Origin of the sequence: Blautia sp. KLE_1732_HM_1032, from assembly GCF_025147905.1 — a bacterium.
Classification (GTDB): domain Bacteria; phylum Bacillota; class Clostridia; order Lachnospirales; family Lachnospiraceae; genus Blautia_A; species Blautia_A fusiformis.
Genome location: NZ_CP102266.1, coordinates 2,577,310 through 2,634,980, shown reverse-complemented (window position 1 = coordinate 2,634,980; position 57,671 = coordinate 2,577,310). Strand labels below are relative to the sequence as shown.

At 43.0% G+C, this 57,671-nt stretch carries 47 protein-coding genes, 2 pseudogenes and 1 riboswitch (2 of these 50 only partly in view); of the genes and pseudogenes, 42 read left to right on the top strand and 7 right to left on the bottom strand.

Translation table 11 applies throughout. The features are described from left to right. The 3 genes from rlmD to NQ489_RS12580 all read left to right on the top strand — a co-directional run. A protein-coding gene (rlmD, locus tag NQ489_RS12590; RefSeq protein WP_021651795.1) for a 23S rRNA (uracil(1939)-C(5))-methyltransferase RlmD crosses the window boundary here: on the top strand, nt 1-273 show its 3' end. Its footprint begins 1,095 nt before the window's first position; only the last 273 of its 1,368 coding nucleotides appear in the window; the start codon falls outside the window, past its left edge; its stop codon occupies nt 271-273. Between the two features lie 275 nt (nt 274-548). Then, nucleotides 549-1,508, top strand: a complete 960-nt coding sequence (locus NQ489_RS12585; RefSeq protein WP_021651793.1) for a hypothetical protein — start codon at nt 549-551, stop codon at nt 1,506-1,508. Between the two features lie 36 nt (nt 1,509-1,544). Continuing rightward, entirely contained in the window at nt 1,545-2,327 is a 783-nt protein-coding gene (locus tag NQ489_RS12580) for an HNH endonuclease (protein WP_021651792.1), read from the top strand. 138 nt (nt 2,328-2,465) lie between these two features. On the opposite strand, the gene NQ489_RS12575 is transcribed toward NQ489_RS12580, so the two are convergent. The 6 genes and pseudogenes from NQ489_RS12575 to NQ489_RS12550 form a co-directional block, all read right to left on the bottom strand. Continuing rightward, nucleotides 2,466-3,323: a recombinase zinc beta ribbon domain-containing protein gene (locus NQ489_RS12575; RefSeq protein ID WP_021651791.1), complete on the bottom strand. Its 858-nt coding sequence runs from the start codon at nt 3,321-3,323 to the stop codon at nt 2,466-2,468. Between the two features lie 65 nt (nt 3,324-3,388). Then, entirely contained in the window at nt 3,389-3,565 is a 177-nt protein-coding gene (locus tag NQ489_RS12570; RefSeq protein WP_330364158.1) for a hypothetical protein, read from the bottom strand. A 27-nt stretch (nt 3,566-3,592) separates the two neighbouring features. After that, nucleotides 3,593-4,165, bottom strand: coding sequence for a DUF2815 family protein (locus NQ489_RS12565; protein WP_044961639.1), 573 nt, complete (start codon nt 4,163-4,165; stop codon nt 3,593-3,595). Next, nucleotides 4,158-5,297, bottom strand: a pseudogene (locus tag NQ489_RS12560) (DUF2800 domain-containing protein). The gene NQ489_RS12565 and the pseudogene NQ489_RS12560 overlap by 8 nt, the downstream one beginning before the upstream one ends. Nucleotide 5,298: 1 nt before the next feature. Beyond that, on the bottom strand, nt 5,299-5,613 hold the full coding sequence (locus NQ489_RS12555; RefSeq protein ID WP_044961637.1) for a hypothetical protein: 315 nt from the start codon (nt 5,611-5,613) through the stop codon (nt 5,299-5,301). Between the two features lie 289 nt (nt 5,614-5,902). Further along, complete coding sequence (locus NQ489_RS12550) at nt 5,903-6,421, bottom strand: RNA polymerase sigma factor (protein ID WP_021651785.1); 519 nt, start codon at nt 6,419-6,421, stop codon at nt 5,903-5,905. A 438-nt stretch (nt 6,422-6,859) separates the two neighbouring features. Between NQ489_RS12550 and NQ489_RS12545 the strand changes: the two genes are divergently transcribed. From NQ489_RS12545 to NQ489_RS12400, 31 genes and pseudogenes are all read left to right on the top strand, one after another. Then, the gene (locus NQ489_RS12545; RefSeq protein ID WP_044961635.1) at nt 6,860-8,017 is read left to right on the top strand and encodes an ABC-three component system protein; all 1,158 of its coding nucleotides are present in this window, start codon (nt 6,860-6,862) and stop codon (nt 8,015-8,017) included. After that, nucleotides 8,001-8,228, top strand: coding sequence for an ABC-three component system middle component 7 (locus tag NQ489_RS17980; protein WP_021651783.1), 228 nt, complete (start codon nt 8,001-8,003; stop codon nt 8,226-8,228). Before NQ489_RS12545 ends, NQ489_RS17980 begins: the two co-directional genes overlap by 17 nt. Beyond that, on the top strand, nt 8,218-9,930 hold the full coding sequence (locus tag NQ489_RS12540) for a DUF2326 domain-containing protein (protein ID WP_021651782.1): 1,713 nt from the start codon (nt 8,218-8,220) through the stop codon (nt 9,928-9,930). Before NQ489_RS17980 ends, NQ489_RS12540 begins: the two co-directional genes overlap by 11 nt. 16 nt (nt 9,931-9,946) lie before the next feature. Beyond that, nucleotides 9,947-10,174, top strand: coding sequence for a helix-turn-helix domain-containing protein (locus tag NQ489_RS12535; protein WP_015566129.1), 228 nt, complete (start codon nt 9,947-9,949; stop codon nt 10,172-10,174). Between the two features lie 20 nt (nt 10,175-10,194). After that, nucleotides 10,195-10,824, top strand: coding sequence for a DUF1819 family protein (locus NQ489_RS12530; RefSeq protein ID WP_021651781.1), 630 nt, complete (start codon nt 10,195-10,197; stop codon nt 10,822-10,824). 14 nt (nt 10,825-10,838) lie between these two features. Beyond that, nucleotides 10,839-11,396 carry a DUF1788 domain-containing protein gene (locus tag NQ489_RS12525; RefSeq protein ID WP_021651780.1) on the top strand — a complete coding sequence of 186 codons (558 nt, stop codon included), beginning with the start codon at nt 10,839-10,841 and terminating at the stop codon, nt 11,394-11,396. Between the two features lie 12 nt (nt 11,397-11,408). Continuing rightward, nucleotides 11,409-14,963, top strand: a complete 3,555-nt coding sequence (brxC, locus tag NQ489_RS12520; RefSeq protein ID WP_021651779.1) for a BREX system P-loop protein BrxC — start codon at nt 11,409-11,411, stop codon at nt 14,961-14,963. Nucleotides 14,964-14,973: 10 nt separating this feature from the next. Then, entirely contained in the window at nt 14,974-18,408 is a 3,435-nt protein-coding gene (gene pglX, locus NQ489_RS12515; protein WP_021651778.1) for a BREX-1 system adenine-specific DNA-methyltransferase PglX, read from the top strand. Nucleotides 18,409-18,420: 12 nt separating this feature from the next. After that, nucleotides 18,421-21,027 (top strand): BREX-1 system phosphatase PglZ type A, encoded by a 2,607-nt coding sequence (pglZ, locus tag NQ489_RS12510; protein WP_021651777.1) that lies wholly within the window; start codon nt 18,421-18,423, stop codon nt 21,025-21,027. Between the two features lie 23 nt (nt 21,028-21,050). Further along, nucleotides 21,051-23,171: a protease Lon-related BREX system protein BrxL gene (gene brxL, locus NQ489_RS12505; protein ID WP_227945532.1), complete on the top strand. Its 2,121-nt coding sequence runs from the start codon at nt 21,051-21,053 to the stop codon at nt 23,169-23,171. A 14-nt stretch (nt 23,172-23,185) separates the two neighbouring features. Next, complete coding sequence (locus NQ489_RS12500) at nt 23,186-24,187, top strand: restriction endonuclease (protein ID WP_021651775.1); 1,002 nt, start codon at nt 23,186-23,188, stop codon at nt 24,185-24,187. A 626-nt stretch (nt 24,188-24,813) separates the two neighbouring features. Then, nucleotides 24,814-25,134, top strand: coding sequence for a SymE family type I addiction module toxin (locus tag NQ489_RS12495; RefSeq protein WP_021651774.1), 321 nt, complete (start codon nt 24,814-24,816; stop codon nt 25,132-25,134). Continuing rightward, a pseudogene (locus tag NQ489_RS12490) lies at nt 25,131-25,934 on the top strand (ParA family protein). Before NQ489_RS12495 ends, NQ489_RS12490 begins: the two are co-directional and overlap by 4 nt. Continuing rightward, nucleotides 25,924-26,481: a ParB N-terminal domain-containing protein gene (locus NQ489_RS12485; RefSeq protein WP_021651771.1), complete on the top strand. Its 558-nt coding sequence runs from the start codon at nt 25,924-25,926 to the stop codon at nt 26,479-26,481. The pseudogene NQ489_RS12490 and the gene NQ489_RS12485 overlap by 11 nt, the downstream one beginning before the upstream one ends. Nucleotides 26,482-26,484: 3 nt before the next feature. After that, nucleotides 26,485-26,901 carry a hypothetical protein gene (locus NQ489_RS12480; RefSeq protein ID WP_021651770.1) on the top strand — a complete coding sequence of 139 codons (417 nt, stop codon included), beginning with the start codon at nt 26,485-26,487 and terminating at the stop codon, nt 26,899-26,901. A gap of 167 nt (nt 26,902-27,068) precedes the next feature. After that, a complete protein-coding gene (locus tag NQ489_RS12475; protein WP_227945531.1) occupies nt 27,069-27,230 on the top strand; it encodes a hypothetical protein in 162 nt (53 codons plus the stop codon). Between the two features lie 337 nt (nt 27,231-27,567). Then, nucleotides 27,568-27,658, top strand: a riboswitch (cyclic di-GMP riboswitch). A 232-nt stretch (nt 27,659-27,890) separates the two neighbouring features. Then, a complete protein-coding gene (locus NQ489_RS12470) occupies nt 27,891-31,097 on the top strand; it encodes a hybrid sensor histidine kinase/response regulator (protein ID WP_021651766.1) in 3,207 nt (1,068 codons plus the stop codon). A 180-nt stretch (nt 31,098-31,277) separates the two neighbouring features. Continuing rightward, nucleotides 31,278-32,378, top strand: a complete 1,101-nt coding sequence (locus NQ489_RS12465; RefSeq protein ID WP_044961632.1) for a glycerol dehydrogenase — start codon at nt 31,278-31,280, stop codon at nt 32,376-32,378. Between the two features lie 157 nt (nt 32,379-32,535). After that, complete coding sequence (locus NQ489_RS12460; RefSeq protein WP_044961630.1) at nt 32,536-33,471, top strand: helix-turn-helix domain-containing protein; 936 nt, start codon at nt 32,536-32,538, stop codon at nt 33,469-33,471. Between the two features lie 87 nt (nt 33,472-33,558). Continuing rightward, on the top strand, nt 33,559-34,071 hold the full coding sequence (locus tag NQ489_RS12455; protein ID WP_021651763.1) for a hypothetical protein: 513 nt from the start codon (nt 33,559-33,561) through the stop codon (nt 34,069-34,071). Between the two features lie 319 nt (nt 34,072-34,390). Beyond that, nucleotides 34,391-35,680, top strand: coding sequence for an ABC transporter substrate-binding protein (locus NQ489_RS12450; RefSeq protein ID WP_015524390.1), 1,290 nt, complete (start codon nt 34,391-34,393; stop codon nt 35,678-35,680). Nucleotides 35,681-35,770: 90 nt separating this feature from the next. Next, nucleotides 35,771-36,670: a carbohydrate ABC transporter permease gene (locus NQ489_RS12445; RefSeq protein WP_022426329.1), complete on the top strand. Its 900-nt coding sequence runs from the start codon at nt 35,771-35,773 to the stop codon at nt 36,668-36,670. Beyond that, entirely contained in the window at nt 36,663-37,493 is an 831-nt protein-coding gene (locus NQ489_RS12440; RefSeq protein WP_021651760.1) for a carbohydrate ABC transporter permease, read from the top strand. Before NQ489_RS12445 ends, NQ489_RS12440 begins: the two co-directional genes overlap by 8 nt. 172 nt (nt 37,494-37,665) lie before the next feature. After that, nucleotides 37,666-39,690, top strand: coding sequence for a beta-galactosidase (locus NQ489_RS12435; RefSeq protein WP_021651759.1), 2,025 nt, complete (start codon nt 37,666-37,668; stop codon nt 39,688-39,690). 88 nt (nt 39,691-39,778) lie between these two features. After that, nucleotides 39,779-40,894: a phosphotransferase enzyme family protein gene (locus NQ489_RS12430; protein ID WP_022426327.1), complete on the top strand. Its 1,116-nt coding sequence runs from the start codon at nt 39,779-39,781 to the stop codon at nt 40,892-40,894. Between the two features lie 32 nt (nt 40,895-40,926). Continuing rightward, on the top strand, nt 40,927-43,089 hold the full coding sequence (gene gnpA / locus NQ489_RS12425) for a 1,3-beta-galactosyl-N-acetylhexosamine phosphorylase (protein ID WP_044961627.1): 2,163 nt from the start codon (nt 40,927-40,929) through the stop codon (nt 43,087-43,089). A gap of 193 nt (nt 43,090-43,282) precedes the next feature. Then, nucleotides 43,283-43,771, top strand: coding sequence for a YitT family protein (locus NQ489_RS12420; protein WP_255620649.1), 489 nt, complete (start codon nt 43,283-43,285; stop codon nt 43,769-43,771). Continuing rightward, the gene (locus NQ489_RS12415) at nt 43,758-44,120 is read left to right on the top strand and encodes a YitT family protein (protein WP_021651754.1); all 363 of its coding nucleotides are present in this window, start codon (nt 43,758-43,760) and stop codon (nt 44,118-44,120) included. Before NQ489_RS12420 ends, NQ489_RS12415 begins: the two co-directional genes overlap by 14 nt. A 157-nt stretch (nt 44,121-44,277) precedes the next feature. Beyond that, the gene (locus NQ489_RS12410; RefSeq protein WP_015524395.1) at nt 44,278-45,138 is read left to right on the top strand and encodes an alpha/beta hydrolase; all 861 of its coding nucleotides are present in this window, start codon (nt 44,278-44,280) and stop codon (nt 45,136-45,138) included. Between the two features lie 83 nt (nt 45,139-45,221). Beyond that, nucleotides 45,222-46,211, top strand: coding sequence for a RelA/SpoT domain protein (locus tag NQ489_RS12405; protein WP_021651753.1), 990 nt, complete (start codon nt 45,222-45,224; stop codon nt 46,209-46,211). 11 nt (nt 46,212-46,222) lie between these two features. Continuing rightward, nucleotides 46,223-47,554 (top strand): MATE family efflux transporter, encoded by a 1,332-nt coding sequence (locus NQ489_RS12400; protein ID WP_021651752.1) that lies wholly within the window; start codon nt 46,223-46,225, stop codon nt 47,552-47,554. A 125-nt stretch (nt 47,555-47,679) separates the two neighbouring features. Here NQ489_RS12400 and NQ489_RS12395 read toward each other — a convergent pair whose 3' ends face one another. Then, nucleotides 47,680-48,171 (bottom strand): DUF2798 domain-containing protein, encoded by a 492-nt coding sequence (locus NQ489_RS12395; protein ID WP_021651751.1) that lies wholly within the window; start codon nt 48,169-48,171, stop codon nt 47,680-47,682. 488 nt (nt 48,172-48,659) lie between these two features. Here NQ489_RS12395 and eno point away from each other — a divergent pair, with 488 nt between their 5' ends. The 8 genes from eno to iolD all read left to right on the top strand — a co-directional run. After that, nucleotides 48,660-49,955, top strand: coding sequence for a phosphopyruvate hydratase (gene eno, locus NQ489_RS12390; protein WP_044961624.1), 1,296 nt, complete (start codon nt 48,660-48,662; stop codon nt 49,953-49,955). Between the two features lie 139 nt (nt 49,956-50,094). After that, nucleotides 50,095-50,871: an ABC transporter permease gene (locus tag NQ489_RS12385; protein ID WP_044961662.1), complete on the top strand. Its 777-nt coding sequence runs from the start codon at nt 50,095-50,097 to the stop codon at nt 50,869-50,871. A 12-nt stretch (nt 50,872-50,883) separates the two neighbouring features. Then, nucleotides 50,884-51,621 (top strand): ABC transporter ATP-binding protein, encoded by a 738-nt coding sequence (locus NQ489_RS12380; protein WP_021651749.1) that lies wholly within the window; start codon nt 50,884-50,886, stop codon nt 51,619-51,621. A 149-nt stretch (nt 51,622-51,770) separates the two neighbouring features. Next, nucleotides 51,771-52,514, top strand: coding sequence for a nickel pincer cofactor biosynthesis protein LarB (gene larB / locus NQ489_RS12375; protein WP_022426321.1), 744 nt, complete (start codon nt 51,771-51,773; stop codon nt 52,512-52,514). Then, nucleotides 52,515-53,891, top strand: coding sequence for a nickel pincer cofactor biosynthesis protein LarC (gene larC / locus NQ489_RS12370; protein WP_021651747.1), 1,377 nt, complete (start codon nt 52,515-52,517; stop codon nt 53,889-53,891). A gap of 138 nt (nt 53,892-54,029) precedes the next feature. Continuing rightward, nucleotides 54,030-55,058, top strand: a complete 1,029-nt coding sequence (locus NQ489_RS12365; RefSeq protein ID WP_022426319.1) for a LacI family DNA-binding transcriptional regulator — start codon at nt 54,030-54,032, stop codon at nt 55,056-55,058. A 408-nt stretch (nt 55,059-55,466) separates the two neighbouring features. Further along, nucleotides 55,467-56,501, top strand: a complete 1,035-nt coding sequence (gene iolC, locus NQ489_RS12360) for a 5-dehydro-2-deoxygluconokinase (RefSeq protein WP_015524405.1) — start codon at nt 55,467-55,469, stop codon at nt 56,499-56,501. A gap of 18 nt (nt 56,502-56,519) precedes the next feature. Further along, nucleotides 56,520-57,671, top strand: the 5' portion of a protein-coding gene (gene iolD / locus NQ489_RS12355; protein ID WP_015524406.1) for a 3D-(3,5/4)-trihydroxycyclohexane-1,2-dione acylhydrolase (decyclizing). The gene runs 780 nt beyond the window's last position; 1,152 of the gene's 1,932 nt are visible here — the first part of the coding sequence; the start codon lies at nt 56,520-56,522; the stop codon falls past the right edge of the window.

The window sequence follows — 57,671 nt, the reverse complement described above, 5'->3', positions numbered from 1 at the left end:
CTGCCGAGAGAGTATGAGAAGAATGGCGTTTATGCAGACGTTATCGTGGTAGACCCGCCACGGAAAGGCTGTGATGAGGTACTTCTGAATACGATCCTTAAAATGAAGCCGGAGAGGGTTGTGTATGTGAGCTGTGACAGTGCGACACTGGCGAGGGATCTGAAGGTGCTGTGTGCGGAGGATTATGAACTGGTGCGGGTTTCTACTACTGATATGTTTCCGCAGGGAGTCCATGTCGAGACGGTTTGTTTGCTGTCAAGAAAAGATAAATAAAGGCTGAAAAGTGGCGCATTTCCGGGCTTTTTGCGAGGTAAGTATCATCAGAGAAGCCTTGCGGAAAGCTCGGTTTTCTTGTATGGAAACATATCTACTTGTCAGCCTGACCGAAGAAAAAGTGGATAGTTAGAAAATTGCGGTAGGGTTTAGGTTGTGGATTAGATGTCGTGGGTTGTGGCACTGGGATTGTTGTCAGAACCGACCGCAGTTCAAGCCACTCGATACTATGAGGCAGACTTGGCAGTGGAATAGATAACAGGAGGTGTCAGGACATGGATGACAGAAATCACGATGAAATTGTATCGGAACAAAATGAAAAATTAAGAATACAGAGAAATTATTATAGAAGACTCCATGTCGATGACCTTTGCATTCTTAATGCAGAGGAGTACTACGAGAGTCTTAAAGATTGGAGTAAGTTTAAAGAACCAAGAGATACGAGCAAACGTGATGCTGAGAAGGATTCAAAGGTAACATTCTGGTTGAAATGTAAACCAATCTTCTCCGATAAGGCAAAAAGAGAATTAGAAGAGAAACGCAAAGAAGCGAAGGTGTTGCAGCAAGAATATGAGCAGTATCATCAAAAAAGAGTTAACAGAATGCGTGCTCAATTTGAGGAACAACAGAGGAAGAATCATGAGTCAGTGGATGAAATGAAATCCATGTATGCTAAAGGTGATAAAAAGCAAATTATCAACTTCTTTAATGCAGTTTTAGTTAACGATGATTTTACGCTTGATATTTTATATAGGAAGGAAAGATATGACTCAGCCAGTGTGATTTTTGAGTATGATGAAAAAACAAAAACCCTTTCATATAGATACAGAATACCAAATTCGGATGAGATTTGTGTGATAGATAGATTTGTATACGATGAAGAAAGTGGAGAGGTTATAGCCAAAGAATTAGATAAAACCCACGCAAAAAGAGTAAGGATGCATTTACTCCAAACTCTCTTATTGCGCTCAGCAGCAAGGATTATTTGTTCAGATGAGTCAAAAAACATTGAATTTATTAATCTTACAGGCTTTATACGTTATTACGATAGGACATACGGAAATAATCGAGATATAAATGTAGTGAAGTTAAATATTAGCCGAGAAATAATACTTCAGATAAATCCAGAGCGAGCTAATATATCAGAATTGTTCGAAAGAGTGTTGAAAGGAAAATTCAAGACATCTGCAGGACTGTATGATAAAGAGCCAGTTGGATTGACTGAAATTAAGTAAGATAGGTCGATATTTTTAATTAAGGAGAGTATTGAGATGCCTAGAACCAGTAAAAATAAATTTGAAATAATAAATGATGAGATTCATATAAGCAAAGAGGGATGGCCTCTGATTGGCCTCACAACCTACAGAGAAGACTACTATGAGGAATTAACATCGAAGACTTGGACATTAACAAAAGCAAACAGCGAAACGGATGACAAAGGTTATTTATCAAATAAGACACTTGGATTATTGCATCGCTATATAGTTGCAAAGTGGTATGGACAGGATGTCTTGGATACTATGACACAAAAAGGGTTTGTAGTAGACCATTTGAATAATAATCATACTGACTGCAGAATATCCAATTTGGAGTTTTTGAAAAAAGCATATAATACGGCTAAAGGACAAGCGTTTGATGTTGATTCAAAAATGATGGAACATCACATAGCAGTTAATATTTTTAAGGATTTTTCCACAGGTTGTTATCAAATTACGATTGGCTGCAATGATGATATTGTTGGTGAAACAAAGGATGGAAAAAAATATCACATTACAGCAATCATGCTTTTATACGATTGTGATTACTCTATTGTAGTAAATGATGCAGAGAATATCCTTCGTATATATGAAACCGAAGGTCGAATTGATGTAACTAAGACATATGCCTGCGATGTTAAGGTTAGAAAAGCAATAGATATTCAATTGACTGAAGAAGAGAAGAATGGAGCTGTTGTAATTAGAGATGGAATTCCATACCTAATACTTGGAACGGGTAATACATTTCTGAATTCAGTGCATTTTGAGAAAGGTTGGCAACCACCTGAAAAGAAATAAATAAGGCTCCTCATCACCGGAGATTATCCAGTGGTGAGGAGCCTTCGTGCGTCTATGGAGTTATGCGTTAACATCGATGCTAACGCCTGATTTCAGTTCAACGGTGATGCGGTCATTCCAGATGGTTATCTGCTTGACCTAGCGTCGCACCAGTGACTCATCGAACTCGGTGAGGTGAACGGTCTGCTGTGAGATGTAATCTTGCAGGTCGTTGATTCGCTTTATTTGCTCGTCCCTTACGGCGGTGTCGACGGTGGTTTGCTGGCGGAGTTCTCGGAGCCTGAAAATTTCATCGGCAATCTCGTCGTAGGCTTCTTTGCTCTGGGCTTTCCGGATAAGCTCTTGCTGCAAGGCCATCAGCTTCTCGTCGATGTTCTCAACGGAAGTGGCTTGTGAAGCTCGGATGACCGAGGCTATATTAAGCTGCAGTTGTGCCTGATAGCTACTTTTGTCTCCAAGCATCTGGTTGATTGCTTTGACGACGGCATCCTGTAGAACCAGCTCATTGATGGTTCTTGCATGGCACTCCAGTCCGGTAGATTCCAGCCTGCTGATGCAGCGCCAGACGATGGACTTAACACCTCGGTTATTCCAGTGGAGCCTGCGGAACATTTCACCGCATTCGCCGCAGATGACGATTTGTGAGAAGCAGTGGTTGCAGCTGTAGCTGCGCTTCTTACCATTGGCGCTGGTCTTGACCACTCGTCTGCGGACCAGTTCTTCCTGAACCTGCAGGTAGATTTCCTTCGGAATAATGGCTTCGTGGTTATCTTCCACATAGTACTGAGGCATGAGTCCGTTGTTCTTAACTCTGGTTTTATTCAGAAAATCGGTGGTGTAGGTCTTCTGGAGGCGGATGTGGTATACCGCATAGCGGATAAGATAGAGAATGATTTTCCCTACGTTATAAATGATGAAGCCATATACCGCTACAAAAAAGGTGTATGCGATGACGTTAGCAATAAATAGATTTAAGATTTCTGTAAATTCATTCATAGATTGTCTCCTTTTGTCGAAAGATGTGCTGACGGCAGCAGAACCACCGCCAGCAGGTTGATAGATTACTTAAAGTCCTTCATGCGCTTTTCGTGGTATTCGAGATCACGCTTGTCCTTTTCGAGATCACGCTTTTCGCGTTTGTGGTCATTGATGATACTCTGAATCATAGAGACTGCAGTAGTAAGGCCAACACACGCGAAGCAGCCGATACAGATGTTTACAAGAATTGTGCTAATCATGATTGTTTCCATAGTTTGTCACCTCCGTTAGTCAAGAAAATCATCATCGTCATCAGTTGCAAAGTCAGATTCAGCAGAAGCCTTACCACCAAGAGGCTCACCATCACGAATCTTCTGCAGATTGTTAAGACCGCAGGCGATGCCCTTATTACCAGAGCTGTTGAAAGCATAGAAGCTGATGCTGGCACGACCGTAGACTCCAGAGTAAACCTCAGAACGAGTAAGGATAGGATTGCGGTCTGCATCTACGATGCCCGGAGCAGAGGTCGCGTTAGCATTCACAAAGTAGCTGCCAGCGTAAGCAGGGTCATCCGGTCTTTCAAGATCGCCATCACGAAGAGGAATCTTGAGTACGGAAAGAGCTGGTACGGACTTGCCGTTGCCCTTGAGCTTGGATTCACCTTCACGATATGCAGCCTCGATAGCAGCTTCAATCTTTGCGACAGTCTTTGTGTCGGACTTCGGGATAATCAGGCTGACACTATACTTCGGAGTGCCACCGTTGATGGACTTCGGTTCCCAGACGTTGGCGTAGCTCCAGCGTGTGTTAGGACCAGTGATAACCTTCATGGGATTTGTCATTTTTGCATTTTTACTCATTATCATATTCCTCCATAAAATCATTTTTTGCTGTGTTCATTGCCGGGCGCTTATCGCTCTCCGGAACAAGAGTAGGTTTGCCTTGTGGCTTTTCAATATAGGCTGCAAGGAGTTCTTCGAAGCGAGCTTTGCCGAGCAGGTTCTGCATGGCTGTGATACCAAGCAGCTTCTTTTCATAAGGGTCAAAACCAGCAGCTTTGACAGCTTTCGATACGGCGTCTTCGCTGGTGTATCTGCGGTTGGAACGACCCTCGACCAGCTTCCAGCCGGTCCATTCTTTACCGCTGATTGCCTGCTGGAGTGCATACTCCTTGATGTCACCTGCCCAAGCGACCAGTTCGTCGACACGGGAGAGGATGACTTCGATTTCCGAATCCTCCAACAGTGGCGGCAGCTTGAAATCGTGCTGTGCGAGTAGAAGATTGGCTTCCGCTCTGGCTCGGCATTCATGCTTTGCCTTACAGAATCCGCACCATTCACCACACAGGAAATTTCCATCACCGGCAAAGGCAAGGTCTGCGGTAAGCTTCAGAACTTCATCGGCCCATTGATACAGGTCATCCTTGCTGACTTCGCAGGTAGAAATGTTCTGACGTCTGGGCTGGTAGATGGTCATGCTGACTGTATCGATGTCATAGATGTCATCGAAGAGCTCCAGAGCGCCAAGGGCGTAACACTTCATCTGCGGATTGTCTTCAGCGGATACGAGAATTCCAAGACCGTGCTTGTAGTCAATTACGTGCATGGTACCGTCGCTGATGAGAATGGCATCAGATGTTCCGAAGCCTTGTTCTACCCAACGGGAGAAATCCACTCACTGTTCAATCAGAACAACAGGGTCGGAGCAGGTCTGCTTGGTCTCTTCCAAAAGCTCCATGATGAAGCAGGCATACCCGGTAGCACAATCTTCCATTTCGGTGTTGTATCAGTCGAGACTTTTTGTTGGATCAGTAGCTTTCATGCCAAGTGCTTTGCGGAGCTTGTATTCACAAAGAGAGTGGGCATCGGTGCCTTCTGCAGCATAATCACTACCTTTATCCTCGTAGGTTTCGCAGAGCCTTGCTGATGGTGGGCAGTGGAGCCAGCGGTCAGAAGAGGATGCGGAGAGGATTGCATGTCCTTTAGGTGGCATATTAGAGCACCTCCGCTTCCCTGAGCAGGGCTTCATAATATTTCGGGTTTACGAGTGACAACTTGCTTGCACCGTACTTTTTAAGAAGTTCTCGAATTTCAGCTGTATGTCCGGCACGAGATTTATCAGCCAGAACAGCTCGAACCTCCTCAAGAGTCAGTGTAGGTTTCGCAGGAACGGCAGGGACTTTTGCTTTTTCAGCGGCTTCGGATTCTCCTCCAAACTGCTGTGCGAGCCAGTTTGCTGCATCATTAATAGCAGTGGCAGCATTTCTCAGCTCTTCGATGGTCATAGCCATATCGTTCATTCTTGACATTTACTGTTTCTCCTTCCTCGGATTGTCTGTGTGCGGCGATGATTCTGAGATTCTTCGCCATTCTTGCGGATACCTGGCTGATTGCAGTGAGAGTAGCAATCACTTCTGAGTCAGTGCTGCTTCTGTTGTGAAAAGTTCGATTCACGATGTTCACCTCGCTTTCTGTAGGTCGCTTTGTTTCGCCTTACACTACTCAATGGAGGTGAGATTGCCGTTTGGCCGAAAAAATATAAAAAAGTTTTTGAAAAGAAAAATCGTACCCTGAAAAAACAGAGGACGACCATTCATATTAGATGTAGTCCCTAAGCTCGGAGCGGAGCTTCAGGAGCAGCTTGTCTCTACGATAAACGAATGTATTACGAGAGAGTCCCATTTCCTTGCCGCAGTCACGTTCAGATTTTCCCTGCATAATAAGCTGACAGATAAGACGACCTTCCGGGTCCAGCTCATTCAGCTTTGCATAGAGAGCGTGAAGAAGTTCTGCATCCTCTAATACTTCAGCGATAGCTGTAGATTCATCCGGAACATCGTCGAGCCAGCTCTTTTCGTTCCCGTCGCTGTCATTCACGGTGTTATCGAGGGAAAGCTGGTCGCCAGCCTTGGCATAAGGACAGGTTAAGCAATCCATGTCACATAAATAGCGCTTGCTTGCAGGGCAGACACAACGGCCATGCTCCTGCTGACGCTTGCGATAGGCGTTGATGTCACGATAGTAATTCGTGTAGAATTCCTTGCTGACGTCTACCCAGCTTTTAGATTCTTTGACGTAGATACGATGCGGTTTACTCTGATTTGCATTGTTTGACATATAAAAACCCCCATCTTGTCAATCCGAGATGGAGGTTTCTTGATGCTACCGGCAAAAGGGTATAGTGGTACCACGGTCAGGAGAAATCTCCATCTCATGTGTGCCACCAGCCTTTCCAGTTGCTGGGAGCGATATATTTAATTGAAAAGTCACGTCAGCACTGGAAAGCTGTCTGCGCAAACTGCTGAAGTGATTAATATAGGAAATGAATGAGTGAAATTATGTTGCTGTATCGCTGAACAAAAATTTGCGATGACAAACACAAATTTGACAAACGAAAAGCTCTGTGATATACTTGCTAAAGCGTGTATCTATATTCAGATGCGTTTTTCACTTCCTATGACCTAAGTATATAGGAAAGTGCATTTTTTACCGAACAACGCTGTACATGCTTATACACAGTTGTACACGCTTGATTCAAAATGGAGGTGTTTGGGATTGGCAGAAACTGAATTCAAAGTGTTTGCTCAAAAATTAGCAACATATTTTCAGGGAAATGATTCGCCTGAAGAATTTACAAGGATGCTTTTTACGAGAATATATTTCAATCCCAAGGGTGATTCTTTGTTGCATGATATGGAAGCAAGGACGCTACGTGGTTATTTTTATGGAGAACACGACATCACCATTTTGGCGAAGAAAATTAATAAGGATCTGGACTCTCAGTATTTTGAAGAATTTATCGATACAGAGACGGATGATACTATTAAAGGTTTATGCGCGGCATTTGCCGATGAGTGTCCCGGAATCAACAACGAAAACTTCAAAAATAAAATTGCAGAGAGATTTAAAGAAATTATTTGTAATGCAGCAACAATAAAGCGCAAGCGTAAGAAGAGAACAGAACTTGTTCCTCAGTCTCAAGAAAAAACAGTGGTTGCAACAATACCAACTTCTATAAAAGAGCAATATGGAGCATTGCTTGTGGCGGAAGAACGCAGTGTATGTCCAAATGATGGTTGTAGCACGCCATTATTTGTGAATGTTGGAGGGCAACTCGGAGTAAATTACGAAGTGACAATTATTGACCCATCTGTATCAGAAACAAAAATGGAAAATTTAATTGCACTTTGTCCAGCTTGTCATAGTAAATACATCACTGGAAGAACAGATGAACAGGTTCAGAGATTGTTACATATAAAAAAGAACCTCGTAGATGACTACGAGGCGAAGGAAACCGTCTCTATGCAGAAGATTGAGGACGGTATCCGCAAGGTGCTTGAGAAAATACCGAAAATGCAAGTACCTGCCAATATAGATTTGAATTATAATCCTGTGACATTAAGACAGAAGATTGCTGCAGATAATTTGATGCTTTATCTCAAAGCAAAGACGAATGTGAACGTATATTATAGTGCAGTACAGGATGCATTCACTGAGTTGAACGAAGAAAGGATTCTGCGATATAAACCGTTTTGTCTTCAAGTCAGGATGACATATATGAACTTGAATGATATGGGGTTATCACAGGATGAGATATTTGAAAAAATGGTTGATTGGTTACAAGATGCCACCCATGAGAATAGAAGCTCGTGTGAAGTGATTATTTCTTACTTCATACAGAAATGTGAGGTGTTTGATGCTATTACCGAATAAGTTAATATCGTATGACCAGAGTATCATCTCTAAGTTTCCGGTTGTATTGAAAGAACTAAAAAACGGTCCGGTGTCAGTGCATGATTTATACAAAAGAACGATAAAGAAAATGTCTGGTATTAGTGAGTTTATTGATACACTAGATTGTTTGTATGCACTTGAAAAAATAGAATTCGACGAAGAAGAGGAGGTGCTGCGCTATGCTGTATGAAATTGAATGCGATAAATTTGCTAAAAAAGTCAATGGCCAGCTTGTTCCTCGTGGCCGTATTCAACTTCGTGAGGGACTAAATACTGTGCTAGGTGATAAGGCTGCACAGAACTCAATTGGTAAATCGACTTTTCTTCTTGTTGTAGATTTTTGCTTTGGCGGTGATGATTATATCAATCCTAAAATATGCAAAGCAAAAGAAAAGCTGCACTCACATACTATTAACTTTGCTTTTAAGTTTGGGAATAAAATAGATTATTTTTGCAGAAGCACAAAAACGCCTTCTGAGATAGGTATCTGTGACTCGGAGTATAAAGTACAGCGGATACAAACTCTGAAAGAATTCAAGGATTACCTTTTGGAGGCGTATGGTATAACAACTCCTTCAATCTCATTTAGAGAGATGGTAGGGCGCTTTCTGCGTATCTATGGTAGAGAGAATTATGCGGAAAGATACCCTTTGAAATACGGGGATGTTAAGCCAGAATCCGCAATAGAAACATTGGAGAAAATGTTCAATGTCTTTGCATTTATTGAAGAATATAAAAGTGTTTATGATGATAAGAGTAAACGCAGTAAAGTGCGAGATGATGCAACTAAACTTGGTGAGATGACTAATGTCGCAAGAACTAAGAAAGAATATAACGCCAATGAAAAGGAAATCGAACGCCTTAGAACAGAATTACAAAAGTTGATGGACAGAGAGGATGCTGAGCTATCACAAGAAGAAACAGATAATTTAGATAAAGCGTCTGAAATTAAGGGGCAGCTGACAGTCCTAAAAAGAAGACGTAGTAGACTTGTGTCGCAGCTAAATGCTGTTAAAGCGAATATGTCTGGTGGTTTGGTTCCTGTTGAAGAGGATTTATCAGAGCTGTCAGAATTTTTTCCTGATGTTGATGTCCAGAAGCTATCTCAAATAGAGCATTTTCATGACAAGATGCATCACATCCTTTCTCAGGAAATGGGCGATGAGATAGCACAGCTTCAGATATTGATTGATGCTATTTCGGCTGAAATGGTAAGGCTTCAAGAATCACAAAGGAAATTTGGAATACCGGTGACGATCTCTAAAAAATTTATGGATAGGGTGGTTGAGATTCAGCGTCAAATAGATATTTTAGTTGCAAAAAATAAAGGATATGACAAATCCGCCAAACTAAAAACAGAGAAAAAAGAAGCAAAAGTTCAACTTGAAGATGTCCGTGAAACACAGCTTCAGGCAGTTGAAACAAGTATCAATCAGGAAATGACTCGTCTAAACGATTATATCTATAATGGTGAACGCTATGCGCCTACTATAAAATTTGGAAATTCTAGAAGTGGAAAGCCAACTTATGAATTTTGGACTGAGGACGATACTGGAGCAGGCACGAACTTCAAGGGATTAATTATTTTTGACCTTGCACTCTTACGGCTCACGGAGCTACCAGTTATAGCACATGATTCTAATATTTTTAAAAATATTGCAGACTTGCCGATAGATAAAATCATGGAGCTATACAACCAGAGTGAAAAGCAGATTTTTATTGCATTTGATAAAGAAGATACATTTTATGATGTGACACGTGACATTGTCCATTCGACTAAGGTTATTGAGCTTCATGAAAATGGAGGAGAACTATTTGGATGGTCATGGGCAAAGAAAGCAGCAAGAGAGAAACAAATTGCTACAGAAACTGGTGTGATTGAAGAGTCATAATAAATGGAGGTACCAGATGCGTATCAGTTATAACCCGTTATGGAAAATGCTTATTGATAGAGGCATGAACAAAAAAGAATTGAGAGAACTTAGTGGAATAAGCACAGCGTCAATGGCAAAGCTGGGTAAAGGAGACAATATTACTACAGATGTGCTTTTGAGAATATGCACGGCATTGAATTGTCAGATTAGTGATATTTTAGAAACTTTGCCAGATGAAGAAACTAAGAATAATGAAGATTAAAATTCGTTAGGAGGATTTGGATGGAGCAAAATAACAAAGTAGCCCTACAGGCAGCGAGCTCATATAATGCTGCCATAACAAGAGAACAATTTTTATTTTATGAAGTGCGAACTACTGCCAAGTTGCTCCATGAGGGATGCAGCTCAGAAGAAGTAGTAGAGCGTATTATTTCAGATAATTTATTTCAGTATCCGACAGAAAAGTCGGTGCGAAAGATGGCGCTTGCTTGCCTGAGAAGATTAGAGGCACTTGGTGATAATTCTTTAGTTGCAGCAATCGCAACGCAGCCATCCGATGTAGCAAAGCAGATATGTTTGTATGCCATGATGAAACAGTACCGCTTGATTTGGGATTTCATGATTACCGTCATCGGTGAGAAATACAGATTATCGGACACTACTTTTGGCAAGATAGACTTGAATAGCTATTTCCTGCGCTTGCAGGAGCAGGATGACTGGGTGGCCACATGGAGTGATTCTACGGTTACCAAGCTGAAACAGGTAATCGCAAAAATACTGGTGGAAAATGAATACATTGATAATATTAAATCTGTAAAGCTCAACCCGGTATGGCTCCAGCCTGTACTTGAGAATGCAATCCGTGAAAATGGTGATGAGATTGCTCTTCCTGCATTCAATTGCTTTTCGTAAGGAGGTAGGCCCAAGTGAGTGAATTGAAAGAAAGACTAGATAACCTCAGAGCCTTAATGCAGGAGCCAGAGTTTCTTGAAGGCAAAGGTTTAAGCAATGAGGTAAATATACGAATCTTCTGTTATGACCCATCCGATGAGATGATGGTCAGACATTTTATCGAGCAGATTATGACAGATCAGTCAATGAACTGTCACCTGATAGAACATAACTTATATGAAGTGTTTCTTTCTATCTGTGAAGATAAGCGCATTGCAAAAACAATACCTGCGATGGAAGAGAAAAAGGGTAAAGAATTTATTCGAGACCAGATGAGCCGTATGGCCAATAATACAGCTTTTGTAAATAAGATGAAATATGAACCGCATGAAGCTGGTGACGTACTTGTCATCACAGGAGTGGGAGATGCCTTTCCGTTTATCAGAGTCCATGATCTGTTAAATGCGATGCAGCCAGAATTTCCAGATGTTCCGATTCTGGTGTTCTATCCGGGCAATTATGATGGCCGTGATGTACAACTGTTTAATTGCCTGAAGAAAAATCCTTACTATCGAGCTTTCAATGTGATTTAAGGAGGAACAGTAATGGTTATTGGACAATTATTCCAAGAGGATATTAATCGTAAAATCAATGGCGTCGTTAAAGTAGACCAAGATGCCACAGATGTTCTTGTTCAGGAATTGGACGAGTATGTTATTACCAGAGATTTGAAGAAGCATTTCATTACCTTCTTTAATAATTATGGAGAGTCCTTCCGTGAAGGCACTGCAGATATCGGAGTTTGGATTTCCGGTTTCTTTGGAAGTGGTAAATCTCACTTCCTGAAAATGCTCTCCTACCTGCTTGCTAATCAGGAGGTACAGGGTGTTCGTACAGTAGAACGATTTCGTAAAAAATTTGAGGATGATCCGGCAACATTCATGTTGATTGATTCCGTTACTAAAGGGCATACGGACACCATCCTTTTCAATATCGATATTGAGGGTTCCATCAACAAGGACAAGACTGCTGTTCTTCGTGTTTTTGCAAAGATGTTCTATAACTACCTTGGCTTTTATGGGGAGAATCTTAAGGTAGCAAAGCTGGAGCAGTTCATCGAAAAGCGTGGAAAGACAGCAGAGTTCCGTCGTGTATTTGAGGAGAAAAATGGTGGCCGTTGGCTTGAGTCAAGAGATGCCTTCGCTTTCTTTGAAGACGATGTTGTTGATACATTGAAAGAGGTTCTCGGTATGAGCGAGGATGCTGCACGTAACTGGTTTAATGGAACCGAGACCGTAGAGACCAGCATCGCACAGCTTGTTTCTGAGATGAAAGATTATGTGGACAATAAGCCGGATGACTTCCGTTTGCTATTTATGGTCGATGAGGTTGGCCAGTATGTAGGTGGCGATACAGACCTTCTTATTAACCTGCAGTCTCTTGTTGAGAAAATCGGCAGTGAGTGCGGCGGTAAGATTTGGGTTGTTTGTACCGGTCAGGAAGCTATCGATGAAATCATCAAGGCTCGTGAAAATGAGTTTTCTCGTATTCAGGCCCGTTTCAAGACCAGACTTTCGCTGACTTCTTCTTCCGCAGACGAAGTTATCCAGAAACGTATTTTGAAAAAAAAGCCTGAAGTGGAACCGGCATTGGAACAGGTATATAGCCAGAATGATTCCGTTCTTCGTAACCTGTTCAGCTTTACTGATGCAATGTTGGACATTAAGGGATATACCGGTCCGCAGGACTTTGCCAGAAACTTCCCGTTCGTACCTTACCAGTTCATTATCATGCAGAAGGTATTTGCTGAAATCCGTAAACATGGTAACTCCGGTAAGCATCTTTCTGGTGGCGAGCGTTCGATGCTTTCAGGATTCCAAGAAGCAGCACAGAAGATTCAGGATAAGGACGAGTATGCATTAGCGCCGTTTTATCTGTTCTACGATACCGTACATACATTCCTTGACAGTTCTATTCGTCGTGTTATTGAGCGTTGCCAGAAGGCAGCAGATAACGGAGATGGCATTGAGCAGCAGGATGTGGACGTATTGAAGCTTCTGTACCTTATTCGTTATGTCGATGATATTCCGGCTAATCTTGACAACATCGTAATCCTTATGGCCAATGATATCCGTCTGGATAAGATTACGATGAGAGAGACTGTACGTGGCAGTCTCGACCGTCTGCTTAGCCAGAACTATATCGGAAGAACTGGTGACACTTATAATTTCTTGACTGATGAAGAGCAGGATATTCAAAGAGACATTTACAAAAATACTCAGGTCGATACCTCTGCAATCGTGGAGCGTATCGGTCAGATGATTTTTGCTGATATTTATACAACAAAGAAATATCGTCACGGAAAGTACGATTTCCCATTTGACCAGATGGTAGACACTACAAGCATTGGCGCGGTAACAGGGGGGATGAGACTTCGCATCATGACGGTAGCAACAGACACTGTCGAGAAGAGCGAATTTCGCCTTATGACTGAGTCTAAGAATCAGGCGATCGTTGTACTTGCTGAAACACCATATTACGAGTCATTGGAAAAAGCAATGAAAGTGCGTAAATATGTAAAGCAGCGTAATGTAGCACAGCTACCGAAGTCCGTACAGGACATCATTCGAAATCATCAGGATGAGGCTAACAAGTACGAAGCATCTGCAGAGGAAGATTTGAAGAAGGCAATCGTTGATGCAGAGTTCTATGTAGATGGAGAACGTATTGAAGTTAAGGGTGGCGATGCTAAGAGCAAGCTGGATCAAGCACTGGAATATTTAGTTACTCATGTTTATAGTGAACTTGGTCTTATTACAAAGAATGCGGATACAGATGCTGATATATTGGCAGTACTGCAGGGTGACCATCTGAATGGTGTTATGGCTGGCATGGAAGAAAACCATGACGCCGCAGTGAAAATGGAAGAATATCTGGAAATGCAGGACGCAAAGAAACTTCCTACTTCGATGGCAGATGTACAGAGCCGCTATCAGGCGATCCCTTATGGCTGGAAGGAAATCGACATTGCGGTTGTGGCTGCGATGCTGATTTACGACCAGAAGGTCACGATTAAGTACGGTGGCGAAACTATCCAGCCGGGTAATCCAAAACTTCCGGATATGCTTCGTAAGAAGAGTGAGATTGGCAGAACAAGCATCTCTAAGCGTCAGATCATTACGGCAACTAAGATGCGTGCCGTCAAAGAATTGCTGCGTGAATACTTCGATGTAATGGATGTTCCAGATGATGAAGATGGACTCGTTAGATATATTGTTGAGAAGTTTAAAGAACAGAAGTCTCATTATGAGAAGCTGAATGAACGTTATGAAGGTCATAAATATCCTGACCATCACCTTGTGACAAAAGCTCTCAGCCTTATGGAAAGTGTACTTTCTCAGCGCAAGGATAATACAGCTCTGATTGACAGACTTCTGAAAGAGGAAGACAACCTTCTCGATAATAAGGATGGCATGCAGAGCGTAGAGGGATTTTTCAAAAATCAGGTGCAGGTGTTCGATGCAGCAGTTCGTATGGAAACAGAGCTGAGAAACGACCTCTCTTATCTTCAGAAGGAAGAGGAGGCAAATCAGGCACTGAATCAGATTCGTAAGATTACTGTAGTGGATGCCGGACAGAGTAGTGTTTACAGACGTATCCCTGAGTTAAACGGATTGATGGATACTGTTCGTGAGGGTCACGGAAGGCTTCTTGAAGCAAAGCGTGCTGAGATCCTTGAAATCATCCGTCAGTGCTTGTCAGAAATCCATACTCTTGCTGGTGATGTTTATGATGCCAGAGCAATATCTGAGCGTGCAGATAAATTCTTTGATCAGCAGAAAGCAAGAGTGGCAGAGCTGGAAAGCCTGCAGCTTCTTGATGGTCTGGTACCTCAGATGTGGGAATATAAGGATGACACAGTCGATAAAATCGATGGTATCGTTCATCCAAAGACTCCGGTTGCACCAATCGTCAAACCGAAAGAAGGTGGAGCAGTAACTCCTCCAGCTCCAAAGAAGGTTATCAAGAATATATACCGTCAAGCGGCATTCCCTTCTAAGACTTTGGAAAGTCAGGAAGATATAGATGCTTATGTTGAACGAATGAGAGCGTACCTCACTGCAATGATGAAGGATTGCGACGGAATCAAATTAAGCTAAGGAGACCGTTATGAACAAGAATGCGATAAAAAAATTCGCCACTGAAGCTCGCAGGGAGTTAATCTCCCGTGTGAGCCAGAGGGCGTTGAAATACGGTATTTCCGATAAAGAGGTCGGAAATCCAAATGACGATAGCGTCAATGGGCATCTGCTTTCTTCTACCGAGAAGAAGCAGAGAGCTGCCTTGATTGCGCAGATTAAAGAAAAAGGATATGAGCAGGTTATGGAGGAGGTTGCCTACACATGGTTTAACCGTTTCTCCGCACTGCGTTTTATGGAGGTCAATGGATATCTCCCTAGTAGAGTGCGTGTTTTCACAGATGAAAACAATGCATTTAAGCCTCAGATTCTTACTGAGGCAATTCACATGGAGCTGGATGGACTTGATATGGAGAAAGTCTACGCCTATAAGGAAGCCAATGACAATGATGAATTGTATAAGTATCTTCTGATTACTCAGTGCAATGCACTTAATAGCGTGCTTCCGGGTATGTTCCAGAAGATTGCAGACTACACCGAGCTTTTGTTCCCGGACAACCTTCTTCGTGAAGGAAGTGTTATTCAGCAGATGATTGAGCTAATTCCTGAGGAAGATTGGAAAGACGCAGTTCAGATTATCGGCTGGCTGTATCAGTACTATAACAGCGAAAAGAAGGACGATGTATTTGCTGCCCTTAAGAATAATATAAAAATCACGAAGGAAAATATTCCAGCAGCAACCCAGCTTTTCACACCGGACTGGATTGTTCGCTACATGGTAGAAAACAGCCTTGGTCGTCTGTGGGTGGAAGGTCATCCAAACGATGAGCTGAAATCTCAGTGGAAATACTATCTGGAAGAAGCAGAGCAGGAACCAGACGTTCAGGCTCAGCTTGCGTCTATTCGTGAAGAGTACAAAGCGCTGAAACCAGAGGATATTCTGTGCATTGATCCTTGCTCCGGAAGTGGCCACATTCTGGCTTATATGTTTGACGTGCTTGTACAGATTTATGAGGCTTATGGTGTAGATACAAGAACTGCAGTTGCAAGTATTGTAGAGAACAACATCTATGGTCTGGACATCGATGACCGTGCAGCACAGCTGGCTTACTTTGCGGTAATGATGAAAGCCCGTCAGTATGACCGCCGCTTCTTTAGCCGTGGCATTCAGCCCCATGTGTATGCCATTGCGGAGAGCAACCATGTAGATTCGTTTGCGTTGGAGTATTTCTGTAATGGCGATGCCAAGCTGAAAAAGGCTATGGACACCATCATCAGCGAGCTGCATGACGCAAAGGAATACGGCTCTATCCTGACGGTCACACCGCAGGATTGGTCTGCACTGTATGCCCGTTTTGTGGAAATCGAAGAAGATATTCACATCTCTCGTGAAGCGGCTCTAAGAGACTTACTGCCGTTGGTACAGACAGCGGAAGCATTGGCGCAGAAGTATGACACTGTTGTGACGAATCCGCCGTATATGGGAAGCAACGGGATGGGTATCAAGCTGACCGGATATATAAAGACATACTACCCCATAAGTAAGGGGGATTTTTTCTCGGTTTATATTGAAAAATGCTTTTCTGTTTCAAGATATTACTGTGCACTCGTTACACCGACCGCCTGGATGTATAATCCGAGATATGTAGAGTTTAGAGAAAAATATATCGGTATATCGGATATTGTTTCGCTAATTGAACTTGGCGATAATGCATTTGAAGCTGGCTTTGGAACGACTGCATTTGTAATGACAAATAAAATGTCCGTTCCGTATATAGCAAAGTATATTGATGCATCATCACTTATTCACAAAGAAACATTTTACGAACAGCAGCCATATCTATCGATTTTAGCGGCATTTGGAGAAACGGAAGACAAGAAAATCTCATATCAATTACCGAGTCAGTTGCGGCATATTGTCGTTACTGCGCCCAAATTACAGGCTTTTGGTTGTGCAGGGAGCGGATTGCAAACAAACGATAACGGACGATTTATCCATGATTGGTTCGAGGTTAATATTAATCGTATTGAGTTTAATCATCGACCTGACAGATCATATTTACCAAACAAGCGCTGGTATCCGACCGTAAAGAATACCTCATCAAGAAAATGGTATGGAAATTTTTCGAGTGTTGTCAATTGGGAGAATGATGGAAAGGAAATTAAAGATCTTGTAATAAAAAAATATGGCTCGTATACAAGGCACGTCAAAAACCAAAAGTACTATTTCTACGAGGGACTAACATGGTCTCATTCGACGTATGGGAAGCCTTTTGCTATAAGATACTTACCCACTGGATGGATTAGCAATGTTGAGGGGCCAGCTATTTTTGAATCAGGTAATAATCAAAAATATATTTTGGGAATGTTAAATTCTAATGTAGCTATGACAATTCTGGAGCTAACGACAGGATCTATACACGTCTTAGCCACAGATATTGCGAACTTCCCTTGCCTAATTGATGCAAACTATGTTGAATATGTAAATGACGTGGTTTCGGAAAATGTGTGTTTTAGCAAAAAAGACTGGGATTCCTTTGAAACCTCATGGGACTTTCAGCGTCACCCGCTACTCCGCAAAGTTTCTACCATTGCCGAAGCATTTGAACAGTGGCAGGCTGAATGTGATGACCGCTTCAACCAGCTGAAAGCCAATGAGGAAGAACTGAATCGTATTTTCATCGACATATACGGGTTACAGGAAGAACTGACACCGGAGGTTGAGGATAAGGACGTCACTGTCCGCAAGGCTGATCTTAGTAGAGATGTTCGTTCCTTTATTTCCTATGCGGTTGGCTGTATGTTTGGCCGTTACTCTCTGGATATGGACGGACTTGCCTATGCAGGTGGCGAATGGGACAACAGCAAGTACATTTCTTTCGCTGCTGATAAGGATAACATTATCCCGATTTGTGACGATGAATACTTCGAGGATGATATTGTCGGTCTGTTCGTAAAGTTCGTGAAAACCGTTTACGGCGCCGATACGCTGGACGAAAATCTGAAATTCATTGCCGATGCACTAGGTGGCAAGGGGCAACCGAAAGAAGTCATCAGAAACTATTTCATGAATGGCTTTTATGCAGACCACTGCAAAACCTATCAAAAGCGCCCTATTTATTGGCTGTTTGACAGTGGAAAGAAGAATGGCTTCAAGGCACTAATCTATATGCATCGTTATCAGCCGGACACCATTGCTCGTATCCGTACTGATTATGTGCATGAACAGCAGGCTCGCTACCGTACTGCCATTGCTGATTTGGAAACACGTATTGCAAATTCATCTACCAGTGAAAGAGTGAAGCTGAATAAGCAGCTCAAAACACTGAATGACCAAGCTACGGAAATTCATACATACGAAGAAAAAATTCATCATTTGGCAGATCAGATGATTTCCATTGATCTGGATGATGGTGTAAAGAAGAACTATGCGATTTTTCAAGATGTCTTGGCTAAGATTAAATAAGGAGGTGGCAGCATGGCCAGTATGGATTTAGATACAATAATCCGAGATTTGAATAAGCGATTTGCTGCACCGCTGCCGGAATTCTATAAGCGTCGTATCATCTTCTGGTATGACGAGAATAAAGAGTTTGAGGACAAGCTGGATGATATTCAGGTGGATAATGCAAAGCTGCTGGTGCTTACTGGTACCAACAACTTTGCAGCCAAGAAGCTGTTGAATGTGGATGATACCACCAGCAACTATCTGGTTTACAGTCCGATTGCTTATGAGTCGCAGGAAGATGACTGGCTTTTGAATATCGAGCTTTACAGTGAAGAGTTCAGAGCTGATTTGGTGTCTATTTGGATGAATGAGATTGACCTTCCGGCAACTCCGGATTTTCGTAGACTTGTTAAGGTCTATAAGAAATTCTTCGGAGCACAGACCAGAAGAGCAACATTCGCAAAACTGAATAAAGGCATCAGCACACCATCGCAGATGCATCTTACTGTTATGGCGGCTATTTGTGGTACCAATAATGCACAGCCTAACAGTATTGTAAAAGCTGTCATTAGTGGTGGAAACGATATGGAAACCAACGAGGTATTCCAGAGCCTTGTAAACTATGGAGCTGAAGCCCCGTTCTGGGCACTTGTAAAGCAGGCTACCGGATACTTTGAGGGCGAAAGTTCTACAATTAACAAGCTAGTAACGCATATCTTGCTTACAGCAACGACCAGAACACTTCGTATGGAGTATCTGGCAGGACTCGATAGCTTCATTTCCACACCACATCAGGCTTGGTGCTATGACTTCGTATCTGAATGGATTGTAGGAGAGAATAGACAGGATCTTGTCGAAATTCTGCGAAATGTAGAAGAAGAGCTTATTCTTAGAAAGCGCTTTAAGCAGGTGCCATTGGATGATTTGGTGGGCACAGAGGTATTTCCTTGTGTGAATGAATGCATTCTGACTCAGATCATGACTGAAATCAGCAATCATATAATCAATGTAGATATGATCATAAACACGGTCGAGAAACGTCGAACGCTGGCGTGGTACGATGATGTGGAATGCTACTATGAAGGTATTCTTCAGGTAGCAAAAATGCAGGCGTTCTTTTTGGAACACTCTGCAGGATTCCATACTGTGGAGGCAAGAAATATCTGGAAAGAGTACACAGAAGATTACTACCGTATGGATACCTATTATCGTCACTATCATTTAGCGTTTGGAAAGAGCCTGACAGTGGGTAACGACCATCTGGATGATCTTTTCAAGCAGGTGACTGATAAGGTGGAAGGCCTTTATACACATTGGTTCCTTGGTGAGCTGGGTAATAATTGGTCTGATGCATGCGCAGATGAACTGGCTCAGTATGGTCGCATTTTGGAAGTGCCACAGCAGGTGGATTTCTATAAACAAAAGGTAAAGAACGAAGATAATCGTGTATTTGTCATCATATCAGATGCTTTCCGTTATGAGGTGGCAGCATCTCTGGCAGAGCAGCTTCGTCGTGAGACGCAGAGTAAGGTTTCTCTTGGCTCTTGTGCAGGTATTTTCCCGACCATCACAAAGTTTGGCATGGCTGCATTGCTTCCACACAAGCAATTGTCCATCAATGAGCGCAGTAACGGTGATCTGCAGATTCTGGCAGATGGAATGTCTACGGACGCAGGCAATCGCGATAAAGTTCTTAAGGCTACAAACAGCAATAGTGTAGCCTTGAAATATAAAGATATTGCACCGATGAAGCGTGCAGAAAGAAGTGCATTGGTTAAGGGTATGGATGTCGTTTATATCTATCACGATAAGGTGGATGAGGCAAGCCATACTTCTGATAGCATGGTATTTTCTGCATGCGATGATGCAATCGAAGAAATCAAAAATATTGTGAGAATCATTCGTAATGAGTTCAGCGGTACTCGTGTTTACATTACCGCTGACCACGGATTCCTCTATACCTACAGCCCTCTGTCTGAGGATGCCAAGGTGGATAAGACAACACCGAGTGAGCAGGATGTAGAGATTGACCGTCGTTATCTGATTACCCGTAAGGGAGCAACTCCGGATTATTTGCTTCCAGTAAAGTTTATGGATGATGGTTACGATGCATTTGTACCGAGAGAAAGCGTCCGTATTAAGAAAAAAGGTGGCGGACTTAATTTCGTGCACGGCGGTATTAGCCTTCAGGAAATGGTGGTTCCTGTTATTGAATATCATTATCTTCGTAACGATTCCAAGGCTTATCAGCGTAATAAGGCCAAGTATGACACGAAGCCGGTAGAAGTAGGACTTCTTTCTGCAAGCCGTAAAATCAGCAATATGATATTCTCGTTGAACTTCTATCAGAAGGATGCGGTTGGCGATAATCGCAGCGCAGCAAACTATTTGTTGTACTTTGTCGATTCTAATGGAAAACAGATCAGTGATACAACAAAGATTATCGCAGATAAGACCAGTGACAATGGACAGGAGCGAACATTCCGCTGCAGCTTCAATCTGAAATCACTGAAATATGATAATAGAGCAAGCTACTACTTAGTCATCGCAGATGAAACAGGTCTGCAGATGCCACAAAAAGAAGAGTTCCAGATTGATATCGCATTTGCGGTAGATGAGTTTAATTTCTTCAGCTAAGGGCTTGCTCGGAAGGAGCAGTAATGAGTGACAATCTTAAAGTGGGCGCAAGCTCTCGTGAAATTATAAAGGACAAACTGCGTCAAAACTTTGATGGTAAGATTGTCCGAAAGGATCTGACTAAGAAAATCAAGGAAGGTGCAAATGTGCCAGTTTATGTCCTTGAGTTTCTGCTGGGGCAATACTGCAGTTCAGATGATGAGGAGGTTATCGAGCAGGGTGTGCAGAATGTAAAGCGTATCCTTGCCGATAACTTTGTAAGACCGGATGAAGCGCAGAAGGTATTGGCTCATCTTAGAAGTCGAGGTAGTCATACCATCATTGACATGGTAACGGTACGATTGGATATTAAGAAGGACTGCTTCTTTGCGGAGTTTTCCAATTTGGGATTAGCCAATATTCCCATCACGGATGAATACCCAGAAAAGCACGACAGACTTCTTTGCGGTGGTATCTGGTGTATCGTTCAGCTGGATTATGAGACCGAAGGCGATAATAACTTCGGAATCATCGACGCAGATGGAAATACACTTCAGTCAAAGCAGAAAAAGCAGAAAGACATCTCTCCAATCAGCATTCGTAAGCTGACTCCAATTCAGATGCCTCATATCGATATCGAGGATTTGAAGAGGGGACGTCAGGCTTTTACCAAGGAGGAATGGTTGGATGTTATGCTGCGTTCTATTGGTATGGAGCCAGACGAATTGACTTATCGTGAGAAGTGGCTTCTTTTGACTCGTATGATCCCGTTGGTTGAGAACAACTTCAACCTCTGTGAGTTGGGTCCTCGAAGCACTGGTAAGTCGCATCTTTACAAGGAGATTTCTCCGAACAGTATCCTTGTATCCGGTGGTCAAACTACAGTAGCAAACCTGTTTTATAACATGGGTCGTAAGATTGTGGGCTTGGTTGGATTATGGGATTGCGTAGCTTTTGATGAAGTTGCAGGCATTCGTTTCAAGGATAAAGATGGCGTGCAGATTATGAAAGATTACATGGCATCTGGTTCCTTTGCACGAGGCAAGGAAGAAAAGGCAGCATCCGCTTCTATGGTATTTGTTGGTAATATCAATCAGAGCGTAGATGTACTTCTGAAGACTTCGAGTCTATTTGACCCGTTCCCTCCAGAGATGGGAACAGATACTGCATTTCTTGACCGTATGCATTGCTATCTGCCAGGATGGGAAATCCCGAAGTTTCGTCCGGAGCATTTTACAAATGATTATGGATTCATTAGCGACTATCTTGCAGAGTTCATTCGTGAGCTGCGTAAAGAGCAGTACGGTGATGCTATCGACCATTATTTCCGTCTCGGCAAGAATCTCAACCAGAGAGATACTATTGCTGTGCGTAGAATGGCAGATGGATATCTGAAGCTTCTCTATCCGGATGGAAGCTTTACAAAAGAAGAAGTAGAAGAAGTTCTCCAGATTTCCTTGGAGATGCGTCGCCGTGTTAAGGAGCAGCTGAAGAAGCTGGGAGGCATGGAGTTCTACGATGTAAACTTCTCCTACATAGATAATGAGACCTTTGAAGAACATTATGTTTCTGTTCCTGAGCAAGGTGGTGGTAAGCTCATCCCAGAAGGAATGTGCAATCCGGGACAGATTTATACTGTTTCTCAGGGCAAGAGTGGCATGCTTGGTGTATTTCGCTTAGAGAGTCAGATGCTTCCAGGTAATGGGAAGTTTGAGAGAACAGGTATTGGTAGTGACCGTGATGCAAAAGAAGCCACAAATACAGCTTTCAACTTCTTGAAAGCAAATGGAAACCGTATCAGTGGTTCTATAAGTACTACAACGAAAGACTATATTATTAATTATCAGGATTTGCAGGGCATTGGCATGACAGGAAAGCTAGCCCTTCCTACATTGATTGCGATGTGTTCCATTGCACTTGGTAAACCAACACTCAGCAGCCTTGCTGTACTTGGTGAAATTAGTATCAGCGGAACCATGATGAAAGTAGATGAGCTGGCAAATTCATTGCAGGTATGTTTGGACAGTGGTGCAAAGAGAGTACTTCTGCCAATTACATCGGCAGCAGAGCTTGGAACTGTACCAGCAGATCTGATTGGAAGTTTTAATTTGATTTTCTATAGCAGTGCGGAGGACGCAGTTTTTAAAGCACTGGGTGTAGAGTAAGGAGGTGCAGAAATATGCATAGCGAAGAAAAAAGAATATGGGGTATCCATACAAAAGACGACAATTTATTTCTGCATCAGGATGTTATAGCTATTGGCTGGAAGGACATGGGTGACCTGAGTTTGATTCAGGCTGACCGTGATGCCTTCAAGGAAAAATATACAGAAGTATATCCAGATGCCAAAAAGGGCAGCATCGCAAACGGTGCTGGTATGTTATATCGATTTACACATGAGGTCGGGATTGGCGATTACGTTGTATTTCCATCAAAGATTGACCGTCAGATAAATATCGGTGTGGTTGAAGGTGGATACGAATATCATCCGGAAGCAGCAGAATATGCACAGCAGCATAAAGTAAAATGGTTAAAACATCTGCCAAGAACCTCATTTTCACAGGGTGCACTGTATGAAGTTGGTTCAGCAATGTCATTTTTCGCAGTAAAGAATTATGCAGATGAGTATCTTGCGGCACTAGATAAAGGATTTAAGAAAAATGCCATGACTTCCGGACCAGACGAGGACGAGAGCGTTGGTGCTACAGCCGATGAGATTGTAGAGGCAACGAGAGACTTCATCCTGAAGGAACTGAGCAAGAATCTCAAAGGATATGACTTGGAGGAGTTCGTAGCTGATTTGTTAAGAGCTATGGGTTATCGTACCACGGTTTCTGCACATGGCGGAGACAGCGGTATCGATATTACAGCATATAAGGATGAGCTGCCACCTCGTATTCTGGTACAGGTAAAGAGTCAGGATAGTGATATTAAGGAAGCAACCATCCAGTCTCTGAAAGGTGCGATGCGAGAGGGCGACTATGGACTATTCGTGACGCTGTCCAATTATACGAAGAACGCTCAGAAGTATCTGGACAGCACACCTATTATACGTGGAATCAATGGAACTGAACTTGTAGATTTGATTTTGAAGTACTATCACGATCTGAGTGATAAGTACAAAAAGATGATTCCTTTGAAGATGGTGTACATTCCGGTAGCTAAGGATGAGCAAGCGTAATTAGTCTGATGATAGAGATAATTGTGGAACTATCCGGAAAATCCGGATAGTTCAAATTAAGGTCGAGTGCATGGAGATTGGTACATCCGTCAGGGCTAAAAATAGCCGTTGACCTGTTCTCTGTACGAAGAACGGACAAATGTGGAGGCGATGGCAGTTTTTCGTTAAATTTGACTTTTATGTTTGAATCACTATAATAGTAGAAACGAATAAAAAAGTTGAACTTTTTCCGTGAACAGGCGAGGTTCAGGCTGCGATATGGATAGCGAGTTGTATTAATACTTTTTGCTACAGAATTTGTTGATATGTTTCCGCAGACAAACGGAGATATTTTGCTACAGTCCACATCAGTCTGGATCGGTTCCCGAAAACTGACATCAATCAAGACGAATCGTCCCATGTAGAGACTGTGTGCCTCTTGAGCAACCGAAAACCAGATACCACGGTAAAACTCAGCGTGGATATGGATGATTACTACCGTATTAAAGATGGTAAAGAGCCTAAATAAAACCGAATAATACATTGAATCAAAGCAAGATAGAAGCTGTTGATGCGTTAGAAGACAACGTGTCAGCGGCTTTTTTTATCTGAAAATCTATTAGTCAAATCTGAAAGGAGTCAATTCTATGGCCAAGAAAAATGTAAGAAATATGAAGGTTTGTGGACAGAGCGGTTATAAATATGAGACGGTTCCGACAATTACATTAAAAGGAAAATGGCTGAAAGAACTTGGATTTCATCTTGGAGATTATGTACAGGTGAAATGTGAAAATGGTCAGCTGATTATCACACCGGATGTGAATAAAGCACAGGAGCAGGAAGCAAAAACAGCATTTATGGATGAGGAGATTAAGAAACTGAAAATCAGATACCAGAATGAAAAAGAAAAAATTACTGCAAAATATGTGGCGGAGCAGAGTGCCGGCTGTTATGGAAAGAAAGCATGAGAGGGGGAGAGGGTATGGCAAGGATTATTATGTGCGGATCATTTAAAGGGGGAGTTGGCAAGAATGCCAACTCCTGGAACCTGGCTTATTCACTGGCTGAGATGGGAAAAAGGGTTCTGGCTGTTGATTTTGACAGCTAGGCAAATCTGACAACCTGCTTCGGAGTAGAAAATCCTGCGGCTGTACCGGTGACGATTGGACATCTGATGATGAATCGGCTGGAAGATGAGGAAATGCCGGATCCATCAGAATTTATTCAGAGCAGAAACGGTGTGGACTTTATTCCATCATCCATGATGCTTTCGGCAGTGGACAGTAAGCTGCGGATGGAAATGGGTTCAGAGAAGATGCTGGCCGGCATTCTGGAGCCACTGAGAGGACTGTATGACTATATTATTGTAGACATCTGTCCATCGCTCGGAACATTGACGATTAACACACTGACGGCGGCTGATGAGGTGATTATTGCTGTCAATCCGCAGCTTCTGGCAATGATGGGATTGCAGGATTTTATCCGGACAGTGAAGAAAGTCAGAAGCAGACTGAATGACCGCCTGCAGATTGCAGGGATCTTACTGACTATGTGTGATGCCAGAACAAATCTCTGTAAGGTAATCACAGAACAGTTGACGGATACTTTTGATGGACAGATCCGGATTTTTAAGAGCATCATACCAAACACAGTAAAGGTGGGAGAATCAATTTATTATAGTGAGCCGCTTCTGGAGTACGCACCGGAGAATAAGGCTTGTAAAGCATACCGGAATCTGGCAGAGGAGGTGACTGGGGATGAAAGCTAATGCGCCAAAAAGAAAAGTATTTCAGGACGCACTGGATCTTCTTGCTGAGGATCCGGTGAAGAATACGCCAACACCTGTGAATGGGATTGTTTCTATTCCTGTTGAGGAAATCCATCCGTTTCATGATCATCTATTCCAGCTGTATGAGGGAGATCGCCTGGAAGACATGGTACAGAGCATTAGGGAGTATGGTGTGCTGAATCCGGTGATTGTGAGGAAGGCTGCAAGGGGGTATGAGATGCTTGCAGGGCATAACAGAACCAATGCGGCAAAGATAGCAGGATTGACAGAGGTACCGGCGATAGTGAAGACGGATCTGTTTGATGAGGATGCTTATGTATATTTGATCGAGACAAACCTGTTGCAGAGATCCTTTGCGGAACTGCTTCCATCAGAAAAGACAGCAGTGTTGGTGGCACGTTATGAGAAGATAAGCAGCCAGGGGAAACGGAATGATATCCGGCAGGAAATCGAGGCTCTGGAAGAAACCTGTGGACACAATGTCCACAAGTCACAGAAAAACCGTGATGGACTTGGTGAGGAATAAGGAATGACTGGAAGAAATATTGCCAGATACATGCGGCTGGACCGGCTGATTCCGGAGCTTAAGGATGCTGTGGATAAGGGGACGCTGGCAATGGTGGCCGCTGTGGATTTGTCTTATCTGAATGTGAAGATGCAGAAGCTGATCCAGCAGGTGGCAGAGGCTGAGGGAAAGAAACTGAAATCGAAGCAGGCATTGGAACTGCGGAAGATGGGAAAGGAGATTACAAAAGAAGGAATTGAGAGTGTGCTGGTGGGTAAAGAACGGAAGAAGCCGCAGAGTGTGTCTGCGAAACTGCCGGTGGAATTGTATGAGAAGTATTTTGCACAGACGGATGCCGGAGCAGTGCAGGAGATCCTGGAGAAGGCACTGGAAGGGTATTTTGGAAAGGAGGCAGCAGGTGTTTGGCAGGGAAGATCTTGAATGTCTGGATTTGGGGTATTTTGAGATTATTTATATGGATGATCGGGATGTGACCATCATGTCCCGGAATACCAGACATATGTGGTATATACATAATCCGGAATATCCATTGATGGGATCCTGTATTATATTTCATAAGCATAAGGTGTCCCATCCGTGTCATCAGCATGGCCGCAGTAATACACTGCGGCAGGCTGTGTGGAGTATTAAGAGACATGATAAATGGCAGATGGGTGGGAGAAAATAATTTAACGATTTCAAAAGAGATGGCTTGTGATAAGGATGGTGATTATTTTATAATATATAAAAAAGTTGGAAAGGAGGAATAAATTATACAATTTTTAATTGTCATCATAGTAGAATTAAGTTCTGCGATAGCAAAGTTTTAATACATAGATATGCAAATCATTCATTTTGGGACTTCAATAAAGGTTGTGCGCTCATGTCAAATGAAATAGTAAGTCATTATCGGATAAAGATATTCAGTTGATGACATTGAGCTTGAACTCTTCCTGATACAAGCAGGTCCTCACCCACAGCTTATTGCTTTTCGCAACCTCCACAGGGGAGTTACTTGATTCGGTTAAAATATATGTAAATTTTCCACCAAAATATTATTGACGTAAGAAAAACCACATGGTATTTTATTTTTGGAAAAAATGAAAATTATTTTAAAGGCAAACCTGTTGAAAGGCAGGGTCGCAAAGCCAGAAGGGACTAAAGTCAGAAAGTTTGACCATGTCAGCCGGTTGCCACTGTTTCCATATCATCATAATATATGGAAAAGATGTTTGAACAGGAGAGATTCCGATACCTTTTATACTATATAGATGTGTGATTTTAAAGAATATAGTAGGGACACTGGCAGATTTTGGCAGATGTCCTTTTTGTATGCAAAAATGGGTAACAAAACTAGCAGGGACAGGTTTTCTGTATACAGATAAAAGCAGGATGAAGAAGGCATAAGACGGAGAGAGGACTTTTATAAAATGAAAAATTATGAAGACAAAATATATTCATTAGGTGAGACTGTAACGGGGCAGACACAGGCCATGTCACAGGCCGTACAGAAAACACTGGAAAATAATGGCGGGGTAGGTATAATGACAGGATCTTATGACCAAAACCTGTCTATTTTGTCTGTGGATAATCTGCTGTTGCATAGTACAGGATATACATTCGATACTTTCATGGAACAGACAAAAGGCTCATTGAGAAATTTCTTTTATGACGAGGAAGATGTACTGGAGCGAGACCGTTTTTTGCAGCTTCACGGAACAGGGGAAGCACAGATCCTTGCAGCAGACGGTACAGTGAATAATGTACGGCTTTGTAAAGAGGATGCGACAGATGAGGCGGGCAGACAGATATGGGTTATGTCCGTACAGGTCAACTGGGATCATGTAAATCTGGCACTGCTCAATGAGGCTATCTATTCCGGCTTCTGGTATTTTGACTGTGACGAAAACAGTGAGATTGTGAATGCAAACTGGAGTCATGAATTTCGAAAAATGCTTGGCTATCATGACACCCTGGACTTTCCGAATAAACTGGAATCCTGGTCAGATCTTCTGCATCCACAGGATAAAGAAAGAGTAATGGTGCAGCTTCAGGCGGCAATTAAGGATAAGACGAACCAGATAAAATACCAGGTAGAGTATCGTATGAGAATGAAGGATAATCAATACCAGTGGTTTCGGGCATCGGCAGAAGTAATACGCCGTCTGGATGGTTCTGCCAGCAGGATTGCCGGGATTTTTATTAACATTGATGGGGAGAAAAAAGAAATCATGCAGGCACAAAAATCTGCTGCTTTCCACCGGGCTTTTACGAAAGCAGATTTGTGCGAGTATTATGTGAATCTGGAAGCGAATACTTTTGATACCTTTAAGGTTGAACCGTCCCTGATGACCGTCTTTGAACAGAGTCATACGTGGGATGAATTGATCCGGCATTTTGTGGATTCCTATGTTGTGGAGACAGATAAGAAGGCGGTATCCTCTTTTTACGACCGTGGTTATATTGCAGAAAGGCTGAAGGGGCTGGAAACCGAATTGGCTTTAGAGTGCCGTATCACTCTGAATGGAGAAGAACGATGGGTCCGCAATGTGGTCATACGTGGTGAAATAGAGGATTCAGAATATGCCATGATCTTTCTGCGTGATATCACAGAGGCAAAGGTAGAGAGCACACGGCATCTGCAGATGGTAGCGGATAATGCTTCCATGGAGCAGCTGATCCAGAGCATAGTGCGTCTGGTTGACCGCTTTGTTGTCTGTGATCTGGAAAATGACAGATATGAATTCTACAATCTGAATGGACAGATGATATATAAACCTCTGGGATTTTATCATGATTTTCAGATGCAGGTTCTTGAAAAATATAAGACACTGGAACCATTGGAAGCTATAGATATCCTGATAGCCCCGGATAATATTCGGAAAAAACTGAAAAGTGAAAATGATATTTATAAGTTTGAGTATTGCAGCCTGGATGAAAAGACTTATAAAATCGCTTCTTATATTCCCTTGGAATGGAAGAATGGAAAGCTGGAAAAGGTATTGCTGGCATCCATGGATGTGACACAGGAGAAGAAAGCAGAGATTGAATCCCGTCAGGCACTGAAGGAGGCTTACCGGTCCGCAGAAAATGCAAATCGTGCGAAAACAGAATTCCTTTCCAATATGTCCCATGATATCCGGACACCAATGAATGCGATTGTGGGTCTGACAGCAATCGCAGGAGCAAATGTTGAGAGCCAGGACAGAGTCATTGAATGCCTCGGCAAGATCACAGAATCAAGCCGCCATCTGCTGGGGCTGATCAATGAAGTATTGGATATGGCACGTATTGAAAGTGGAAAAATGACACTGGCACAGGAAGATTTCAATCTGTCAGAGCTGGTAGATAATCTTATTACACTTACGAAACCGGTGCTTGATGAACATAAACATAATTTTGATATACACATCAATCATATTGAACATGAGGCTGTCTGTGGTGACAGCTTGAGGATTCAGCAGGTATTTGTGAATCTGATGAGTAATGCGATCAAGTATACACCGGATGGCGGGAATATTATTTTTTCCATAGAGGAAAAGCCAAATGGATTTTCAGAACTTGGATGCTATGAATTTACGATTGAGGATAATGGGATCGGTATGTCACCGGAATTCCAGAAAATCATGTTTGAGCCGTTCAGCCGCGCGGATGACCACCGGACAACCAGAGTCCAGGGAACTGGTCTGGGAATGGCAATCAGCAGAAATATTGTGAACCTGATGAATGGCACTATTAAAGTGGACAGTACCTTGCACAAGGGAACTAAAATCACAGTAACAATTTATCTGGAGCTTCAGGAAAAAGAAAAAGAACAGGACAGAGATCTGATGAATCTGCCGGTCCTGGTTGTGGATGATGATAGGACATGCTGTGAAAGTACAGTTGCAACATTAAAGGAAATCGGTATTATGGGTGAATGGGTTCTCTCTGGCAGGGAAGCGGTTGAGCGCTGTTATGCACGGCATGAGTTGAAAGATGATTACTTTGCTGTTATTTTAGACTGGAAGATGCCGGATATGGATGGCATAGAAACAGCCAGACAGATCCGGAAGCGGATAGGAAAAGAGATCCCCATCATTGTACTGACATCCTATGAATTCAGCGAAATTGAAGAAGAAGCAAAGGCTGCAGGTATAGATGCTTTTATTGCAAAACCGCTGTTCCGTTCCCGGCTGACGGCAACACTGCGGCAGTTTACTTCAGGAAGAAAAGAAAAAATAGCAAGAAATTATCTGGAGAAGCTGTCAGAATCAGACTACACGGGAAAAAGGATTCTGCTGGTTGAGGATAATGAGTTGAACAGAGAAATTGCTGGTGAAATTTTACAGATGACAGGTGCAAAAGTGGAAACGGCAGAAAATGGGAAAATTGCAGTTGAAAAAGTGGAAGCTTCTCCGGAAGGATTGTATGATCTTGTTTTTATGGATATCCAAATGCCTGTCATGAATGGTTATGAGGCAACTGCAGCAATCAGGAGCCTTCCGGGTGAAAAGGGAAAATTGCCTATTGTTGCCATGACTGCCAATGCTTTTGCAGAAGATGTACAGCTGGCCAAAAATACAGGCATGAATGGACATATCGCGAAACCGCTGGATATGAATAAGCTGAATGATGTTCTGGAAAGCTGGCTGTAACTGATTTTCATGTGATCACAAAGTATATTACTAGGAACAGAGTGAACAGTAACAGTAACTCAGGTGATGCTGCATAAATCCTCAAATACTCCTTGCAATAAAAAAATACAGCAATTATAATATAAATACAAAAGCCGGATGCGGAGGCTGACTTCTGAAAACAAAGAAAGGAAGTATAAAATGGCAAAAATTTTAATCAGTCCGTCCAAATATTTACAGGGTGCGGGAGAAATGAAGAATCTTGGAACTTATGCTGCAAAGAGCGGAAAAAAAGCGTTGGTTCTGATCAGTAAAGGCGGATATAAAAGAATCGGTAAAACGATCGAAGAGAGCTTTGCTGAGAGTACCTGTGAGGTGGTTTTTGATTATTTTAACGGAGAATGCTGTAACAGTGAGATTGATCGTCTGGTAAAGATCGTAAAAGATGAGCAGTGTGATCTTACTATTGGTATTGGTGGAGGAAAGATCTTTGATACAGCGAAGGCAGTTGCATACTATGCGGGAACACCGGTATTTATCTGTCCGACGATCGCATCTACAGATGCCCCTTGCAGTGCTTTGTCTGTTATTTATACAGAAGAAGGAGTTTTTGAAAAATATCTGTTTCTTCCGGCGAATCCGAATCTTGTTCTGATGGATACAGATATCATCACCAAATCGCCGGTTCGTCTTACTGTGGCTGGTATGGGAGATGCACTGGCAACATATTTTGAGGCAAGGGCATGCAAGAGAAGCGGAGCAACTTCCTGTGCAGGAGGTAAGACAACAGAGGCTGCCATGGCACTGGCTGAACTTTGTTTTAATACCTTGATGGATGAGGGCGTAAAAGCTAAGATAGCTCTGGAAGCAGGAGTATGCACACCGGCAGTTGAGAAAGTGATTGAGGCTAATACACTTCTTTCTGGAATTGGTTTTGAAAGTGCAGGACTTGCAGGTGCACATGCGATCCATAACGGATTTACTGTACTGGAAGAATGCCATCATATGTATCATGGAGAAAAAGTTGCATTCGGAACCATCACACAGCTGGTACTGGAGAATATTCCCCAGGAAGATCTGGAAGAGATCATCTTATGGTGCATAGAAGTAGGACTTCCTGTTACTCTGGCAGAGCTTGGAGCTGGGAAGGTAACGGATGAGCAGCTTATGGAAGTTGCCACAACTGCATGTGCGGAGAATGATACACTTCACAACATGCCATTTGAAGTTACACCGGAAACTGTATTTGCAGCAATCAAAGCGGCAGATGCATATGGAAGATATTACCTGGATGAGGAATAAACAGATAAAAAGTAAATAGCTGATATAAAAATTGCAATCTGCAGAAACAAGAGTTATCAAGTATTGTTATCCTGCAGGTTGCTTTTTTTTATGTATGGCTGTAATATAACAGAAAGATCAGTAAATATTGGAACAGAAAACATACGGAGGAATATTTGTGGCAAAAAAACGAAAACCCAAAATGGAGCTTCGATATTATAAGATGCCGGAGGGGAGCCCCATCCTTGCATTGCTTGGACAGAAGTGGGTTCAGAATTATGGGAACGATATCGATTATCTCCATTTTCATAATTATCTGGAAATCGGATTCTGCTATGAAGGACAGGGATTTATGATACTTGGAGAGGATAAGGTACAGTTTCATGACCGGGATTTTACGGTGATCCCATCCAATTATCCACATACCACAAACAGTGATATTGGAACTATCAGCCGCTGGGAGTATCTTTTTATTGATGTAGAAGGATTCCTGGATAAATTTATTAATAATTCGGTAAAAAAAGAAAAAATCGTTCAGCGGATCAACTCCAGATCGCTTTTTCTGAATGAAAAAGAAAACCGATCCATGGCAGGTAAGATCCTTAAGATCCTGGATATCATGCGGGATGGAGAGGAATTTTATCTGGAAGAAGCTAAGGGAGTTTTGGCATCGCTTCTTGTGGAAATCGCAAGGATAAACCGGGATTCAAGCGAAGAACGTTGCAGCGAAGGCAGAGGAAAAGTCATGGATATGATCTCCAGGTTCCAGGATTATATTTCTGATCATTACATGGAGGATCTTCGTATTGACGAACTGGCAGAATACTGTCATATCAGTGAAACTCATTTGCGCCGGATATTTACGACTTATATGAAGATGAGCCCGCTGGAATACATTAATACGATCCGTATCCAGGCGGCCTGTGATTATCTGAAAAAAACAGATCAGCCAATTGCAGATATAGCACATAAGTGTGGTTTTACCACCAATTCCACATTTAACCGGAATTTTCGTCAGGTTACGGGAATGACACCTCTGGAGTGGAGAAAACGTCCGGAGAACTATGAACAGCAGCTTCTTAAGTTTGACATCCATTCAGAGGAAGGCTGGTAAAACAACAAAACCAGATCTGTGGATCTGTCACGACAGAATAGAAATATCAGACTGTATGCGGATCAGGCAGATAGAAAGAGGTAAGAAATGTACGATTACAGGATTGTGGAGCAGGTCTCCAGAAAAAAGAAACATATGTCAGGAGCTCTCAGAAAAGTAATGGTGATCTTTGCGGCAATTTTTGTACTGATGGGTATCACGATCTCTCAGGCATTCATGCTTCCGGGATTTCTTCTGGCGCTGCTTTACTTTGCTTATGACATATTCAGCCAGAGAGACTATGAATATACCATGGAAAACGGACAACTGACCATAGATGTGATCTATGGTAAAAAATATCGTAAAACAGCTCACGTGCTGAAGCTTGAGGAGATGGAAGTGACAGCACCTCACTATCATGAAAAAGTGGCAAAATATAAAAAGAATACCGGAACGGAGAAACTGAAAAAATACGATTATACCTCTTATGAAGATGATGTGCCTTACTATACCATGATCATTCAGGAAGATGGACGTAAAATAAAACTTCTTCTGGATCTGACAGAGGAAATGCTGCATACGATGAAAACGCAGTTTCCTGAAAGGGTTTATTTTGCATAATATGCAGAAATGTTTGTGAAATATGTATGAAAAACAACATAAAATTTTATGAAATAGAAACAAAAACCTTCTTTTTTGACAAAAAATGTTCGCACAATGTCAAAAAAGAAGGCTTTTTTGGGCATCCTGACGAATGTAAAAAGAAAAAATCCTCAAAGTGCATATTTTTTGTAAAAATATAGCGTGACAATAGTGCACAATCAATAAAATGGTTGAAATTGCACATTATATGAACAATTCTGCAAACTATAGAGGAAATACGGATGCTATAATCTATTCATAAGCAAACGGGAAATGCTTAATAAAGGAGGAAAAGTAAATGAAGAAAAAATTACTCGCAGTATTAATGACAGGTATCATGGCAATGTCTTTTGCTGCAACTACTACAGCAGTATATGCAAAAGGTGATGACGATAACACCCTGACTGTATGGGCATGGGATCAGAACTTCAACATCAAGGCTATGAATATTGCAGGTGAGCAGTATGCAAAGGATCACGAAGGATTCAAGGTTGATGTAGTTGAGACATCTTCTGATGACTGCCAGACCAAACTTACAACAGCAGCAAACGCCGGAGATTACAGCACACTTCCGGACATCGTTCTGATGCAGGACAACAGCTATCAGAAATATCTGAAGAGTTATCCGGATGCTTTTACAGATCTGAAGGATATGGATATCAACTGGGATGATTTCGGAAAACTGAAACAGTCCTACTCCATGGTAGATGACACACATTACGGAGTTCCGTTTGATAACGGTGCAACAATTGCCTGCTATCGTACAGATATCCTGGAAGAAGCAGGATATACCATTGATGATCTTACAGATATCACATGGAGCAAATTCATGGAGATCGGAAAAGACGTTCACGAAAAAACAGGTAAATATCTCCTTACAAGTGAAGCAACAGGTGGCGATACTCTGATGATGATGATCCAGTCCTGTGGAGCAAACTTCGTAAATGATGACGGAGAGGCTTATATCGTTGGCAACGATGTAGCAGAGAAATGCGTAGATCTTTATGTGGATCTTGTAAAGAACAATGTTGTTAAATTAGTAAATAACTGGGATGAGTACATCTCCACAATCACAGGCGGAGAGGCTGCCGGTATCGTTAACGGTAACTGGATCACAGCTACACTGATGGGAACAGAGGATCAGAAGGGTCTGTGGCAGATCACAACAATGCCGAAAGTTGACGGCGTTGATACAGCTACAAACTATGCAAACAATGGCGGATCTTCCTGGTACATTACATCCAACTGCAAGAATGTAGAGCTTGCTGAGGACTTCCTTGCAAGCACATTTGGTTCCAGCACAGACTTCTATGATGCAATCCTTCCGGAAACAGGTGCAATTTCCTGCTACCTGCCGGCTGGTGAGTCTGAGGTTTACAATGAGCCAAGCGAGTTCTTCAATAACCAGCCGATCTTCTCAACAATTGTAGAGTACTCTTCACACATTCCGGAATTTACAAAAACTCCGTACCACTATGAGGCAAGAGAGTGCATCAACACAGCTGTTGTTAATATTGTAAACGGCGCAGATAAAGAATCTGCACTTCAGGAAGCACAGGATACACTGGCATTCAAGATGACAGAGTAAAGCTGAAATATTAATGAAATACAGGGCAGGGGACTGCATGCAGTCCCTTGTCTTATGTAAAGGTTTAGATGTTTGAAAGGAGGAGTTCCTGTGAATTCCAAAAAAAGTGGCATGTCTCTGGTAGCGAAACAAAGAGCGGCCGGCTGGATCTTTCTGGCACCGGCAACCATTATGATCGCTGTCATGAGTTTTTATCCGATGATCCGCGCATTTATCATTTCTTTACAGACAGGTGCCGGAGCAAACATGAGGTTTGCGGATCCGATCTTCAGTAACTATAAACGTATCATGATGGATAAGGTATTCCAGCAGTCCATCGTCAATACTTTCCTGTATCTTATTATTCAGGTACCGATCATGCTGGTCCTTGCGATCCTGCTTGCACAGCTTCTGAATAACAAGGATCTGAAATTTAAAGGCTTTTTCCGTACATGTGTATTTCTTCCATGTGCAACATCTCTTGTATCTTATTCTCTGATCTTCCGTTCTATGTTTGCAACAGACGGTCTGATCAACAGCATCCTGATCAAACTTGGAATTTTAACAACTGGCTATAACTTCCTGGGTAACTCCACAAGTGCAAAGATCGTGATCATCATCGCACTGATCTGGAGATGGACAGGATATAACATGGTGTTCTATCTGGCAGGTCTTCAGAATATTGAATATTCTGTATACGAGGCAGCAAAGATCGATGGTGCCAATGGCTGGAAGACCTTCTGGAAAATTACCGTACCACTTCTGAAACCGACAATTATCATGACATTTATTATGTCGATCAATGGTACACTGCAGTTGTTTGATGAGTCTGTCAACCTGACAAAAGGTGGCCCGGCGAACTCAACCATCACAATGTCCCATTATGTTTATAATACATGCTTCATCAACGTGCCAAACTTCGGATATGCGGCAGCAATGTCATTTATCATATTTATCATGGTAGCGATCCTGGCCTTTATCAATTTGAAAGTAGGTGATACACGTGACTGAGAAAAAGAATAAATCCGCAATTCAGAGAAGATTGATCCCTACATATATTTTTCTGATCATCGTATCATTTATCTCTGTATTTCCACTGTACTGGATGATCTCTGCGGCAACCAATACATCCACAGATGTATCCAGAGGCCGTATCCTTCCGGGTACATATTTTATGCAGAACTTTAAAAACCTGACTGCACAGCAGCCGCTGTGGAGAGCTCTTGGAAACTCTCTGTTTTATGCAGTTCTTACTACAGTGATCTGCCTTCTGATCTGTTCTATCGCAGGTTATGGCTTTGAGGTATATCATGACAGATGGAAAGACAGACTGTTTTCCACCCTGCTTCTTGCAATGATGGTTCCGCAGGTTGCAACGATGGTTCCTTTATTTAAGATGTTTTCAAAAGCCGGACTCTTAAATACAGCGGTAGGTTTTATCCTTCCGATCATTTCCACACCATTTATGATCATGATGTTCCGTCAGAATGCCAGAGCATTTCCTATCGATATCATTGAGGCAGCACGGATTGACGGATTAAGCGAGGTAAGGATCTTTTTCCAGATGTTTATCCCGACTATGAAATCTACTTATGCGGCGGCAGCAGTTATCACATTTATGAATGCATGGAATTCCTATCTGTGGCCGAAGGTAATCATGACAGATAATAAGGCGATGACCATGCCGATGTTGATCGCCAATCTGATCACAGGATATGTAACGGATTACGGCATGCTGATGTGCGGCGTATTATTCTGTTCCATTCCGACCATGATCGTATTCTTCGTATTACAGAAACAGTTCGCAGAGGGCATTACTGGAGCTGTAAAATAATTTTAAAACAAAAAGGATGCTGCTGAAATCTTTAGGTATATTGTATAATATGCTTTAACTGAATTATGCAGGATCCTTTTCTTGACCAGAGCAGTTGTCTGGTATAAAGCTTCGTAGCAAAGCGGATGCTTTTGTCCGCTTGATGCGAATCAAATCATAAGGAGATAAAAAAATGGCAGAGCAGATCAGATATGACCATTATCTGCACGGTGGCGATTACAACCCTGAGCAGTGGCTGGACAGACCGGATATTCTGAAAAAAGATATCGAATATTTCAAAAAAGCCCATATCAATACCGTTTCCATGGGAATGTTTTCCTGGGCAGTGCTGGAGCCAGAAGAGGGAAGATATAACTTTGACTGGCTGGAAGAAGTGATCGATAATCTGTATAAAGAAGGAATTTATACGATACTTTCCACACCATCCGGAGCAAGACCGAAATGGATGGCAGATAAATATGAAGAAGTTCTTCGCATGGATCCGGATCGCACGAGAAGATTTTTCGGTGGAAGACATAATCACTGTTATACTTCTCCAGTATACAGGGAAAAAGTCTACAATATTAATAAGAAGCTTTCTGAACGTTTCGGAAAACATCCCGCAGTGCTTTTGTGGCATATTTCCAATGAATATGGCGGAGAATGCCACTGTCCTCTGTGCCGGGAAAAATTCCGGGAATGGCTGAAAGAAAAATACGGGACCATCGAAAATTTAAATTCCAGCTGGTGCACAACGTTCTGGAGCCATACCTATAACAGCTTTGATCAGATCGAAAGTCCTTCGCCAAAGGGGGAAAATGCTCTTCATGCACTTACCTTGGACTGGAAACGTTTTGTTACAGACAGGACTGTGGATTTTATGAAGCATGAGATTTCTGCGATCCGTGCAGGTGGTTCCGAGCTTCCGGCAACCGCCAATCTGATGTATGACTACAACGGACTGGACTATAAAAAATTTAAGGATGTTATGGATATTGCATCCTGGGATAATTATCCAAGCTGGCATAAAAAAGACAATTATACCACAGCGTTGGACGGAGCCATGCAGCATGATCTTATGCGAAGCATCAAGAAAGCACCGTTTCTTCTGATGGAATCCTGTCCCTCTGCGACCAACTGGAAGCCTATCAACAAGCTGAAAAAACCAGGAATACATCTGGCTGCCTCTCTGCAGGCAGTTGCTCATGGTTCAGACAGTGTTCTGTATTTCCAGCTTCGTCAGAGCCAGGGAGCCTCTGAGAAATTCCATGGTGCGGTGATCGATCACTACGGTGGGGATGATACTCGTATTTTCCGCGAAGTGACAGAGGTAGGAGAAGCGTTGGAGCAGATCCGGGAAACTGCTGGAAGCGTGACGAAGTCTCCGGTGGCTGTTCTCTATGACCGGGAAAATGACTGGGCGCTGAAGGATGCGCAGGGACCTCGAAACGAGGATATGCATTATCAGGAAACTGTACTGAAACAGTATCGTGCTCTCCGAAGAAAAGGCTATAATACAGATATCATCAATATGGAACATGAGCTGTCCCGGTACCGTTTGGTAACGGCACCGATGGCCTACATGTTTTATCATGGATATGCCGAAAAGCTTCGCACTTTTGCAAAAAACGGTGGTACTTTGGTAATTTCCTACTGGTCCGGACTTGTAGATGAAACAGATAAATGCTATCTGGAGGGAACCCCTCACGGACTGATGGAAGCAGCTGGTATCCGTACGGAAGAGATCGATGCACTTTATGACTGGGAAGAAAACGTAGGTATCCCGGAAACAGGAAATCATCTCAGAATTACAGAAAGCTATACCTGCAAAAATCTCTGTGAGCTTGCAAAGGTTTCCGATGCGGAAGTACTGCTGCGTTATGGAAGGGATTTCTATCAGGGGTATCCGGTACTGACTCACAAGAAATACGGAAAGGGCCATGTTTATTATGTGGCGGCAGATATGGAAGCAGCCTTTTATGAGGACTTTCTGGGAAGGGCAGCAGAGGAAGCAGGCGTGAAGATGCCGCTTACATTTATACCGGAAGGTATTTCTGTGACAACCAGAGAAAATGAGGATACGGAATATCTGTTTATCCAGAACTTCGGAGAAAAGACAGAAACAGTTTCTGTCTCGGGGGATTACGAAGTTCTCTACGGATCAACAGATGAAAATATTGCTCCGCTTGCCACCAGGATTTTAAAGCGGAAAAAATAATCACAGTAAAAAACACAGCAAAAAGTATAAAGCATATTTGTTTTCGGACGGTATGCTTTTTACTGCTGTCTGGGAAAGAGAAGGTAAAATGGCAGGTACACCAAAAGAAGAGATAAAAAGAATAGCGGATCAGTTTGCATTTACCGGAGAACTGGTTTCCTGCGGCCCCTGCGGAAGCGGGCATATCAACGAAACCTATATGCTTAGATATCGGATCGGAGAGATGGGGTCCATTAAGGTGATCCTTCAGAAGATCAATCGGGAGATCTTTCAGAAACCGGAAGAACTGATGGAGAACATTGCCGGAGTCACCGGGCATCTGAAAAAGAAAGTTCTTCAGAAGGGAGGAGATCCGGAACGGGAGGTTCTGAACCTGATTCCGACAAAGGACGGGAAGGCATTCCTGACAGATGAAAACGGAGAATGCTGGAGAGCTTATATTTTTATTACCGATGCAGTAAGCTATGATCTGGCAGAAAAACCGGAGGATTTTTATGAAAGTGCAGTTGCATTTGGAAAATTCCAGGAAATGCTAGCAGATTACCCGGCAGAGACTCTGCATGAAACGATAAAGGATTTCCATGATACAAAGAAACGTTTTCAGACTTTGAAAAATGCCATAGAGAAGGACAGCTGTCATCGTGCCGCATCCGTAAAAGCAGAGATCGCATTTGCGTTTCAGCATGAGTATCTGGCAAATGTATTCGGTGAGCTTCTGGCAAAAGGTGAGGTGCCCCTTCGGGTAACACACAACGATACGAAGCTGAATAACGTTATGATCGACCTGGAAACAGGAAGGGGAATCTGTGTAGTGGACCTGGACACGGTTATGCCGGGACTTGCTATGAATGATTTTGGAGATTCCATTCGTTTCGGGGCCAGCACTGCATTGGAGGATGAGAAAGATTTAAGCAAAGTTTCCTGTGATATGGAGCTCTATGAAATCTATGTAAAAGGCTTTCTGGAAAGCTGTGGAGATAAGCTCAGTGCAAAAGAGATCGAGATGCTTCCCATGGGAGCTAAGGTGATGACTTATGAATGCGGCATTCGCTTTCTTACCGATTATCTGGAAGGAGATCATTATTTTAAGATCGACCGGGAAGAACATAATCTGGACCGCTGCCGCACACAGTTTAAGCTGGTGGCAGATATGGAACAGAAATGGGATACTATGCAGACGATCGTGAAAAAATATCAGAAATAAAAAACAGGGGTTTTTACAATGGAGGTAAAGCGATGAGCGAAACAAAAGGAAGAGTGACTATTCCGACAGATCTGGATGTGATTCCGGAGACACTGAAAATGCTGGATGAGTGGGGTGCAGATGCCATCCGTGACTGTGACGGAACGGAATTTCCAGCAGAACTGAAGAAAACCGGCGCAAAGATTTATGCAACCTATTATACCACCAGAAAGGACAATGCCTGGGCAAAGGCCCATCCGGAAGAAATCCAGCAGATGTATATCATGACATCTTTTCACACGGCAGTGTCGGATACTCTGGAGATCCATCTGATGGATCATCTGTATCCGGATATGCTGGCTGTGAATACAAGAGATGATATCAGAAGATGGTGGGAAGTCATTGACCGGACTACAGGGGAAGCTGTCAGTACAGAGGAATGGTCATACGATGAAGAAAACGGAAATGTTGTGATCAGGCCGGCGAAAGAGTTTCATGAGTATACGGTAAGCTTTCTTGCATATATCATGTGGGATCCGGTACATATGTACAATGCAGTTGTCAATGACTGGAAGGATGTAGAGCCTCAGATCACTTTTGATGTGCGTCAGCCCGCAACACGTGCACATTCCATGGATCGCCTCCGCAGATTTCTGGATTCCCATGATTATGTGAATGTAGTACGATTTACTACCTTTTTTCACCAGTTCACACTGATCTTTGATGAGATGGCACGGGAAAAATATGTAGACTGGTTCGGATATTCTGCTTCGGTGAGTCCCTATATCCTGGAACAGTTTGAGCAGGAAGTGGGATATAAGTTCCGCCCGGAGTTTATCATTGATCAGGGATATATGAACAACACTTATCGGATCCCGTCGAAAGAATTTAAAGATTTCCAGGCTTTCCAGAGACGGGAAGTGGCGAAGCTTGCAAAGGAAATGGTAGACATTGTCCATGAATACGGAAAAGAGGCCATGATGTTCATGGGCGATCACTGGATCGGTATGGAGCCCTTTATGGATGAGTTTGCTTCCATCGGGCTGGATGCGGTAGTGGGAAGCGTCGGAAACGGAGCGACCTTACGTTTGTTCAGTGATATTAAACATGTAAAATATACAGAGGGAAGATTTCTGCCGTACTTTTTCCCGGACACCTTCCATGAGGGCGGGGATCCTGTAAAAGAGGCAAAAGTAAACTGGGTGACTGCAAGAAGAGCTATCCTTCGAAGTCCGATCCAGAGAATTGGATACGGCGGTTATCTGAAACTGGCTCTGGAATTTCCGGATTTTGTACAGTATATCAAGGAAGTCTGCCAGGAATTCCGTGTGCTCTACGACAATATCCAGGGAACCACACCGTACTGCGTAAAACGTGTGGCAGTTTTAAATTGCTGGGGAAAAATGCGCTCCTGGGGCAACCATATGGTACATCATGCCATCTATTACAAGCAGAATTATTCCTATTTCGGAATTATCGAGGCATTAAGTGGTGCGCCTTTTGATGTGTCCTTTATCAGCTTTGATGATATCCGTCAGGATAAAGATCTGCTGAATGATTTTGATGTGATCATCAATGTAGGTGATGCGGATACTGCACAGTCCGGTGGTGAGAACTGGGCAGATCCGAAGATTCTTACAGCTGTGCGGAAATTTGTCTATAATGGCGGCGGATTTATTGGCGTCGGTGAACCGGCAGCTCATCAGTGGCAGGGAAAATTCTTCCAGCTGGATGACATCCTTGGTGTAGAGGAAGAAAGAGGATTTAATCTTAATACAGATAAATACAACTGGGAAGAGCATAAAGATCATTTTATCCTGAAGGATACAGACGGAACCGTAGATTTCGGTGAGGGGAAAAAGAATATCTTCGCACTTCCGGATACGAAGATCCTTATCCAGAAAGATCAGGAAGTCCAGATGGCAGTAAAAACCTTCGGAAAAGGCAGAGGTGTTTACATCAGCGGACTTCCGTACAGCTTCTGCAACAGCCGTATCCTTTATCGTGCTGTGCTCTGGTCAGCAGCGGCAGAAAATGAGCTTTTCTGCTGGTTTTCTTCCAATTATAATGTGGAAGTACATGCTTATGTGAAAAATAAAAAGTATTGTGTGGTAAACAACACCTATGAGCCACAGGACACTACGGTTTACACAGGGGATGGAAAGAGCTTTGACCTTCATCTGGAAGCTAATGAGATCCGCTGGTATCAGATCTGAGAAAGCAGGATACAGGTTTACTGATAAAGAAAAGCTGTGAAATTGTCTGAGGGCGTTGACAGAGAAAAAAACTTATAATATAATAAATCCATTCCAAAAGTAGGAAAACAAAGCTGTTGTAATAGAGAAAATCTATTATAACAGCTTTTTGTTATTGCTGACAAACAATTTTGCTTACAAAGAGGAGGCCTATATGAACAAAAAGATTAAGACAGTGTTTTCATATCTGATGATCATTGTGGGAGCAATCCTGGCCAGTTTTTCTGTTGCCTGTATTTTGCTTCCCAATGATGCCATCGATTACGGAACTGCCGGAATCGCCATTATTATAAGCAAGCTGACAGGGTATAATCTGTCGTTATGTGTGCTGCTTGTGTTTCTGCCGTTTCTCATAGCTGGGGTCATTCTTATCGGTAAGTATTTCTTTGTAAAAACGTTCGTGGGTTTTGTTGTCTACACAATAGGTCTTTCCTACTTTGAAAAAATCCCTTTTGAGCTGAATACAGAGCATTTTATTGCAGTAGCCTTTGGAGGTGCGATCCTTGGTGTGGGACTGTCTCTGATCCTTCGAAACGGTGGCTGTATTGACGGTTCTGAGATCTTTGCCAATATCATTGTAAAAAAAGATCTACAATCATTCCGGAAAGGACTACAGTATTTCCTACATATTGATCGCATTTAATGCCTGTGTATATGGAGCTGTGTTTGTACTTCTTGACAGAGATTCCGCACTTTTAAGTCTTCTGGTATACATTGTGGCGACTTCCATCATTGATCATTTCACAGATCATTTTGAGGCACTGAAACAGGTGACGATCATCACAAAGGATCCTGATGCGATCATCTGTGATATTAAGGAGGAACTGAATAAAACCTGTACCATCATCAACTCTTCCGGCGTGATCGCAGGAGAGAACAAGACTTTGATCTGCTATGTAAATTATTTTGAACTGCAGGAAGTAAAAGAGATCATTTCAAGGAATAAAGGATCTTTCAGTACCGTTTCCACCATTGACGAGATCCTGCGGTAAGGCATGTCTGTAAATGAGAATGCAGATATTTCTTTTGCAGAAAAAGAGTGCTTTTTCTCCGAAAAATAAAAGCAGAAAAAGCAGTATTGTGATAAAATAGAAGAAAAATATTTCAAAGACAAACTAAAATGATCAGAAGAAAAGAGGTAGATAGATTATGATAAAAGCAGAAAAAAAGACACTGAAGCTTTCAGTAGAGAAGCCTCAGTATATTACAGTAAATGATATTACTTACGCACAGGTGGATTCCTGGTTTGGACATTGCAGGCGGGATCTGAAACTGGATATAATCTATCCAGAAACAAAAGATGGAAAAATCTATCCCTGCATCCTCTGGATCTGCGGAGGCGCATGGCTGATGATGGATAAATCCGCACATAATCTTTATCTGAGCAGACTGGCATCCAGTGGTTTTGTAGTGGCAAGTGTGGAGTATCGTACTTCCAATCAGGGCCCGTATCCCATGCCGCTGCAGGATGTAAAGGCAGCTATCCGTTATCTGAAAGCCCATGCAGACCGGTTCCGCATCAACAAAGAGCAGATAGGAGTTATGGGAGAGTCTGCCGGAGGATATCTTACCTGTATGGCTGCGCTGGACAATGATCCGGCTCTGGATGTGGGAGAGTATCTGGAAGAATCCAGTAAGGTACAGGCTGCCTGCCCATGGTATCCGCCTACGGATCTTTCCGCATTTCCGTGTGAATCTGCAGAAAAATGTGCTTCTTCCGCAGAATCCCTTCTGCTTGGATTTAATTCCATGTTAAATAAAGAAAAGGCATACCAGAGCAGTCCGGTTTCCAAGGTTACGAAGGATGCACCGCCATTTCTGATCATCCATGGCAACTGCGATCAGGTCGTTCCTTATGTTCAGTCGGAAACTTTATACGGACTTCTGGAGAAAAAAGACTGTGATGTTACTTTGCTGACACTGGATGGTGCAGACCATGCAGATATCCAGTTTTTCCAGGATGAGGTATGGAACCGGATCGCAGAGTTTTTCCATGAAAAACTGAAATAAATAAAAGACAGGAGCACAGATCATCCAGCAGTTGTTGTAAATATGTGATCTTGAAAAGACTAAAATAGAAAAGAGAAACACAAATGATAACATTAAACGATTATCTGTATTCCGGAGATACTCTTCTCCGGATACTGAAGAAATACATTCGGGATCTTAGGATAGAGGCGAAGGAAAAACACAATGAGATCGATCTGGTACACTGTAATTTTTTGATCCAGATCCAGGAGCTTCTGGAGCATAATGATTTCCTCACTGCCCAGTCTCAGAAGATCCGGGAATTTTATAAATATATGGCAGGGGAATATCCGTTTCTGGCGTTTACCTTCAAGGGAAGGATCAAATCCCTGATCCGTGCGGAGGAAAAATTTAACGGATATGTAGTAGAATTTATTTATGACTACTATAAAGAATATGGGGAATATCCTTCTGTATCCCAGATCAAGGAACGGTTAAGCTGTTTCCGCGATTTTATTGCCTACAGGATCGTTATCGCCATGCCCAGATGTCATCTGAAAAATGGTGAGAATGTCAGAGAAGAAGAGCTTCGTTATCTTTATGAGATCGCCAATATACTTCCGGGATTTCTGGAAGAAAGAGGATTTACCGCAGAGCCGGCCAGAGGAGTGCAGGAAAGTACATCGCCACTGCTCAGCAGGGAAGCAAAGCCTTACTATAGGGATTACATCTGTAATAACAGTGAGGATGATTATCAGTCCCTGCATATCACGTTTTATGATAACAGTTCCCGAAGCTATATGGAAGTACAGCTGCGGACCAAAGACATGGATGATGTTGCGGAGATTGGTTCCGCCAACCATTTAAGCTATGAGAAAAAACAGGAAAGTGAACGCAGGAGAAGGGACGCGATTCCCCAGGGGGAATGTATCTATTTTGATGAGGCTTATGAGCGGGGTATGCGACTTCTTGGACTGGATCTTGCTGCGCTGGACGTTAATATGTTTGGTGCGGTAAACAACAGCCTGATCAATGATGGCTGCGGACTGTTCCGCGGAAGGATGATCCTTCCTTATGAGCATCTTTCCCGTTTTCAGAATGATATCGTTGACTGAGGGAGGATGACATGAAAGACTTGACAAAAGGGAAGCCTTCCACATTGATCCTGTCCTTTGCGCTTCCTGTATTTCTGGGAAATCTCTTGCAGCTGACGTACAGCCTGGCAGATATCCGGATCGTGGGAAGCTTTCTTAAAGAAGATGCGCTGGCGGCAGTAGGGGCCACCAGTCCTTTAAGCGGGCTGATCATCGGTTTTCTGATGGGCCTTGCAAATGGATTTGCCATTGTCACCGCACAGAAATTCGGTGCCGGAAACCGGGAAGAAGTACGAAAATCCTTTGCGCTGTCTCTTGTAATGGGCAGCGTGATTTCTCTGATCCTGACTGTTTTGGGACTTTTGTTTCTGCATCCGATCCTGAGGTTCCTGAATGTTCCGGATCATTTGACGGGAACTGCCAGGCAGTATATCTTTATTATTATCGCAGGTATGCTGGCAACGTTTCTTTATGATACCTGCGCGGCATCTCTGCGCGCACTTGGGGATACGGTGACGCCTCTTGTGATCCTGGCGGTGTCTGTGACTTTAAATATCGCAGGAGATCTGTTTTTTATTCTGGTAGTAAAAGCAGGAGTGCAGGGAGCGGCCGTTGCCACGGTACTTTCACAGACGTTGGCATTTCTGATATGCTGGTTTTACATGATCCGCAGGTATGAGATTCTACGGCTGAAAAAAAAGGATTTTTTCGGTCTCGAAAGAAATATGATGAAAAATATGCTGAGTGCCGGACTTTCTATGGGACTTGTAAGCTCTCTTGTAAATCTTGGTACACTGGCACTTCAGACCTCCATCAATCGGCTGGGAAGAGATATCATTGTGGCACATACAGCAGCTCGTAAGATCACAGAGATGTTTATGATCATGTTTGGCGTGTTCGGCCAGACCATGGCGATCTTCTGCGGCCAGAACGCAGGTGCAGGGAGGATGGACCGGGTACGTCATGGAATCGGTCTTGCAGTTCTGTATACCTGTATCTGGTCCGTGATGACTGTGATCTTCAGTTTTACCATTGGAAAACAGCTGATCTATCTGGTCACAGGAAGCCATAATGAAACGGTGATCCGCAATGCCGCCAATTATCTTAAATTTGATACGATCTTTTATTTCGTAACGGCTGTGATCAGTGTCCTCAGAAATGCTATGCAGGGCCTTGGAGAAACGGTGATCCCTTTGGTTTCCAGTGCGCTGGAGATGATCGGAAAAGTAGTGATCGCGGTGACTCTGGTGCCACTTCTCGGATATACCGGCGTGATCGTGGCAGAACCGATAGTCTGGGTCATTATGGTGATCCCGCTGATCGTGAAGATACTTAAGATGCCTGAATTAAAGAAAACAGTCTGAGAGATTCGAAGATCCGATGAGAAAGATTCGCGTGAAAAATAAAAAGCACATTGTATGGAATGAGCCGCCACCGGAAAGTATGACTTTTGGGGTGGTTCAACCATAGCAATGTGCTTTCTTTAATTTTACATAGTTGCTGTCGCTTCTTTTACGTTTTCCTTTTCAGGAAAGATATGTCTGAAAATAAAACGTACGATCGGACCTGCATAGATCAGCTGCCAGAAGAATGCCATCGGGAAGTTGAATGCGGTTGTCTGAAGCCATACAGCTACGAACTGATTTCCTGCATCCTTAAAGAGAATGGTTGCGGCAAGACTCATTAATGGGCACATGAAAGCAACGGAAGGAACGGAGATCGCAAGGATCTTGCTGAAGGGATGACAGCTTTTGAAATCTACCATGCGCATTGCACAACCAAAAGCAAGCTTGGATACAATAAAGAAGTCAAGGATAAATGCGATCGGTCCCATGATCACCAGCTCATGAAAAGCGTCAAGGAACACGCGGTTTGTCATACTCCCTGTGTTCAGGGAAATGTTGTAGCAGATCATGGCGTAAACCATAAAAAATACCATGATAAGGGTAAAGATAACTTCCTGAAATTTGTTTTTTGGCATAAAAAATCCTCCTTTAAAATGATTAAGTGATAATGTAAAACCTCAGAGCATGTGTTGTTCGTTAATCATTCAGGAGAATGTGCGTTTCCAATATATGACAGGATTTTGTCATAAACCATATTCGGTTTTTTGACCAAATCAAACTGCGAAGCAGTTATTTGGCTGTAAGCAGGCAGCAGAGCGGTTTACGAATATCCGCTTGATACCGGCGGTTATGATATCATAAGTAGTAAAGCCTTGTCAATAAGTAAAATTCGCAACATCCTGCGGAATGTTCTGAAAAAACATGGAAATATCAGAAGAGTAATTGAGAAAAAAATGGCAATAACTCCTCTTGACCGTTAAAGTTAGATATAGTAAACTTGTAAACAGTTAGCGGATTCTAACTAATGCGTAAAATTTGTGGCGGGCCGTATCCCCTGACAAAATGCGGCCTGAACAGGAGTTACGGACAGGGCGAAAAGACCAGACAGGAGGATAAATATCAAATGGATTATTTAGAGATTGAGAAGGTCATTGGAAGAGAGATCATTGATTCAAGAGGAAATCCGACCGTAGAGGCAGAGGTTTATCTGGCAGATGGAACGGTCGGAAGAGGAGCAGCACCAAGCGGAGCGTCCACAGGAGAATTCGAAGCACTTGAGCTGAGAGATCAGGATAAAAGCCGTTTTGGAGGAAAAGGTGTTTCGAAGGCCATTGAAAATATCAATACAGTAATTAATGATGCGCTGGCAGGAATGGATGCATCTGATATTTATGCAGTGGATGCTGCCATGCTCAAAGCAGATGGAACAAAGGACAAATCAAAACTGGGCGCAAATGCCATTCTTGCGGTTTCTATTGCGTGCGCACGTGCGGCTGCGATTTCTCTTGACATCCCCCTTTACAGATTTCTTGGTGGGGTGAACGGAAACAGACTTCCGGTTCCGATGATGAATATCCTAAACGGTGGTGCACATGCTGCGAATACCGTTGATGTTCAGGAATTCATGATCATGCCGGCAGGAGCACCAAGCTTTAAAGAGGGACTTCGCTGGTGTACGGAGGTATTCCACGCTCTTGCTGCACTTCTGAAAGAAAAAGGCCTTGCAACAAGCGTTGGAGATGAAGGTGGTTTTGCACCAGACCTTGGAAGCGATGAGGAAGCCATTGAGTACATCCTTGAAGCAGTGAAAAAAGCAGGATATGAGCCTGGAAAGGATTTTGTACTTGCCATGGATGCTGCATCCAGTGAGTGGAAAGGAAACAAAAAGGGGGAGTATGTTCTTCCGAAATGCGGAAAGAAATTTACATCTGCGGAGCTTGTTGATCACTGGAAAAATCTGATCGAAAAATATCCGATCTACTCTATTGAGGATGGCCTTGATGAGGAAGACTGGGAAGGCTGGCAGATCATGACAAAAGAACTTGGAGGAAAAGTACAGCTTGTAGGTGATGACCTGTTTGTTACAAATACAGAGCGTCTTGAGAAAGGTATCAGCCTTGGCTGCGGAAATTCTATTCTGATCAAACTGAATCAGATCGGTTCTGTATCTGAGACTCTGGAAGCCATCAAAATGGCACATAAAGCTGGTTATACAGCGATTTCTTCCCATCGTTCCGGAGAGACAGAGGATACAACCATTGCAGATCTTGCAGTGGCACTGAATACCTGCCAGATCAAGACAGGAGCTCCTTCCAGAAGCGAACGTGTGGCAAAATATAATCAGCTTCTCCGTATTGAGGAAGAGCTTGGTGATGCAGCAGTATATCCGGGATTTCGGGCATTCAATATCAAGAGATAAGATCATAACTAACACATTTCTCAAAAAGGTACGCTTTGGCGTGCCTTTTTTTGGCGAAAATAAGGTTGCCAGATTTCTCAAAATAGTATATTATGATTTACAGCCGTGTGAAAAAATAAAATTGAATATTGGAGATGCTATGAAAGAATACGTAAATACTTTTATGCGTTACAGGTTTCTTCTGGGAGAGCTTGTAAAAAAAGGAATCAAACTGAAGTACAGACGTTCCTATCTTGGTATCATCTGGTCTCTTCTTGAGCCGTTGCTTACCATGATCGTACTGACGATCGTATTCGGTACCCTGTTTGGAAACAAGGATCGGACATTTCCTGTATATATCCTGACAGGACGTCTTTTGTACACATTCTATTCCAGTGCCACAAAAGCGGCATTGAAATCAGTAAGAGCGAATTCGGCAATGATCAAGAAAGTTTATGTGCCAAAATATCTCTATCCGCTGTCAAGTGTACTTTTTAACTATGTGATCTTCCTGATCTCACTGATCGTGCTGGTTCCGGTAGGAGCAGTACTTGGTGTGGAGCCGACACTTTATATGCTCCAGATCCCGATCGCGCTGATCCTGGTATTTCTGTTGTCTTATGGTTGTGGAATGATCCTTGCTACGATTGGCGTTTTTTTCAGAGATATGGAATATCTGTGGTCAGTAGCGCTGATGCTGATCATGTATACCTGTGCGATCTTTTATTATCCGTCCAGACTGCTGAAAAGTGGTTTTTCATGGATCCTGAAATATAATCCGCTGTACTGTACCATCGATGTTTTTCGTTCAGGAATGTTCGGGGAGCCGATGAACCTGCATTATGCGGCATACGCACTGGTATTCAGCCTTGTGACGATTGCCATCGGAATGTTCTGTTTCAAGAAGAAACAGGATGAGTTTATCCTTTATATTTAACAGGAGAAAAATATGGAAAAACCTGCAGTAGTTGTAGATAACGTAAGTATGAAGTTTAATCTCAGTAAAGAAAAGGTAGACAGCCTGAAGGATTACGTGATTAAATTCTTAAAAAAAGAAATTAAATATAATGAATTCTGGGCTCTTCAGAATGTTGATTTTGAGGTGAAAAAAGGTGACCGTGTAGGAATCCTGGGACTTAATGGAGCGGGAAAAAGTACTCTGCTCAAAGTAATTGCCGGTGTATTCAAGCCTACCGAAGGCAAGGTGGTCCGAAACGGACGTCTGGTCCCTCTTCTGGAACTGGGAGCCGGTTTTGATTCGCAGTATACAGGACGTGAGAATATTTTTCTGTATGGTGCGATGCTCGGATATTCCAAGAAGTTTCTGGAATCGAAATTTGATGAGATCGTTGAGTTTTCTGAACTGAAGGAATTTATCGATGTCCCTATTAAGAATTATTCTTCCGGTATGAAGGCAAGACTTGGATTTTCCATTGCCACACTGGTATCACCGGATATCCTGATCCTGGATGAAGTCCTTTCTGTAGGAGATGCCAAATTCCGGAAAAAGAGTGAAAAGAAAGTCTTAAGTATGTTTGATAAGGGCGTTACGGTACTGTTTGTATCCCATTCTCTGGAACAGGTACAGCGCTTGTGCAATAAAGCAATGATACTTGAAAAAGGAAAACTGATCGCATATGGAGATATTGATGAGATCTCGGCCAAATATACGGAGATGATCAGATAAAGAACAGAAGGCGGCCTAGGCAGTCGCATAAATAAAAAGAACCGGACAGTGAACGGTTTGAATAGCAGATAGCCAGACGATTTGCGGAAATGATGCAAATGTCTGGCTATTGTGTTATTATATTACGAAGAAAACAGGGAGGCAAAAAGATGACTTTACAGCAGATCCTTGAAAAGGTAAAAAAAGGCCAGCTCTCTGTGGAGCATGCAGAGGACCTTCTGAAAAAAGAGGGATATGAAGAAATGGATTATGCGAAGCTGGATACTACCCGAAAAGCGAGGACCGGTTTTGCGGAGGTAGTTTACTGTGCGAGAAAAGCAGACGAACATCTTTTGAATATCTATCAGAAGCTTTATGAGGAAGATGGAGAAGTCTTTGGAACAAGGGCGTCAGAACATCAGTATGAACTGGTAAAAAAGGTTCTTCCTGATGTGGTTTATGATCCTGTTTCCGGAATTTTGAAGATTGAAAAAGAGAAGGAGCATATCGGAAAGGTGGCAGTATGTACAGCCGGAACAGCAGATATTTCTGTTGCGGAGGAAGCTGCCCAGACAGCAGAGTATTTCGGCACACATGTGGAGAGGATCTATGATGTGGGAGTCAGTGGTATGCACAGACTCTTTTCCAGGCTGGATACCATCCAGGAGGCTAACTGTGTGGTTGCGGTAGCAGGAATGGAGGGTGCGCTGGCAAGTGTTATGGGTGGTCTTGTGAAACGTCCGGTGATCGCGGTACCTACTTCTGTGGGATATGGCGCCAGCTTTCATGGATTGTCAGCGCTTCTGACAATGATCAATTCCTGTGCCAACGGAATTGCAGTAGTAAATATTGACAACGGATTTGGGGCAGGATATCTGGCAACCCAGATCAATCGGCTTGCGGAGGGAAAATAAATGAGAAACAAATTATATCTGGAGTGTACCTCCGGGATCAGCGGGGATATGACAGTTGCGGCTCTTCTGGATCTGGGTGCAGATCAGAAAAAACTGGTGAGAATTCTTAAAAGTCTGCCGGTAAAAGGTTTCGACATAAAGATCAGCCGTGTGATGAAATCAGGGATCGATGCCTGTGATTTTGATGTACTACTGGATCATGAGAATCATGATCATGATATGAAATATCTGTATGGGCATGATGGAGATTCTCACAGCCAGGATCATGAGGAACATCATTATCAACATAGTCATGAAGCCCATGAGCATCCCCATTCTCATGAACATCATGTACAGGAAACCCATGGAAACAGTCATATATATACAGAAACGATGCATTCCCACCACGGACACCATCACCATGAACACCGTGGCCTTAACGAGATCATGGAGATTATCGACCATGCAGATATGACAGATCGTGCAAAATCCTATGGAAAAAGAATTTTTAAGATTCTTGCCGAGGCAGAAGCAAAAGCCCATAATGTACCGGTGGATCAGGTCCATTTCCATGAAGTGGGTGCAGTGGATTCCATTGTGGATATTCTTTCTGTTGCAATCTGTATGGATGATCTGGATGTGGAGGAAGTGATCGTTCCAAGACTTTGTGAGGGTAGCGGAACGATTCGCTGTCAGCACGGAATCCTTCCGGTGCCGGTACCGGCGGTAAGTAATATTGTAAGTGCTCATCAGCTGAAGCTGCATATCACATCGGTGCAGGGTGAACTGATAACGCCTACAGGAGCAGCCATTGTGGCGGCATTCCTTACATCAGAAAAACTGCCTGAAGATTTTACGGTGGAGAAGATCGGTATCGGAGCAGGCAAGCGCCAGTATGAGTGCCCGGGAATTCTCCGTGCCATGCTGATCCGGGAATCCGGGGAGGAGGCTTCAGGCAATGATGCTTGTACGGAAATAGACACCATTATAAAGCTGGAATCCAACATTGATGACTGTACAGGAGAAACGCTTGGCTATGTTATGGAGCTTCTGTATGAGGCAGGAGCCAGAGAGGCCAATTACATGCCTGTATTTATGAAGAAAAACCGTCCGGCATGGCTGCTTACCGTTCTATGTAAAAAAGAACAGGTTTCAGCGATGGAGCAGATCATTTTCAGAGAAACGACAACCATTGGGATCCGTCGCCAGGAGATGGAGAGAACCATTCTGAAAAGAGAGAAAAGAACGGTTACAACCCCGCTGGGAAATGTAGAAGTGAAGGTCTGCACTTTTGACGGACAGGAATATTATTATCCGGAATACGAAAGCGTAAAAAAACTTTGTGAAAAAACAGGGATTTCTTATAAAGAAGTATATCATATGGCTGTGCGGGGATAAGATCGGATTGGTTGCCTTGTATAATGCACTTACATATTGACACCTTTTCGAAAAAACTATATAAATGTATATAGAAAGATTATTGCCGGACGGAACAGTTGGCAACGACACAGTAAGGCAGAGGCAGGAGAAGGATTTATGGCGGTAACAATACAGCAGATTGCAGAACAGGCAGGGGTTTCCAGGGGAACCGTGGACAGAGCATTGAACCACAGAGGACGGATCAATCCGGAGGTGGCAGAGAGAATCTGCCGTCTGGCGGACGAGATGGGATATGTACAGAAAGAACGGAAACATTCCAGAACAGCTAAAGATGAAAGACTGAAGATCGGAGTGGTGACACAGCTTGCCAGATCTTCTTTTATGCAGGAAGTAAATCGTGGTATTGAGAAGGCAGCCGTGGAACTGAAAGAAAAAGGGATCCAGCTGATCCTGAAAGAGGGTCTTTCCGTTGATGAAGAGGAACAGCTGCAGGCCATTGAGGAACTGGAACAGGAAGGAATCCGGGGACTTGCGATCATGCCGGTAGACAGTGAGACTGTCCGGGAGAAACTGAATGCTTTGATCGAAGAGAAGAATATCCCAGTAGTAACCTTTAACTCTGATATTGTAGGAACGAGAAGAACCTGTTTTGTGGGAATGGATAACCGCAAGAGCGGACGTACCGCAGCCGGACTTCTTGGAATGCTGACAAGAGGAAATGGAAAGATCCTGATCATCACCGGATATTTCAGCAATCATGTTGACAATCAGCGAGTGGATGGCTTTGTGGAGGAAGCCAAGCGGGCTTTTCCACATCTGGAGATCGCCGGTGTTCACGGAAGCTTTGATGAAGCAGCTGAGGTGGAGCACATTATAGAAAATGCCATGATGAGTACTTCAGGGATCAGCGGGATCCTGGTGGTATCCGGAGGCCAGGCAGGAGTGGGTAAGGCATTTGAAAAGCTGAGACTTGACCGCAGGCCCTACGTTGTGATCTACGATCAGACTCCGAAGAATGAACGGGCACTGAAGAATGATCATGTGGATTTTCTGATCGACCAGAATGGATATGTCCAGGGGTATGAACCGCCAAGGATCCTGGCGGATATCCTGACAAAAGGACAGGAGCCGGAGAGAGAATATCTCTTTACAGATATCAAGATCAAAACAAAATATAACCTTTGAACATGTATTGTGCAAAGTATCATATAAAATAGTCTGCAGAATGAAAACTGCAGGCTTTTTTATATTACAGGAAATCTATAAGATACTACGATATGAAATATAGATTCCAAGGAAACGACTGTCTGGATACATTTGATTGCGTGCCAATAGCGTGCTAAAAAAATCAACACGCAAATGCACATGTAGATAATAGCTACTTTGAACAAAACAAAACTACAAAAATTGTATAGAATAACTGAAAAAAAGAAAAATGAAAAGAAGTACTTGCCCAAATTGTAAAACGGTGCTATATTAACATCATAAGAAACACGCAAGAAAGCACGCTAAATAAAAGAAAAAGCACGCAAATCAAAAAAGCACATAAAAAAGAAGTAAAAAATAAACCATCAAACAAACGGAGGTAAGATCATGAAGTATATCGAATTTGATGAATCCAGACCAATGGACCTGGTGCTCCTTGGAAGAGTTGCCATTGATTTTAATCCTGCTTACAACGATCAGGTAAAGGAGGAGTTCAAACCCCTGAAGAAGGTACATATGTTTGAGAAATTTGTAGGAGGATCTCCTGCAAACATCGCTGTAGGTGTTACCAAGCATGGCCTGAAAGCAGGATTTATCGGAAAGGTTTCGGATGATCAGTTCGGTGAGTATGTTGTAGATTATTTTGATGAGAGAGGAATCGATACCTCACAGATCACAAAATGTACAAACGGAGAGAAACTGGGACTTACTTTTACCGAGATGCTTTCTCCAAAGGAAAGCAGTATCCTCATGTATCGTAACCGTATCGCAGATCTGCAGCTTCATGTAGACGACATCCACGAGGATTATATCAAAAATGCAAAAGCGATCCTCATTTCCGGAACTGCTCTTGCAGAGAGCCCTTCCAGAGAAGCAGCGATCAAAGCAGTTATGCTTGCTAAGAAAGTAAACACAAAGATCATTTTTGATATTGATTACAGAGAGTACAACTGGAAGAATGCAGATGAGATTTCCATCTACTATTCCATCGTAGCTAAGGAAGCTGACATCATCATGGGCTCCAGAGAAGAGTTTGACCTTACAGAGAAACTGATCAAAGAAGGCATGACTGATGAGGAGAGCGCAGCTTACTGGCAGGCAAAAAATGCAAAGATCGTTGTCATCAAACACGGTATGAAGGGTTCCACAGCCTACACAGTTGATGGACAGAAGTTCAGCATCAAGCCATTCCCGGTTGAGGCAAGAAAAGGCTTCGGCGGCGGCGACGGATACGGCTCCGGATTCCTGTATGGACTGTATCAGGGCTGGGAGATCATTGACTGCCTGGAGTTTGGTTCTGCTGAGGCATCCATGATGGTTAAGAGCAACAACTGCTCCGATTCCCTTCCGGGACCGGATGAAGTTCACGCATTCATTAAAGATGAAAAAGAAAAATTCGGCGAAATGATCGCAAGAGTATAAAGAAAAGGAGTGGGAAAAATGGCAAAGACAGTAAGAATGACAACTGCACAGGCAATTGTAAAATTTCTGGATAATCAGTATGTTTCCATGGACGGAGTGGAGACAAAATTCGTAGAAGGATTTTTCACGATCTTCGGACACGGTATTGCTGTAGGACTTGGTGAGGCACTGGATACAAATCCGGGACAGCTGAAGGTTCTTCAGGGAAGAAATGAGCAGGGTATGTGTCACGTTGCTACCGCTTTTGCAAAACAGAGCAACCGCAAAAAAATCATTGCATGCGCTTCCTCCATCGGACCTGGAGCTGCAAACATGGTAACAGCATGTGCAACAGCAACTGTAAATAATATTCCGCTTCTTGTATTCCCGGCAGATACTTTTGCATCTCGCCAGCCTGACCCGGTTCTCCAGCAGCTGGAGCAGAGCAGCAGCCTTGCCATCAGTACGAACGATGCATTCAAACCAGTCTGCAAATACTGGGATAGGATCACAAGACCGGAGATGGTCATGACCGCTCTGATCAATGCAATGAGAGTTCTTACAGATCCGGCTGAAACAGGTGCATGCTGCATCGCGCTTTGCCAGGATGTTGAGGGTGAGTCCTTTGACTTCCCGGAGTACTTCTTCAAGAAGAGAGTGCACAGGATCACAAGACCGGTTGCAGTAGAGGAAGAGCTTGAGGATGTGGCAGAGGTCATCGCAGGAGCGAAGAAACCGCTTATCGTTGTTGGTGGTGGTGTCCGTTACTCAGAAGCTGGAGAAGCTGTTGAGAAATTCTGTGAAGAGTTCAAGATCCCATTCGGCGAGACACAGGCCGGAAAGAGCGCCTGCCAGTCTGGCAATCCATACTGCCTTGGCGGTATCGGTGTAACAGGAACCTACGCTTCCAACATCATTGGTAAAGACGCAGACGTGGTAATTTCTATCGGTTCCAGAATGTCTGACTTTACAACAAGCTCCAAGCATCTGTTCCAGAATGAGGATGTTCAGTTTGTAAGTATCAACAACTGCAGATTCCACGCATACAAGATGGATGCAGTAAAAGCAGTGGGTGATGCAAAAGCTACCGTAGAAGCACTAGCAGAAAAGCTTCGTGCAAGAGGATATAAATCTGCATACACAGATGAGATCGAGAAAGCAAAAGCTGCATGGGATAAAGAGATGGAGCGC

Bases quoted from the DNA above. Each gene is read 5' to 3' on its own strand.
- NQ489_RS12585 (WP_021651793.1), top strand. From the start codon at position 549: ATGGATGACAGAAATCACGATGAAATTGTATCGGAACAAAATGAAAAA.
- NQ489_RS12580 (WP_021651792.1), top strand. From the start codon at position 1,545: ATGCCTAGAACCAGTAAAAATAAATTTGAAATAATAAATGATGAGATT.
- NQ489_RS12575 (WP_021651791.1), bottom strand. From the start codon at position 3,323: ATGAATGAATTTACAGAAATCTTAAATCTATTTATTGCTAACGTCATC.
- NQ489_RS12570 (WP_330364158.1), bottom strand. From the start codon at position 3,565: ATGATTAGCACAATTCTTGTAAACATCTGTATCGGCTGCTTCGCGTGT.
- NQ489_RS12565 (WP_044961639.1), bottom strand. From the start codon at position 4,165: ATGAGTAAAAATGCAAAAATGACAAATCCCATGAAGGTTATCACTGGT.
- NQ489_RS12555 (WP_044961637.1), bottom strand. From the start codon at position 5,613: ATGTCAAGAATGAACGATATGGCTATGACCATCGAAGAGCTGAGAAAT.
- NQ489_RS12550 (WP_021651785.1), bottom strand. From the start codon at position 6,421: ATGTCAAACAATGCAAATCAGAGTAAACCGCATCGTATCTACGTCAAA.
- NQ489_RS17980 (WP_021651783.1), top strand. From the start codon at position 8,001: ATGCTATTACCGAATAAGTTAATATCGTATGACCAGAGTATCATCTCT.
- NQ489_RS12540 (WP_021651782.1), top strand. From the start codon at position 8,218: ATGCTGTATGAAATTGAATGCGATAAATTTGCTAAAAAAGTCAATGGC.
- NQ489_RS12535 (WP_015566129.1), top strand. From the start codon at position 9,947: ATGCGTATCAGTTATAACCCGTTATGGAAAATGCTTATTGATAGAGGC.
- NQ489_RS12530 (WP_021651781.1), top strand. From the start codon at position 10,195: ATGGAGCAAAATAACAAAGTAGCCCTACAGGCAGCGAGCTCATATAAT.
- brxC (WP_021651779.1), top strand. From the start codon at position 11,409: ATGGTTATTGGACAATTATTCCAAGAGGATATTAATCGTAAAATCAAT.
- pglX (WP_021651778.1), top strand. From the start codon at position 14,974: ATGAACAAGAATGCGATAAAAAAATTCGCCACTGAAGCTCGCAGGGAG.
- pglZ (WP_021651777.1), top strand. From the start codon at position 18,421: ATGGCCAGTATGGATTTAGATACAATAATCCGAGATTTGAATAAGCGA.
- brxL (WP_227945532.1), top strand. From the start codon at position 21,051: ATGAGTGACAATCTTAAAGTGGGCGCAAGCTCTCGTGAAATTATAAAG.
- NQ489_RS12500 (WP_021651775.1), top strand. From the start codon at position 23,186: ATGCATAGCGAAGAAAAAAGAATATGGGGTATCCATACAAAAGACGAC.
- NQ489_RS12495 (WP_021651774.1), top strand. From the start codon at position 24,814: ATGGCCAAGAAAAATGTAAGAAATATGAAGGTTTGTGGACAGAGCGGT.
- NQ489_RS12485 (WP_021651771.1), top strand. From the start codon at position 25,924: ATGAAAGCTAATGCGCCAAAAAGAAAAGTATTTCAGGACGCACTGGAT.
- NQ489_RS12480 (WP_021651770.1), top strand. From the start codon at position 26,485: ATGACTGGAAGAAATATTGCCAGATACATGCGGCTGGACCGGCTGATT.
- NQ489_RS12475 (WP_227945531.1), top strand. From the start codon at position 27,069: ATGGCCGCAGTAATACACTGCGGCAGGCTGTGTGGAGTATTAAGAGAC.
- NQ489_RS12470 (WP_021651766.1), top strand. From the start codon at position 27,891: ATGAAAAATTATGAAGACAAAATATATTCATTAGGTGAGACTGTAACG.
- NQ489_RS12465 (WP_044961632.1), top strand. From the start codon at position 31,278: ATGGCAAAAATTTTAATCAGTCCGTCCAAATATTTACAGGGTGCGGGA.
- NQ489_RS12455 (WP_021651763.1), top strand. From the start codon at position 33,559: ATGTACGATTACAGGATTGTGGAGCAGGTCTCCAGAAAAAAGAAACAT.
- NQ489_RS12450 (WP_015524390.1), top strand. From the start codon at position 34,391: ATGAAGAAAAAATTACTCGCAGTATTAATGACAGGTATCATGGCAATG.
- NQ489_RS12435 (WP_021651759.1), top strand. From the start codon at position 37,666: ATGGCAGAGCAGATCAGATATGACCATTATCTGCACGGTGGCGATTAC.
- NQ489_RS12430 (WP_022426327.1), top strand. From the start codon at position 39,779: ATGGCAGGTACACCAAAAGAAGAGATAAAAAGAATAGCGGATCAGTTT.
- gnpA (WP_044961627.1), top strand. From the start codon at position 40,927: ATGAGCGAAACAAAAGGAAGAGTGACTATTCCGACAGATCTGGATGTG.
- NQ489_RS12420 (WP_255620649.1), top strand. From the start codon at position 43,283: ATGAACAAAAAGATTAAGACAGTGTTTTCATATCTGATGATCATTGTG.
- NQ489_RS12410 (WP_015524395.1), top strand. From the start codon at position 44,278: ATGATAAAAGCAGAAAAAAAGACACTGAAGCTTTCAGTAGAGAAGCCT.
- NQ489_RS12405 (WP_021651753.1), top strand. From the start codon at position 45,222: ATGATAACATTAAACGATTATCTGTATTCCGGAGATACTCTTCTCCGG.
- NQ489_RS12400 (WP_021651752.1), top strand. From the start codon at position 46,223: ATGAAAGACTTGACAAAAGGGAAGCCTTCCACATTGATCCTGTCCTTT.
- NQ489_RS12395 (WP_021651751.1), bottom strand. From the start codon at position 48,171: ATGCCAAAAAACAAATTTCAGGAAGTTATCTTTACCCTTATCATGGTA.
- eno (WP_044961624.1), top strand. From the start codon at position 48,660: ATGGATTATTTAGAGATTGAGAAGGTCATTGGAAGAGAGATCATTGAT.
- NQ489_RS12385 (WP_044961662.1), top strand. From the start codon at position 50,095: ATGAAAGAATACGTAAATACTTTTATGCGTTACAGGTTTCTTCTGGGA.
- NQ489_RS12380 (WP_021651749.1), top strand. From the start codon at position 50,884: ATGGAAAAACCTGCAGTAGTTGTAGATAACGTAAGTATGAAGTTTAAT.
- larB (WP_022426321.1), top strand. From the start codon at position 51,771: ATGACTTTACAGCAGATCCTTGAAAAGGTAAAAAAAGGCCAGCTCTCT.
- larC (WP_021651747.1), top strand. From the start codon at position 52,515: ATGAGAAACAAATTATATCTGGAGTGTACCTCCGGGATCAGCGGGGAT.
- NQ489_RS12365 (WP_022426319.1), top strand. From the start codon at position 54,030: ATGGCGGTAACAATACAGCAGATTGCAGAACAGGCAGGGGTTTCCAGG.
- iolC (WP_015524405.1), top strand. From the start codon at position 55,467: ATGAAGTATATCGAATTTGATGAATCCAGACCAATGGACCTGGTGCTC.